45 protein-coding genes, 1 pseudogene and 1 CRISPR repeat array are annotated in these 57671 nt (G+C 62.4%); of the genes and pseudogenes, 30 read left to right on the top strand and 16 right to left on the bottom strand.

Annotated elements, in window-relative coordinates; genetic code table 11:
• Positions 1-253: 253 nt before the first annotated feature.
• The 3 genes from DU490_RS12555 to DU490_RS12545 are packed head-to-tail and all read left to right on the top strand — an operon-like array spanning position 254 to position 4330.
• Positions 254-1027, top strand: coding sequence for a GntR family transcriptional regulator (locus tag DU490_RS12555; RefSeq protein ID WP_114574633.1), 774 nt, complete (start codon positions 254-256; stop codon positions 1025-1027).
• An 11-nt stretch (positions 1028-1038) separates the two neighbouring features.
• Entirely contained in the window at positions 1039-2955 is a 1917-nt protein-coding gene (locus DU490_RS12550) for an ATP-binding protein (RefSeq protein ID WP_114574632.1), read from the top strand.
• The gene (locus tag DU490_RS12545) at positions 2948-4330 is read left to right on the top strand and encodes a sigma-54 dependent transcriptional regulator (protein ID WP_114574631.1); all 1383 of its coding nucleotides are present in this window, start codon (positions 2948-2950) and stop codon (positions 4328-4330) included. The genes DU490_RS12550 and DU490_RS12545 overlap by 8 nt, the downstream gene beginning before the upstream one ends.
• Before the next feature lie 81 nt (positions 4331-4411).
• Here DU490_RS12545 and DU490_RS12540 read toward each other — a convergent pair whose 3' ends face one another.
• A complete protein-coding gene (locus DU490_RS12540; RefSeq protein ID WP_114574630.1) occupies positions 4412-4963 on the bottom strand; it encodes a gamma carbonic anhydrase family protein in 552 nt (183 codons plus the stop codon).
• 31 nt (positions 4964-4994) lie between these two features.
• Positions 4995-6335 (bottom strand): sodium-dependent transporter, encoded by a 1341-nt coding sequence (locus DU490_RS12535; protein WP_114574629.1) that lies wholly within the window; start codon positions 6333-6335, stop codon positions 4995-4997.
• 171 nt (positions 6336-6506) lie between these two features.
• Here DU490_RS12535 and prlC point away from each other — a divergent pair, with 171 nt between their 5' ends.
• From prlC to DU490_RS12515, 4 genes are all read left to right on the top strand, one after another.
• Positions 6507-8558 carry an oligopeptidase A gene (gene prlC / locus DU490_RS12530; RefSeq protein ID WP_114574628.1) on the top strand — a complete coding sequence of 684 codons (2052 nt, stop codon included), beginning with the start codon at positions 6507-6509 and terminating at the stop codon, positions 8556-8558.
• 70 nt (positions 8559-8628) lie between these two features.
• Complete coding sequence (locus DU490_RS12525; protein WP_114574627.1) at positions 8629-8874, top strand: YheV family putative zinc ribbon protein; 246 nt, start codon at positions 8629-8631, stop codon at positions 8872-8874.
• Positions 8875-9415: 541 nt separating this feature from the next.
• Positions 9416-10396, top strand: a complete 981-nt coding sequence (locus tag DU490_RS12520; RefSeq protein WP_114574626.1) for a TAXI family TRAP transporter solute-binding subunit — start codon at positions 9416-9418, stop codon at positions 10394-10396.
• Between the two features lie 89 nt (positions 10397-10485).
• Positions 10486-12681 (top strand): TRAP transporter permease, encoded by a 2196-nt coding sequence (locus tag DU490_RS12515; protein ID WP_114574625.1) that lies wholly within the window; start codon positions 10486-10488, stop codon positions 12679-12681.
• Between the two features lie 90 nt (positions 12682-12771).
• Here DU490_RS12515 and DU490_RS12510 read toward each other — a convergent pair.
• Both DU490_RS12510 and metF read right to left on the bottom strand, forming a co-directional pair.
• Positions 12772-13107: pseudogene (locus DU490_RS12510) on the bottom strand (superoxide dismutase family protein); the annotation flags it as partial.
• A gap of 42 nt (positions 13108-13149) precedes the next feature.
• Positions 13150-13989, bottom strand: coding sequence for a methylenetetrahydrofolate reductase [NAD(P)H] (gene metF, locus DU490_RS12505; RefSeq protein WP_114574624.1), 840 nt, complete (start codon positions 13987-13989; stop codon positions 13150-13152).
• A gap of 237 nt (positions 13990-14226) precedes the next feature.
• On the opposite strand from metF, the gene DU490_RS12500 reads away from it, so the two are divergent.
• The gene (locus tag DU490_RS12500) at positions 14227-15159 is read left to right on the top strand and encodes an AEC family transporter (RefSeq protein ID WP_114574623.1); all 933 of its coding nucleotides are present in this window, start codon (positions 14227-14229) and stop codon (positions 15157-15159) included.
• 85 nt (positions 15160-15244) lie between these two features.
• On the opposite strand, the gene ahcY is transcribed toward DU490_RS12500, so the two are convergent.
• Together ahcY and metK are read right to left on the bottom strand one after the other, a co-directional pair.
• Positions 15245-16654: an adenosylhomocysteinase gene (gene ahcY, locus DU490_RS12495; protein WP_114574622.1), complete on the bottom strand. Its 1410-nt coding sequence runs from the start codon at positions 16652-16654 to the stop codon at positions 15245-15247.
• Positions 16655-16821: 167 nt separating this feature from the next.
• The gene (gene metK, locus DU490_RS12490) at positions 16822-18042 is read right to left on the bottom strand and encodes a methionine adenosyltransferase (RefSeq protein ID WP_114574621.1); all 1221 of its coding nucleotides are present in this window, start codon (positions 18040-18042) and stop codon (positions 16822-16824) included.
• 314 nt (positions 18043-18356) lie between these two features.
• Between metK and tkt the strand changes: the two genes are divergently transcribed.
• A complete protein-coding gene (gene tkt / locus DU490_RS12485; RefSeq protein WP_114574620.1) occupies positions 18357-20363 on the top strand; it encodes a transketolase in 2007 nt (668 codons plus the stop codon).
• Positions 20364-20443: 80 nt separating this feature from the next.
• Here the strand turns inward: tkt and DU490_RS12480 are convergent, their stop codons facing one another.
• A complete protein-coding gene (locus DU490_RS12480) occupies positions 20444-21496 on the bottom strand; it encodes a class I fructose-bisphosphate aldolase (RefSeq protein ID WP_114574619.1) in 1053 nt (350 codons plus the stop codon).
• 317 nt (positions 21497-21813) lie between these two features.
• Here DU490_RS12480 and DU490_RS12475 point away from each other — a divergent pair, with 317 nt between their 5' ends.
• The 11 genes from DU490_RS12475 (at position 21814) to DU490_RS12425 (ending at position 33010) form a co-directional block, all read left to right on the top strand.
• Positions 21814-22839, top strand: coding sequence for a type I glyceraldehyde-3-phosphate dehydrogenase (locus tag DU490_RS12475; RefSeq protein ID WP_114574618.1), 1026 nt, complete (start codon positions 21814-21816; stop codon positions 22837-22839).
• A gap of 93 nt (positions 22840-22932) precedes the next feature.
• Positions 22933-24099, top strand: a complete 1167-nt coding sequence (locus DU490_RS12470) for a phosphoglycerate kinase (protein ID WP_114574617.1) — start codon at positions 22933-22935, stop codon at positions 24097-24099.
• 100 nt (positions 24100-24199) lie between these two features.
• Positions 24200-25264 carry a class II fructose-bisphosphate aldolase gene (gene fba, locus DU490_RS12465; RefSeq protein ID WP_114574616.1) on the top strand — a complete coding sequence of 355 codons (1065 nt, stop codon included), beginning with the start codon at positions 24200-24202 and terminating at the stop codon, positions 25262-25264.
• A 535-nt stretch (positions 25265-25799) separates the two neighbouring features.
• Positions 25800-26810 carry a glycosyltransferase family 2 protein gene (locus DU490_RS12460; RefSeq protein WP_114574615.1) on the top strand — a complete coding sequence of 337 codons (1011 nt, stop codon included), beginning with the start codon at positions 25800-25802 and terminating at the stop codon, positions 26808-26810.
• An 18-nt stretch (positions 26811-26828) separates the two neighbouring features.
• Entirely contained in the window at positions 26829-27875 is a 1047-nt protein-coding gene (locus tag DU490_RS12455; RefSeq protein ID WP_114574614.1) for an NAD(P)-dependent oxidoreductase, read from the top strand.
• Between the two features lie 63 nt (positions 27876-27938).
• On the top strand, positions 27939-28718 hold the full coding sequence (gene rfbF, locus DU490_RS12450; RefSeq protein ID WP_114574613.1) for a glucose-1-phosphate cytidylyltransferase: 780 nt from the start codon (positions 27939-27941) through the stop codon (positions 28716-28718).
• Positions 28719-28724: 6 nt separating this feature from the next.
• Positions 28725-30032 (top strand): NAD(P)H-dependent oxidoreductase, encoded by a 1308-nt coding sequence (locus tag DU490_RS12445; protein WP_114574612.1) that lies wholly within the window; start codon positions 28725-28727, stop codon positions 30030-30032.
• 42 nt (positions 30033-30074) lie between these two features.
• Entirely contained in the window at positions 30075-30623 is a 549-nt protein-coding gene (gene rfbC, locus DU490_RS12440) for a dTDP-4-dehydrorhamnose 3,5-epimerase (RefSeq protein WP_114574611.1), read from the top strand.
• Between the two features lie 223 nt (positions 30624-30846).
• The gene (locus DU490_RS12435; protein WP_258801653.1) at positions 30847-31200 is read left to right on the top strand and encodes a hypothetical protein; all 354 of its coding nucleotides are present in this window, start codon (positions 30847-30849) and stop codon (positions 31198-31200) included.
• Positions 31201-31797: 597 nt separating this feature from the next.
• Positions 31798-32496, top strand: coding sequence for an HAD family phosphatase (locus DU490_RS12430; RefSeq protein ID WP_114574610.1), 699 nt, complete (start codon positions 31798-31800; stop codon positions 32494-32496).
• Positions 32497-32635: 139 nt separating this feature from the next.
• Complete coding sequence (locus tag DU490_RS12425) at positions 32636-33010, top strand: translation initiation factor Sui1 (RefSeq protein ID WP_114574609.1); 375 nt, start codon at positions 32636-32638, stop codon at positions 33008-33010.
• 105 nt (positions 33011-33115) lie between these two features.
• Here DU490_RS12425 and DU490_RS12420 read toward each other — a convergent pair whose 3' ends face one another.
• Positions 33116-33976: an NAD-dependent protein deacetylase gene (locus DU490_RS12420; protein ID WP_220270492.1), complete on the bottom strand. Its 861-nt coding sequence runs from the start codon at positions 33974-33976 to the stop codon at positions 33116-33118.
• Between the two features lie 114 nt (positions 33977-34090).
• Here DU490_RS12420 and DU490_RS12415 point away from each other — a divergent pair, with 114 nt between their 5' ends.
• Entirely contained in the window at positions 34091-35005 is a 915-nt protein-coding gene (locus DU490_RS12415; protein WP_114574607.1) for a nuclease-related domain-containing protein, read from the top strand.
• A gap of 79 nt (positions 35006-35084) precedes the next feature.
• On the opposite strand, the gene DU490_RS12410 is transcribed toward DU490_RS12415, so the two are convergent.
• From DU490_RS12410 to DU490_RS12385, 6 genes are all read right to left on the bottom strand, one after another.
• Positions 35085-36419: a deoxyguanosinetriphosphate triphosphohydrolase gene (locus DU490_RS12410; RefSeq protein ID WP_114574606.1), complete on the bottom strand. Its 1335-nt coding sequence runs from the start codon at positions 36417-36419 to the stop codon at positions 35085-35087.
• A 101-nt stretch (positions 36420-36520) separates the two neighbouring features.
• Complete coding sequence (gene ntrC, locus DU490_RS12405) at positions 36521-37930, bottom strand: nitrogen regulation protein NR(I) (RefSeq protein WP_114574605.1); 1410 nt, start codon at positions 37928-37930, stop codon at positions 36521-36523.
• Positions 37923-38969 carry a nitrogen regulation protein NR(II) gene (glnL, locus tag DU490_RS12400; protein WP_114574604.1) on the bottom strand — a complete coding sequence of 349 codons (1047 nt, stop codon included), beginning with the start codon at positions 38967-38969 and terminating at the stop codon, positions 37923-37925. The genes ntrC and glnL overlap by 8 nt, the downstream gene beginning before the upstream one ends.
• Before the next feature lie 280 nt (positions 38970-39249).
• Positions 39250-39795, bottom strand: a complete 546-nt coding sequence (locus DU490_RS12395) for a DUF4124 domain-containing protein (RefSeq protein WP_114574603.1) — start codon at positions 39793-39795, stop codon at positions 39250-39252.
• Between the two features lie 242 nt (positions 39796-40037).
• On the bottom strand, positions 40038-41444 hold the full coding sequence (gene glnA, locus DU490_RS12390; RefSeq protein ID WP_114574602.1) for a glutamate--ammonia ligase: 1407 nt from the start codon (positions 41442-41444) through the stop codon (positions 40038-40040).
• Positions 41445-41878: 434 nt separating this feature from the next.
• Entirely contained in the window at positions 41879-42418 is a 540-nt protein-coding gene (locus DU490_RS12385) for a hypothetical protein (RefSeq protein ID WP_114574601.1), read from the bottom strand.
• Between the two features lie 368 nt (positions 42419-42786).
• Here DU490_RS12385 and typA point away from each other — a divergent pair, with 368 nt between their 5' ends.
• The 7 genes from typA (at position 42787) to DU490_RS12350 (ending at position 50783) form a co-directional block, all read left to right on the top strand.
• Positions 42787-44634, top strand: a complete 1848-nt coding sequence (typA, locus tag DU490_RS12380; RefSeq protein WP_114574600.1) for a translational GTPase TypA — start codon at positions 42787-42789, stop codon at positions 44632-44634.
• A gap of 170 nt (positions 44635-44804) precedes the next feature.
• A complete protein-coding gene (locus tag DU490_RS12375; RefSeq protein WP_114574599.1) occupies positions 44805-45131 on the top strand; it encodes a hypothetical protein in 327 nt (108 codons plus the stop codon).
• A 173-nt stretch (positions 45132-45304) separates the two neighbouring features.
• On the top strand, positions 45305-46750 hold the full coding sequence (locus DU490_RS12370; protein WP_114574598.1) for a sodium-dependent transporter: 1446 nt from the start codon (positions 45305-45307) through the stop codon (positions 46748-46750).
• A 136-nt stretch (positions 46751-46886) separates the two neighbouring features.
• The gene (locus tag DU490_RS12365) at positions 46887-47657 is read left to right on the top strand and encodes an ABC transporter ATP-binding protein (RefSeq protein ID WP_114574597.1); all 771 of its coding nucleotides are present in this window, start codon (positions 46887-46889) and stop codon (positions 47655-47657) included.
• A gap of 87 nt (positions 47658-47744) precedes the next feature.
• Positions 47745-48449: an ABC transporter ATP-binding protein gene (locus DU490_RS12360; protein WP_114574596.1), complete on the top strand. Its 705-nt coding sequence runs from the start codon at positions 47745-47747 to the stop codon at positions 48447-48449.
• 22 nt (positions 48450-48471) lie between these two features.
• On the top strand, positions 48472-49476 hold the full coding sequence (locus DU490_RS12355; RefSeq protein ID WP_114574595.1) for a branched-chain amino acid ABC transporter permease: 1005 nt from the start codon (positions 48472-48474) through the stop codon (positions 49474-49476).
• The gene (locus DU490_RS12350; RefSeq protein ID WP_114574594.1) at positions 49476-50783 is read left to right on the top strand and encodes a branched-chain amino acid ABC transporter permease; all 1308 of its coding nucleotides are present in this window, start codon (positions 49476-49478) and stop codon (positions 50781-50783) included. Before DU490_RS12355 ends, DU490_RS12350 begins: the two co-directional genes overlap by 1 nt.
• 65 nt (positions 50784-50848) lie before the next feature.
• On the opposite strand, the gene DU490_RS12345 is transcribed toward DU490_RS12350, so the two are convergent.
• On the bottom strand, positions 50849-52054 hold the full coding sequence (locus tag DU490_RS12345) for an ABC transporter substrate-binding protein (protein WP_114574593.1): 1206 nt from the start codon (positions 52052-52054) through the stop codon (positions 50849-50851).
• A gap of 236 nt (positions 52055-52290) precedes the next feature.
• On the opposite strand from DU490_RS12345, the gene DU490_RS12340 reads away from it, so the two are divergent.
• Positions 52291-52569, top strand: coding sequence for a hypothetical protein (locus DU490_RS12340; RefSeq protein ID WP_181870035.1), 279 nt, complete (start codon positions 52291-52293; stop codon positions 52567-52569).
• Positions 52566-53645: a C45 family peptidase gene (locus DU490_RS12335; RefSeq protein WP_114574592.1), complete on the top strand. Its 1080-nt coding sequence runs from the start codon at positions 52566-52568 to the stop codon at positions 53643-53645. Before DU490_RS12340 ends, DU490_RS12335 begins: the two co-directional genes overlap by 4 nt.
• A gap of 60 nt (positions 53646-53705) precedes the next feature.
• Here the strand turns inward: DU490_RS12335 and DU490_RS12330 are convergent, their stop codons facing one another.
• Complete coding sequence (locus tag DU490_RS12330) at positions 53706-54296, bottom strand: DUF4202 domain-containing protein (protein ID WP_114574591.1); 591 nt, start codon at positions 54294-54296, stop codon at positions 53706-53708.
• An 893-nt stretch (positions 54297-55189) separates the two neighbouring features.
• Positions 55190-57498: direct repeats of the CRISPR family, unit length 28 nt; unit sequence TTTCTGAGCTGCCTGGGCGGCAGCGCAC.
• Positions 57499-57671 lie beyond the last annotated feature (173 nt).

Here is a 57671-nt window from a genome sequence, read left to right as displayed (position 1 = left end):
TTCATCGCCCGAAAGATTGGTAAAACCAATTTACCGGAAAACAAAACGGACATTAGGTTCCAGCTTGCAACATGTCAAACGGCAGACCATTTTTTACCTCTCTGGATGGGCTATACTTTGGTCTACTCTTTTTTATGCTGTCGCAAGCGCATGATAAGCGGTCAGTTTTTCTCTCCTCCAACCCATTGCATCATGACGACAATCACGTCAGTATTGGTAAGACCAATTATGCTCGACTGCCAGGAAAGCCTGCATGTCCTATCAGACCCTTCGCCAGCCCAAGCTTGCTGATGTGATCACCGAGCGCCTCGAGGCCATGATTCTCGAGGGTAGCCTCAAGCCAGGCCAACGGTTGCCGCCGGAGCGGGAGTTGGCCGAACGTTTTGGTGTTTCCCGACCCTCACTGCGCGAAGCCATACAGAAGCTGGCCACGCGTGGATTGCTGACCAGCCGCCAGGGCGGCGGCACTTTCGTGACAAGCGAGCTCAACAGCGGATACAGCGACCCTCTCCTGGACATGCTATCCCGTCATCACGAATTCCATCTAGACCTGCTGGAATTTCGCGATGCCATGGAGGGCATATCGGCCTACTATGCCGCCTTGCGCTCAACACCAGCCGACAAGGCCATGCTGATCAAGCGATTCGACGAGTTGGAAGCCTGTTTCGCTGGCCGCAACCCGGCGCTCGAAGCCAAGGCCGACGCGGCCTTCCACCTGGCAATCGCGGAGGCGGGCCACAACGTGCTGCTGCTGCATACCATTCGCGGCATATTCCACCTGCTGGAAAAGAGTATCGTCGACAACCTGGCCCACCTGTTCGAGAAGCCCCAGTCGCGCCCCCTGCTGATGAAACAGCACCGCGCCCTGCTGGATGCCATTCTCGAAGGCCGGGCAGAGGACGCCCGGGCTCGTGCCCACGAGCATCTGGTCTTCGTCGAAGAGGAACTGCTGGAAATGGAGCGAGCCGAAACCCGCGCCCAGCGAGCCCTGCGACGCGCCCAGGCCCTGCCCGAAATCCAGCAGTAGGGAGCACTCGCGTGAAAGGTCCGCACCATCCACCTCGCCTGTCGACTCCTCTCCGCCGGCTGCTGCTGTTGCTGCTGCCACTGGGTCTTGTAGTGGTCATATGGCAGGCCGCCCAAGTGGCGCGAGAACAGGCACTACAGACCTTGGTGCGAGAAGCCGAGAACGAGCTGCGCCTCTCGGCTGCCGGTCTTGAGGGGCATCTGACACGCAATGACTACCTACCCCAACTGCTGGCTTCCCGTGAAATGGTCCAGCGTTTCCTGCTCAATCCTGGCCAGCAGGATGCCATGCCGCTCAACCTGCTGCTCGACCAGTTCCGGGCCACAGCAAATGTGTCCGACGTCTATCTACTTGATGACCAGGCCAATACCCTGGCCGCGAGCAATTGGCACCGACCCAATACCTTCATCGGCCAGAACTACGCGTTTCGCAGCTATTACCAGGATGCCATTGCTGGTGGCCGTGGGCGCTTCTACGGCCTTGGCGTGCAGTCGCTTGAAAGAGGTTACTATTTTTCCGCACCGGTGTGGCTAGAGGACACTGCCCCAGATGCCCGTCCCAGCGGCGTCATGGTCATCAAGATCCTGCTGGATTCGGTCGAGGAGAGCTGGGCAGAGCAGGACGCCGTGCTGATGGTCACCGACAAGGACGACATCATCTTCATGGCAAGCCACCCCGAGCTACGCATGGCAGCGCTGTATCCACTCTCGGAAGAGGAGCGTCAAACCCTGCTGGCAACTAGGCGCTATGCCGACGAACCACTCTCTCCCTCGGGTATCGATATCCAGGAGCAACGCCCTGATGGCAGCCGCCTGGTCAGTTTCCAATCTGGTCCATTGGCGGAAGGTGGATTCCTGGGCGTTACACGCCACATGGAGGCCTACGACTGGGATATGCATATTCTCAAACCCCTCGATTCGGTGCACAACGCACAATGGTTCTCTGCCCTGCTCGCCGGCGGTCTCTATGGGATGGTCACACTGGCAGGCGGCGCTGGCTGGCAAAGGCTGCGACTGCGCCGTGAGCGGGAGCTGTTCGCCGAACGTGAGCGCCAGACCTTGGCCAAGGCTCGGGACGAACTGGAGCGCAACGTCGCGCTGCGCACGCGTGACCTGCTGGAAACTAACCGACTGCTTTCCGACGAGATCGAAGAGCGACGCCGCGCCGAGGCCAACCTGCGACAGACTCAGGACGAGCTGGTTCAGGCGGCCAAGCTGGCAGTCCTGGGCCAGTTGGCCGCCGGTATCAATCATGAGCTCAATCAGCCACTGGCAGCAATCCGAGCCTATGCGGAGAATGCCAGGGCCTTCCTCGAGCGCCAGCGCATTGAGGCAGCCGATGCCAACCTGGCCCAGGTCGTCGAGCTCACCGAGCGCATGGCCGAGATCAGCGCTCAGTTGCGTCAATTCTCGCGCAAGAGCGACAGCTCGTTGACGACGGTATCGGTGCAGGCATGCTTCGACTACGCGCTACGGCTCTACCAGAATCGGCTTCGCGACGTTGACGTCATCCGCCACTGGGACGAAGAGGTCTGGGTCCATGCTGACTTGGTTCGTCTTGAGCAGGTGCTGGTCAACCTGATCGGCAATGCGCTGCAGGCAATGACGGAATCGTCCGAGCCCAAGCTCATCCTCAGCGCCGAGATCGCAGCAGGCAACGTGCGTATCGGCGTCAGTGATACTGGTCCCGGTATTCCAGAGCCGTACCTTTCACGTATCTTCGAGCCGTTCTTCACCACCAAGTCACCGGGCAGCGGACTGGGGCTGGGGCTATCGATATCGGCACGCATCATCAAGGATCTGGGGGGTGAAATCGAAGCTGGTAACCAGCCTGTCGCCGGGGCAAGCTTCACCATTATCCTGCCTCGGGTGAAACGCCCCGACACCTCCCTGCCATCGCCAACCCAGGAGCAGCAGTCACATGCATGACCCGGCAGCCGCACCGGTGCTGATCGTCGATGACGAACCCCACTTGCGTATCACCGCCGGCCAGACACTGGAACTGGCCGGTTATCTGCCCGAGCCCCACGCCAGCGCCGAGAGCGCTCTGGAGACGCTGATGCCCGACTTCCCCGGGGTGATCGTCAGTGATATCCGCATGCCGGGGATGGATGGCATGGCCCTGCTGAAGGAAGTGCGTCTTCGCGACCCCGACCTGCCGGTCATCCTGATTACCGGACACGGTGACATTTCCACCGCCGTGGAGGCGATGCGGGAAGGCGCCTGGGATTTTCTGGAAAAACCCTTCGCCGGCGAGCGCCTGGTGGAGATGGTACGACGTGGCGTCGACAAGCGCCGCCTGAGCCTGGAGAACCGGCGGCTCAAGGCCGAACTCGAAGCACAGCAGGCCGCGCCCGGCCCGCGCCTGGTGGGGCGCACCCAGGCTATCCAACGACTGGCCTCCATGATCCAGCGTATCGGCCAGGTGGAAACCGACGTTCTTCTGTTCGGCGAGACAGGCACCGGCAAGGACCTGGTGGCCCGCGCCATTCATGAGCGCAGCCCACGCGGCGGCCACCCCTTCGTCGCCATCAACTGCGGGGCCGTGCCGGAAAGCATCATCGAGTCGGAGCTGTTCGGCCACGAAAAAGGAGCGTTTACCGGCGCCGTGGAGCGCCGTATCGGTAAATTCGAACACGCCAACGGCGGCACCGTCTTCCTCGACGAGATCGAGTCCATGCCGCTGACCCTGCAAGTCAAGCTGCTGCGGGTTCTGCAGGAGCGCTGTGTCGAACGGTTGGGTGCCAATGAGACCGTGCTGCTCAACATTCGGGTCATCGCCGCCACCAAGGTCGACCTCAAGGTTGCCGCCGAGGAGGGCCAGTTCCGAGAGGACCTCTACTATCGCCTCAACGTGGTCACCCTGCCGATTCCGCCGCTGCGGGATCGTCGTGAGGATATCCCGCTGCTCTTCCAGCACTTCGCCGTCGTCGCAGCCAATCGCAGCGGCCTGGAAGCGCCACCCCTGGATACAAGCGCTGTCTCGACGCTGATGGCCCATGACTGGCCCGGCAATGTCCGCGAACTGCGCAACCTGGCCGAACGCTATGTGCTGTTGGGATCGGCATTCGACTATCGCCTCGACGCTCTGCTCGAGGGCGTCGAGACCGCCGGTGCCGACCTCGCCCTGCCGCAGCAGGTCGAACTGTTCGAGAAAAGCCTCATCAGCCAATCGCTGGCGAGCCACCGTGGACGTATCAACGAAGTCTGTGAACACCTGGGGCTGCCGCGCAAGACCCTCTACGACAAGCTCAAGAAGTATAGTCTGAAGGCCGAGGACTACCGCCAGAAGGTCATGCCCTGAGCGACCAGCTCGCCCAATACCGACCAGGACGGCAGCTGCGGCCTGCATTTTTTGAACGGCTGGATGCCGGTGCCGAAGGCGCTACTCCGTCTGCGAGGCGAGGTACTCGTCCTTGAGCTTCACGTAGTTGCCCGCGGTATAGGGAAAGAAGGCACGCTCGCTCTCCTTGATCGGCCGCATCGCCCTGGCCGGATTGCCGGCATACACATGCCCGCTCTCCAGGCGCTTGCCCGGGGGCACTAGCGCACCCGCGGCAATGATCACCTCGTCCTCGACCACAGCGCCATCCATGACGATGGCCCCCATGCCCACCAGGATACGGTTGCCCAGGGTAGCCCCGTGCAGGACCGCCTTGTGGCCGATGGTCACGTCGTCGCCGATGATGAGCGGAAAGCCATCGGGATTGAAGTCGCTGGCATGGGTGATATGCAGCACGCTGCCATCCTGCACGCTGGTGCGCGCACCGATACGAATGCGGTGCATGTCGCCACGTATGACCGTCATGGGCCAGACCGAACTGTCATCGCCCAGCACCACGTCGCCCAGCACCACGCTGGCCGGGTCCACATAGACCCGCTCTCCCAGGCTAGGGGTCACGCCCTTCCAGCTGCGAATAGGGTTTCCCGCTTGCATCTCGCCTCCTTTGACCGGCTCGCCGGCCATGTCATAGCAGCCCGGCAGCCAGCACCAGGACCGTCAGTGGAATCGATACCCAGCGTACCACCCCCAGCCAGAGGCGAAAGCCCGGCTCTCCGACGCCCAGGGCGCCCCGGGTAGCCCCTTGCGGCATGATCCAGGCCGCAAAGACGGCGATCAGCAGGCCGCCCACCGGCAGGAATATCTCGGTGGGAATGGTCGTCACCAGGTCGAAGACGTTCATGCCCGCCAGCGGACGCCATTCGGCCAGCGTCGAGAACGACAGCACCGACAGCAGGCCCATCAGCCACACCGCCACGCCGATGACCGCGGCGGCCTGGCCGCGCCCGAGTCCCAGGCCCTGCAGCGTGGCGACCATCGGCTCGGCCAGGTTGATCGACGAGGTCCAGGTCGCCAGCAGCAGCAGCAGGAAGAAGGTGCTCAACCACAGCGCGCCCCAGGGCAGCTCGGCGAAGGCAATCGGCAGCGTCACGAACATCAGGCCCGGCCCCTCGGCGGGGTCCATGCCCTGGGCGAACACCACCGAGAAGATGGCGATACCCGCCAGCAGTGCCACGCCCACGTCGAGAGCGGCCACCGCGGCGGCGGCTCGAGGCAGGCTCTGGCGCTCGGGCATGTAGGCACCATAGGCCATCAAGGCACAGGCTCCCACTGCCAGCGTAAAGAAGGCATGGCCCATGGCATGCATCACGACGAGCGGTGTTATGGCCGTGAAGTCGGGCTGGAATAACCACACCAGGGCCGGCCGGAACCCCGCCGTGGTCGCCGCATAGCCGGCCAGCAGGAGCAGCAGCAGATAAAGAAGCGGCATCAGCAGATTATTGAGCCGCTCGAGCCCCTTGGCCACGCCGGCGGCCACCACGCTCATGGTCATGAAGAGGAAGAGCGTATGAGTGAAGGTCATGCGCCGGGGGTCGGCAAGGAAGGCATCGAACCCGGTACCGATGTCCGCGGCACTGAGGCCGACGAAGTTGCCGTTGACCGACGCCACCAGGAACTCGATCGACCAGCCGGAGACCACGGAGTAGAAGGAGAGGATGCAAAAGACCGTAAAGGCGCCGAAGAGTCCCAGCCAGCGCCAGTGTTTGCTGGCACCGGCAGCAGAGGCGAGATACCCCAGCGACTGCATCGGCGAACGGCGGCCTGCGCGACCGACCAGTATCTCGGCAATCATCACCGGCAGCCCCAGAAGCAGCACAAATGCCACATACAGCACCAGGAAGGCAGCCCCGCCATTCTCGCCAGTGATATAGGGAAAACGCCAAATATTTCCGAGGCCTACGGCTGCACCGGTCACCGCTAGAATGAAGGCCCGCCGGGTACTCCAGCGCTCCAGGGTTGCGTTCATGCCGTCGACCTCTCCTTCGTGAAGTCCGCAAGACTATCAGGCCGGCTCGATGGCACCAAATCCATCGATATCCCATGATGCATTGAAACCCGGCCTGCCCGGCCGCATCTAAAGTCAATTGCGGGTAACCTGATACCTATCCAACCCTTCCGCCCTGCTCCCGAGGTGTGCATGTCCCACAATCCGCTGCTCGACTCCCACGACCTGCCGCCCTTCGCCGATATCGCCCCGGACCATGTGGTGCCGGCCGTCGAAGAATTGATCGCGGAAAACCGGGCGGCCATCGACACGCTCGTCGCACACGCGCGGCAGGAGACGCCGACCTGGGCGAGTCTTGCCGCCCCCCTCGAGGCGCTCAACGACCGTCTCTCCCGGGCCTGGTCGCCGGTCTCTCACCTCAACGGGACCATGAACACGCCTGCGCTGCGCGAAGCGTATCAGGCCTGCCTGGGTCAGCTGTCCGACTACAGTACCTGGCTGGGGCAGCACGAAGGGCTGTTTCAGGCCTGGCAGGCGCTGAAGGAGGGACCTGACTGGGAATCGCTGGATGAAGGCCAGCGCCGCAGCATCGACAATACCCTGCGCGACTTCCATCTCGCCGGCGTCGACCTGCCCGCCGAGGAAAAGCGCCGCTATGGCGAGATCAAGTCACGGCTCTCGGAGCTTTCCAACACCTTTTCCAATCAGCTGCTGGATGCCACCCAGGCATGGCACAAGGACATCGACGACGCAGCCCGGCTGTCCGGCCTGCCGGAGAGTGCCCTGGCGACGCTTGCCGCCAACGCCGAAGCCAAGAATGCGCGCGGCTATCGCATCACCCTGGATTTTCCCAGCTTCTATCCGGTGCTGACCTTCGCCGACGACGCCTCCCTGCGCCGCGAGGTCTACACGGCCTTCGTTACCCGCGCCTCCGACCAGGGGCCCAATGCCGGCGAGTACGACAACGCACCGATCATCGAGGAGACCCTTCGCCTGCGCCACGAGCTGGCCGTACTGCTCGGCTTCGCCACCTATGCCGACTACTCCCTGACCACCAAGATGGCCGAATCGCCCCAGCAGGCGATCGAGTTTCTGGAGGACCTGGCCAGGCGCGCCGCGCCCCAGGCACGCGAAGAATTTGGTGAGCTAGCCGAGTTCGCCCACACCGAGCTGGGCATCGCCGAGCTGTCCCCCTGGGACGTGGGCTATGCCAGCGAGAAGCTTCGCGAAGCACGCCACGCCATTTCCCAAGAGCAACTGCGCCCCCACTTCCCGGCGCCCCGGGTGGTGGACGGACTATTCCGGGTCGTCGAGCGTCTCTATGGCGTCACTTTTCAGGAGGACACCTCGGCCCCGCGCTACCACCCGGAAGTGCACTACTTCCAGATTCTCGAGCACGGCCAGGCCATTGCCGGCTTCTATCTCGACCTTTACGCCCGAGAGGGCAAGCGCGGCGGGGCCTGGATGGATGAGTGCCGGGTGCGGCGCTGCCGTGAAGATGGCTCCCTGCAGCTGCCGGTGGCCTACCTGACCTGCAACTTCACCCGCCCGGTAGGCGACAGCCCCGCCCTGCTGACCCATGACGAGGTCACCACCCTGTTCCACGAATTCGGACACGGACTGCATCATATGCTGACCCGACAGACCGTGGCCGATATCTCTGGTATCAACGGGGTGGCATGGGACGCCGTGGAACTCCCAAGCCAATTCATGGAAAATTTCTGCTGGGAACGCGAAGGGCTGGACATGATTGCCGGTCACGTCGACACCGGCGAACCGCTGCCAGCCGAGCTGCTGGAACGCCTGCAGGATGCCCGAAATTTCCAGGCGGCCATGGGCTTGATGCGCCAGATTGAGTTTTCGCTGTTCGACCTGCGCCTGCATAATGAATTGATCGGCCCCACTGCCGCCGATGTGCAGACGCTGCTCGACGAGGTGCGTACCGCCGTTTCGGTGGTACCGCGGGCCGATTTCAACCGCTTTCAAAACGGCTTCAGTCATGTCTTCGCCGGCGGCTATGCGGCAGGCTACTACAGCTACAAGTGGGCCGAGGTACTCTCGGCCGATGCATGGAGCGCCTTCGAGGAGGCCGGGATATTCGATGGCGAGACCGGCAGGCGCTTTCGCCACGATATCCTCGAGCAGGGCGGCTCCCGGGACGCCGCCGAGCTGTTTCAAGCCTTCCGTGGCCGCGAACCCAGCGTCGAGCCGCTACTACGCCATAGCGGGATTCGTGCCGCCTGACCCGATACCCGCTGGTCATCGACCGCCACCGGGGCACTACCGCCCCGGTGACTGCCATACAGGAGTTTCCATGGCCGTTCAGAAACGCTTTATCGCCGGCGCCATCTGCCCTCGCTGCGCCCAGATGGACCGCATCCGCTCCTGGGAGCAGAACGGAATTCGCTACCGCGACTGCGTCAGCTGCGACTTCTTCGAGCAGGCAGCCATCGAGGACGATGCCCACGACGAGCTGGAAACCCGGGTCAACCGAGAGCGTGAGGAGCAGCGCACCGACACCATTCAGACCGTAAGGATTCTCGATCCCAAAGGACGCTGATCATGTCAAAGGAAGCGGTCGCCAGGAGACCCCAGCTCCAGCCCATGACGAACTCCGCCAGGCCCTTGCCCTGAACCGACTGGCCGAAGAACCTGAGCCCCCCCGATATCAGCCCCCCCATGGCAAACCGTTAACCAACACTGGCAGCGTGAACTGGCCGAGCGCCTGCGTCAGCAGCGACTTGATCTCCGGCTCGCCTACGCTAACGAATGACCTGCATCAGGCGAGACGACTGATTGCCACCCCGGTCGCGACACCCCAGACTCACCGACCCGAAGCGTGCGAAAAACCGCACACGGAAAGAAACGAGTGTGCGATCATCCAGCCGTTTCTTGATTTTTACCCCTCAACTTTAGTCGCAACGCTTGCGAATAAGTCTCTGTTTTTTTTATGGCGTAATTTTTACGGCACACAATCTGCTTCTTGTTATTCTGGAATGCATCGCCCGGGCAACAATCAAACCAGGCGGCATCAGCCAGACTGACCGACAGCGGCCACAGTGCCCGCTGGACGATAACCACAATTGCAACGGAGATACGCCATGCGCAACGTCACCACAATAGCGCTTACCGGCACATTGGCCGGCGCCATGCTGATGGCAGCCTCAGCCCACGCCGACCGCGCAGACTGGCCGGACAACTTCACGGTGGGCACCGCCAGTCAGGGCGGCACCTATTTCGTCTATGGCTCCGGCTGGGCCAATTTGATTGCTGATGAACTGGGCATCTCCGGTGGCGGGGAAGTGACTGGTGGCCCGACCCAGAACCTGGCTCTGGTTCACAGCGGAGATGTCGCCTTTGGCCTTACCACTATGGGGCCGGCCTCCGATGCCGTCAAAGGTGAGAGCCCGCTGGCTCCCGGCGTGAAAATGGACAATGTCTGCGCCCTGTTTCCGATGTACGAGACACCGTTCTCCATCACCGCACTCTCCAGCACCGGCATCACTTCCATCTCGGAAATTCCGGATGGCGCTCGCATCGGCTTCGGGCCGGCAGCCTCCACGTCCGACACCTACTTCCCGGCCATTCTCGAGACCCTGGGCGTGAATTTCGAGCGCCGCAACGGCGGCTGGACCGACCTCGGAGGCCAGTTGCAGGATGGGCTGTTGGACGTTATCGCCTTCGCTGCAGGCATCCCGATTCCAGCGGTGAGCCAGCTCGAAGTACAGACTAACGTGAATATCATCGAATTCACCAAGGAAGAGCAGCAAACCGTCATCGACAACTTCCCTGTGGCAGCCTTCCAGATTCCGGCTAGCACCTATACCACACTGGAAGAGAGTGCCAACGCTGTTTCCATGTGGAACTTCGCCATCGCCCGCTGCGATCTACCGGAAGACTTCGTCTATGAAGTCACCAAGGCGACCATGGAAAACAATGACAAGATGCGTAATGTGCACCGCAGTGCAGAAACCACCATCCCAGAGAACGTGGTGCATAATCAGGTGCTGCCATTCCACCCGGGTGCTGTGCGCTGGTATCAGGAAAATGGCCATGAAATTGACGAATCGCTGATCAAGTAAGCATCGTCAAACTGACGCCATGCCTCGTACCGACCGGTTCAGGGCATGGCGCATTTCTCCGTAGCATCCCACCCGAGGGTGAATGACCCATGAACAACACTCCCGATACCCGACCCGGGGCGTCCGAGGAGGCCGTCGCCAAGGCGCCCGAAACCATCGCCGAAGGCGTCGACGAGGAAGTAATCGAGTCAAATCGCCGACTCTTTTCCGGTTGGCAGTGGTTCCTGTTTGGCGCCATGGCCATCGCCTATTCCAGCTTCCATCTGATTTCACTGAATGTCTATCCGATGGAGACCTGGTCGTTTCGCATCGTTCACATCTGTGGTGCGTTGATCCTTGGCTATGCCCTCTATACGGGTGCCCGCTTTTCCGAAAGCCACGAGGTCAGCCCGGCCGGTCGTTGGCTCTCGATAGCAAGTTATGCCCTGATGCTGCCGGCACTCTATGCCCTGTTTCAGGTATTCCAGATAAATCGTGCCATGAACGAGGGCGCTCTGCGTATAGACGCCGCCATCGAAACCTGGCACTTCGGCTACCCGTTGATCTTTGCGACTGCGGCTGCCATCGTCATTTCCTGGTTCCATCGTCACTCGCGCGAAAGGCTCTGTCCCGCCGACCTGGTATTGATGATCAGTGCCATCGCCAGCGCCGGCTATTTGATCATCATGTTCAGCAGCCCCATGCGCGCTTCCACCGGTACCGCTTTCGCCCCCATCGGCATATCGTGGGCCGCCATAGCAGGCTCGCTGCTGATTCTGGAGCTCACCCGCCGCGTGACCGGCCTGGCCCTGGTCGTCATATCCGCGATTTTCCTCATCTACGTGTTTGCCGGTCCCTATCTGCCAGGCTTCCTCGGCTATCCCGGCTTGTCGTTGAACCGCTTCTTCAGCCAGGTCTATACCGATGCCGGTATTCTCGGGCCAACCACGGCCGTGTCCTCGACCTATATCATTCTGTTCATCATCTTCGCCGCCTTCTTGCAGGCCTCCAAGGTAGGCGACTACTTTGTCAACTTCGCCTTCGCCGCCGCCGGCCGTGCGCGTGGCGGCCCCGCGAAGGTCTCCATTTTTGCGTCCGGCCTGATGGGCATGATCAATGGCACCAGCGCCGGCAATGTGGTGTCGACCGGCTCGCTGACCATCCCGCTGATGAAGAAGGTGGGCTATCCGGCCCGTAGCGCTGGCGCCATCGAGGCCGCCGCCTCCACCGGCGGCCAGATCATGCCGCCAATCATGGGCGCCGGTGCCTTCATCATGGCCGAGATTACCGGCATCCCCTATACCGAAATCGCTGTAGCGGCATTGATCCCCGCTATTCTCTATTTCGCTTCGGTATACTTCATGGTGGACTTCGAAGCTGCCCGCAAGGGCATGCGCGGCATGCGCAAGGACGAGATCCCGCTATTCTCAAAGTTGGTCAAGCAGGTCTATCTGTTCACTCCCATCATCATCCTGATTGCTGCGCTGTTCATGGGCTACTCGGTGATTCGTGCCGGCACCCTGGCCACCGCATCGGCTGCCGTCGTGAGCTGGTTCTCTCCCAACAAGATGGGTATTGCCGCCATTCTCACCGCGTTGCGACTGGCCGGCACCATGTCGATTCAGATCATTGCCGTATGCGCCTGCGCTGGCCTCATCGTAGGTGTGATCTCACTGACCGGCGTGGGGGCTCGCTTCTCGTCACTGCTGCTCGGGCTCGCCGGGGTCAGTCAGCTACTCGCCCTGATCTTCGCCATGTGTATCAGCATACTCTTGGGCATGGGCATGCCGACCACCGCGGCCTATGCCGTAGCTGCCTCGGTGGTAGCACCCGGGCTGATCAATATCGGCATCCAACCGCTGGTGGCCCACTTCTTCGTATTCTACTTCGCGGTGGTGTCGGCGATCACGCCGCCGGTGGCGCTGGCCTCCTACGCCGCGGCAGGCATCTCCGGCGCCAACGCCATGCAAACCTCGGTGACCTCGTTCAAGATCGGTCTTGCGGCTTTCATCGTGCCTTTCATGTTCTTCTACAGCCCGGCCATGCTGATGGAAGGCACCTGGGTGCAGATCCTGCGAGTCGGGGTGACCGCCACCCTAGGTATCGTACTGCTCGCCGCCACCGTCCAGGCCTGGTTCTTCGGGCCGGTCAAGGCATGGATGCGTGTGGTGATGATGATCGGCGCAATGTTCATGATCTATGGCGGAATCTATACCGACATAGCTGGGCTCGCTATAGGCGGGGGGTTGTTCCTGCTACAGCGCAGGTCTTCTGGCGGTGGTGCCAAGACAGTGCCATCGGGCTGAAACCTGCCCCTTTGGTTCCTGTTACAACGCACTATCAAGAAGGGTCCCACCACGGTGGGGCCCTTTACATCCTGTACATCTCACCAGAGTTCAACCGCTCGCACTGATCTCTACCGTACCGCAGGCCATGCGATCACCGCCGCCGCCAAGGTGGGGCTCATCCGAGTAGGTATCGCCACCTTCGTGGAGCATCAAGCTGCGACCGTCCATGTCGTCGAGACTGAGTCGCGGCGCGAGCACCGGCAGGTTGGCATCGCCGCCCTCATTGACGATCAACACCGGCAGATCGCCGAGATGACCGTGCCCATAGGGGCCCTGGTGGGTATCGGTTTCGTCGGGATCGTAATGGCCACCCGCCTCGCCGGCCGCGGTCACCTCGCCGCCGTCGTTCTCGCGTGGCTCGCAGCTGGCATTTCCGAGGACATGCCTGGATCAAGCTAGACGCTGAAGCGACAGCCAGCCAGTGGCTCAGCTCAAATTATCGAGTATGCGCAGGCAGGGCGTAGCCTGATTGAGCGTATAGAAATGCAATCCCGGGGCACCGCCGTCCAGCAGGCGCTGGCAGAGACGTGACACCACCTCCTCGCCGAAGGCCGTAATAGACTCGCTGTCATCGCCATAGGCCTCGAGCTGCTTGCGAATCCAGCGAGGAATTTCGGCACCGCAGGCGCCGGAGAAGCGTGCCAGCTTGGTGTAGTTGGTGATCGGCATGATGCCTGGGACGATGGGCGCCTCAACGCCCATCGCACGAGCCCGCTCCACAAAGTGAAAATAGGCATCGGCAGTGAAAAAATACTGAGTGACGGCAAAGTTGGCGCCCGCCTTCATCTTGCGCACGAAGTTCTCCAGGTCCTTCTCAAAGCTGGGTGCCTGGGGGTGGGATTCCGGATATGCAGCTACTGCGATCTCGAAGTGATCGCCGGTCTCCTCACGGACGAATTCGACGAGTTCGTTGGCGTAGCGCAGCTCGCCGATGCCGCCCATGCCGGAGGGAAGATCTCCCCTCAGCGCTACCAGGCTGTCGATGCCCTGCTCACGATAGCGATGCAGCAGGTCACGCAGCTGTGCCTTCTCGCTCCCGATACAGGAGAGATGCGGGGCGGTGGTGATACCCGACTCGCGTACGGTCTGCACGGTACTGAGCGTGCGAGCCTGTGTCGAGCCGCCGGCGCCGTAGGTCACCGAAAAGAAGCGCGGATTACGTTCGGCAAGGGCATCGCGCACACCCATCAGCTTCTCGCGCCCGAGGTCGGTATTGGGCGGAAAGAATTCGAAACTGATACCCAGCGGGTGTACCTGCGTGCTCATCGGTCACTCTCCTTCGTTAGTCGGCGAGGCCAAAATAGGCCACGCCACGATGTATCGATCACTCTGGTTCGAGTCTATGGCCTACCATTTTGCCGGCCGGCCTCTATAGAGACCAATGAAAGTTTCCCGGCATGCGCATTAGTTCCGGTCATGTTGCGCGCTGTGGTCGACACTCCTCGCTGACATGCGTGCGAGTGCCAGGCATCATGACGTCTTTCGATAAGGAATTGGCAGGCGATGATCGACCCCGGCGCCCTGATGGGCCCCCTCTGGACACTGCTGGCCTTCGTCGGCCTGGGCTGGCTGGCGGCGCGCCATCTGGCCGTTGACCCACGGCCGATCGCCACGCTGCTGATCTACCTGATCGCCCCGCTCACCTTCTTTCGCGGCCTCACCTTCGGAGGCCCGACGCCAGGCTACCTGCTGCTGACACTGGCCTTGTTTACGCTGGCCAGTCTAATGGCCATACTCGTCAACCAGGTAGGCAAACGCTTTTTCGCCTCGCAGGAGAGCGCCCTGCTGGCCTTTTCGGCCGGAACCGGTAATACCGGCTACTTTGGCCTGCCAATCGCCATGATCCTGCTTCCCCCCGAAGGGGTGACCCTCTACCTGTTCTGCGTCCTCGGGGTCACGCTCTACGAGTTCACAGTGGGTTTCTATCTCAGCGCCCGTGGACAGTTCACGGTACGCCAGAGCCTGATCAAGATCACTCGACTCCCGCTCATCTACGCCTTCCTCGCCGCCCTGTTGGTCAGCGGCCTGGGTCTGGTGGTTCCGGTTGCGATCATGGACGGCCTGGCCGTGTTCCCGGCCACCTATACCCTGCTGGGCATGATGATCATCGGCATGACCCTGAGCCGCGTCTCGGTCAGAGAATTCGACACTCGCTTCATCAGCGCCTGCGTGGCGGTGCGTTTCGGCCTCTGGCCGCTGGTCGCGCTGCTGGCCGTACTCGTACTGCAGTCACTGATGCAGCTGCCCATCGAGCTGGCCATGGCACTACTGCTGGTGGGAGTGGTCCCCATGGCCGCCAATGTGGTGGTGGTTGCCATGGAGCTCGGCATTCGACCCGAGAAGGGCGCCATTGCGGTACTCCTGACCACCCTGGCCGCACCACTGCTGATTCCATTCTATCTAGAAGTCCTGATGCGCCTTACCGGCCTGGGGTGAATTCTGAGTACCTTTTGATCCCCTTAACCGGACATGAAGACGCCACCCGCAGGCGGCGTCCTTAGTCTTGGCTACGCCATGCATTCTAGTAGCGATAGGTGTCCGGCTTGAACGGCCCTTCCACCGGCACCCCGGTATACTCGGCCTGCTCCTCGGTCAGGCGTGTGAGCACTCCGCCGAAGCCCTCGACCATATAGCGGGCCACTTCTTCGTCGAGGTGACGCGGCAGCACGGTGACCTCCAGGCCGCCCTGGCGCTCCTCCTCGGGCAGCTCGGCGAAGCGCCGCTCGTAGAGATGGATCTGCGCCAGCACCTGATTGGCGAAGGAACCGTCCATGATGCGCGAGGGGTGGCCCGTGGCATTGCCCAGGTTCACCAGCCGTCCTTCGGAGAGCAGCAGCAGATAGTCACTGCTTGCCGGGTCGAAGCGGCCCGGCTTGCTGTCGCGATAGACCTTGTGCACCTGGGGCTTGATCTCCTCCCAGTGCCAATGGCGACGCATATAGCCGGTTTCGATCTCGTTGTCGAAGTGGCCGATGTTGCACACCACGGCTCCCTTCTTGAGCGTTTCAAGCATGTTGGCATCGCAGGCGCAGATGTTGCCGGTACAGGTCACCACCAGGTCGATCCGGCCCAGCAGCGCCCGGTCGATGCTGTCACGTCCGCCATTGAGCCCCTCCAGATAGGGTGAAACCACTTCGTAACCGTCCATGCACGCCTGCATGGCGCAGATCGGGTCGATTTCGGCGACCTTGACGATCATGCCCTCCTGGCGCAGTGACGCCGCCGAGCCCTTGCCCACGTCGCCGTAGCCCACCACCAGCGCCTGCTTGCCCGCCAGCAGGTGGTCGAGGCCACGCTTGATGGCGTCGTTGAGCGAATGGCGACAGCCGTACTTATTGTCATTCTTCGACTTGGTCACAGCGTCGTTGACGTTGATCGCCGGGACCCTGAGGGAGCCGTCGCACAGCATCTCTTGCAGCCGGTGAACACCGGTGGTGGTCTCCTCCGAGATGCCATGGACAGCAGCCAACAGCTCGGGGCGCTTGTCGTGCAGCAGCGCAGTGAGATCGCCGCCGTCGTCGAGCACCATGTTGGGCCGCCAGTCATCGGGGCCTTCTACGGTCTGCTCGATACACCACCAGAACTCCTCCTCCGTCTCGCCCTTCCAGGCGAACACCGGGATGCCCGCGGCGGCGATGGCCGCGGCAGCGTGGTCCTGGGTCGAGAAGATATTGCATGACGACCAGCGCACCGAGGCGCCCAGGTCGACCAGGGTCTCGATCAACACTGCGGTCTGGATGGTCATGTGAATGCATCCAGCGATACGGGCACCAGCCAGCGGCTGCCGGTCATGGTACTTGGCACGAATCTTCATCAGCGCCGGCATCTCGGTCTCGGCGATGCGGATCTCGCGACGCCCCCAGTCGGCCAGCGTGATATCGGCAACCTTGTAGTCTTGAGCACCCAAGGCAGAAACGGCGGCCTGGTTCATTCGTCACCTCCTCGATTGATATCGGTGACCTTCACTATAAGCCCAGCGTGGGCGTCCACGCCAAGGCATCGCTTTCACGCAGGGTCAAAAGACTTGGCCGTGCCAGACGACGACGCCCGGCACAGGGCCGGGCGTCATGGTGAGCGCAGATAGGTGAGAAAGAAGCGTTACAAGCCGGCAGCCTGCCGCAGCGCCTGGGCACGATCTATCCGCTCCCAGGGGAAGGCGGTGAAGGTCTCGACCTGTTCATGTCCCTTGTCATCCTTCCAGCGGTAGGAGGTCTCGAAGGGCTCGCGACCGAAGTGGCCATAGGCCGCGGTGAGCTGATACATGGGGTGGAGCAGGTCGAGCATGCGGGTAATGGCGAAGGGTCGCAGGTCGAAGTGCTCGCGCACCAGCTCGATGATACGCGCCTCGTCCACCTTGCCGGTGCCGAAGGTGTTGATCGCCACCGAGGTGGGCTGTGCCACGCCGATGGCATAGGAGATCTGGATCTCGCACTTGTCGGCCAGCCCCGCCGCAACGATATTCTTGGCCACGTAGCGGCCGGCGTAGGCGGCGCTGCGGTCGACTTTGGAGGGGTCCTTGCCGGAGAAGGCGCCGCCGCCGTGACGCGCCATGCCGCCGTAGGTATCGACGATGATCTTGCGCCCGGTCAGCCCGCAGTCGCCTACCGGCCCACCAATGACAAACTTGCCGGTGGGGTTGATATGGTACTGGGTCGCCTCGGTGAGCCATTGCTCAGGGATCACCTGCTCGATGATCTCGTGCTTGACCATCTTGCGCAGTTCCTCCTGATCGATCTCCGGGTCGTGCTGGGTCGACAACACCACCGCCTCGACGCCACAGGGCATGCCGGCCTCGTCGTAGCGAAAGGTGACCTGGCTCTTGGCATCCGGGCGCAGCCAGGGCAGCAGGCCGTTCTTGCGCAGCTCCGCCTGACGCTCCACCAGCCGGTGGGCATAGTGAATCGGCGCCGGCATGAAGGAGTCGGTCTCGTTGGTGGCGTAGCCGAACATCAATCCCTGGTCGCCGGCACCCTGATCCTCCGGCTTGACGCGATCGACGCCCTGGGCGATGTCCACGCTCTGCTTGCCGATCAGATTGAGCACGCCGCAGGTCTCGCCATCGAAGCCCACCTCGGAGGAGGTGTAGCCGATACCGGTGATGACCTCGCGCACCAGCGCCTCGAGATCGACCCAGGCCGAGGTGGTGATCTCGCCGGCAACGATCGCCACGCCGGTCTTGACCAGCGTCTCGCAGGCCACGCGGGCCTGCTTGTCCCGGGCGATGATGGCGTCCAGCACCGCATCGGAAATCTGATCGGCGATCTTGTCCGGATGTCCTTCGGACACGGACTCGGAGGTGAACAGGGAGTATTCGCTCATGGGCATCCTCGACCAACTGTGTAACGGCAAAACGCTGCGGCGCGATTCCCGTCAGGATAACAGCCCCTGCCGGTACAGGTGGAAATCGATACGGCAGGAAAGAAAATCCCCCGTTTTCGGGGCCAAGAGTTTACACGCTGGTACCTTTGGAGACACCCGCCATTTGATGACCGGCGGCAAGTCGGCGACAATAGGCGGCCGAAATTCTACCGCGCCGCCGCTATCCTGCGGCGCCCCAGCCAGAATGCAAACCCGGCAGGCACTTGGGTGCCGCCGGGGCTGCCCATTCTGCCGCAGGTTGAGGAGCCAACCCAATGCCGTCCCGTTTCGAACTGGCCAATGCCATTCGCGCCCTGTCCATGGATGCCGTACAGAAGGCCAAGTCCGGCCATCCCGGTGCCCCCATGGGCATGGCCGACATCGCCGAAGTGCTGTGGAACGACTACCTCAAGCACAACCCCAACGACCCGAAATGGCCCGACCGCGATCGCTTCGTGCTCTCCAACGGCCACGGCTCGATGCTGCTCTACTCGCTGCTGCACCTGACCGGCTACGACCTCTGCCTCGAGGAGCTGCAGAATTTCCGTCAGCTCCATGCCAAGACCGCAGGGCACCCGGAGTTCGGCTACGCCCCCGGCATCGAGACCACTACCGGCCCGCTGGGCCAGGGCCTGGCCAATGCCGTGGGCATGGCGATTGCCGAGAAGACCCTGGCCGCCCAGTTCAACCGACCGGGGCACACCGTCGTCGACCACAACACCTACTGCTTCGTGGGTGACGGCTGCCTGATGGAGGGCATCTCCCATGAAGTCGGTTCACTGGCCGGCACCCTGGGGCTGGGCAAGCTGATCACCTTCTACGACGACAACGGCATCTCCATCGACGGCGAGGTGGATGGCTGGTTCACCGACGATACCGCCAAGCGCTTCGAGGCCTACGGCTGGCACGTGGTACCCAACGTCGACGGCCACAAGCCGGATGAGGTCAAGGCAGCCATCGAGCTGGCCAAGAGCCACGACGACCGCCCGAGCCTGATCATCTGCAAGACCGTGATCGGCTTTGGTGCCCCCAACAAGCAGGGTACCGAAGAGTGTCACGGCGCCCCGCTGGGCGACGACGAGGTCGCTGCGGCCCGCGAGCAGCTCGGCTGGCCCCACGCGCCCTTCCACGTTCCCGAGCCGGTGTACCAGGGCTGGGATGCCCGCGAGGCGGGCAAGAGCGCCCAGGAAGCGTGGCAGGCCAGGTTCGACCGCTATCGCGAGGCTCACCCTGAACTTGCTAAGGAGTTCTTGCGTCGCATCCATTGCAAACTGCCGGCGGAGATTACCAGTGGCGCGCTGATCGAAAAGGCCCAGCAGCAGGGCGAGAGCATTGCCTCGCGTAAGGCCTCGCTTTCGTGTCTCAATGAGCTGGGGCCGCAACTGCCCGAACTGCTCGGCGGCAGCGCCGACCTGGCGCCCTCCAACCTGACCTTCTGGAGCGGCGCCAAGGCGATCTCCAAGGAAGATGCCAGCGGCAACTACCTGCACTACGGCGTGCGCGAGTTCGGCATGGGGGCGATCATGAACGGCATCGTGCTCCACGGCGGCTTCATCCCCTACGGTGCCACCTTCCTGATCTTTATGGAGTACATGCGCAACTCGGTGCGCATGGCGGCACTGATGGGCAAGCGTGCCATCTACGTCTTCACCCACGACTCCATCGGCCTGGGCGAGGACGGCCCCACCCACCAGCCCATCGAGCAGCTGACCAACCTGCGAACCACGCCGAATCTCGCCACCTGGCGCCCCTGCGACGCGGTGGAGACCGCCGCCGCCTGGGATGCCGCCATCAAGCGCAACTCCGGGCCCACTGCCCTGGTGCTGTCACGCCAGAACCTGCCGCACCAGGAGCGCACCAAGCAGCAGCTGTCCAGTATCCAGCGCGGCGGTTACGTGCTCAAGGACAGTGTGCTCAAGGAGAGTGAGGGCACGCCGGAGCTGATCCTGATTGCCACCGGTTCCGAGGTAGGACTAGCCATGGATGCCGCAGCCGAGCTGGAACGCCAGGGTCATGCGATTCGCGTGGTCTCGATGCCCTCGGCCTATCGCTTCGACGGCCAGGACGCCGAGTACCGCGAGAGCGTACTGCCGAAGTCGGTGCCCAAGCGTATCGCCATCGAGGCCGGCCACGCCGACTACTGGTACAAGTACGTGGGCCTCGACGGCCGGGTGATCGGCATGCGCACCTATGGCGAATCCGCCCCGGCGGAGGACCTGTTCAAGCACTTCGGCTTCACCGTCGATAACGTCGTCAAGCAGGCCAAGGAGTTGCTGGGCTGATTGCCAGCCGGCACTGAGCGGTAAAAAGAAAGGGCGCGACCTGACGGTCGCGCCCTTTTTCCTTTGGCCTGGCTGCATCCTCAGGCGACAGTCACACCCTTGTCCAGGTAGACATCCTGGATGGCCTGGAGCAGCTCCACGCCTTCGGTGACCGGCTTCTGGAAGGCCTTGCGGCCGGAGATCAGCCCCATGCCGCCGGCACGCTTGTTGATCACCGCGGTACGCACCGCCTCGCCCAGGTCCGTATTACCCTTGGAGCCACCCCCGGAGTTGATCAACCCGGCGCGCCCCATATAGCAGCAGGCCACCTGATAACGGGCCAGATCGATGGGGTGGTCGGAGGTCAGCTCTTCGTAGACCTTGGCGTGGGTATGGCCAAAGCCGATATCGCTGTAGCCGCCGTTGGTTTCCGGCAGCTTCTGCTTGACGATATCCGCCTTGAGCGTCGAGGCGAGGTGATTGGCCTGGCCGGTGAGGTCGGCGGCCACGTGGTAATCCTTGCCATCCTGCTTGAAACCCGGGTTGCGCAGGTAGGCCCAGAGCACCGTCGCCATGCCCAGCTGGTGGGCCCGTTCGAAGGCCTCGCTGATCTCCATGATCTGGCGGCGGCTTTCCGGCGAGCCGAAGTAGATGGTCGCGCCCACCGCGGCACAGCCCATGTCGTGGGCCTGCTCCACCTCGGCGAACAGCGTCTGGTCATAGATCGCCGGATAGGTCAGGGTCTCGTTGTGGTTGAGCTTGAGGATCATGGGAATGCGGTGGGCATAGCGACGCGCCACCGACGACAGCACGCCGAGCGTCGAGGCGACGCCATTGCAGCCCCCCTCCAGGGCCAGCTCGACGATGTTGGCCGGATCGAAGTAGCGCGGGTTCGGCGCGAAGGAGGCGCCGGCGGAATGCTCGATGCCCTGATCGACCGGCAGCAGGCTCAGATAGCCGGTACCCGCCAGGCGGCCATGGTTGAACAGCGCCTGCAGGTTGCGCAGCACGGCGGGGCTGCGGTCGCTGTCACTAACCACGCGGTCGATAAAATCGGGGCCGGGCAAATGCAACTGCTCGCGGGGAAATCCGCGACAACGGTGGTCGAGCAGGTAGTCGGCGTCGTCACCCAGCAGTTGGGGAATATCAGTCATATTGCTCCTCTCCTTGGTTTTGGCTTTCATTCCCCCAGCGTAGTGGAAACCGTACCGAGCGAGCCCCGCACTGCCGTTTTTCGCACGCTTTTTCGAACCGCTAGCACTTGCCAAGGATTGTCATGTCGTCGCTTTAAGGGTTTCTCTGACTGGTGGGGTCACCAGCATCGGCAACGATAACAACCGAACCGGCATCTTCAGCGCACTCTTCCTGCCCCTCGCCTGGCGACTGGTGGGGCTCTAGAGCAGACGTTCGGCCTGCAAATGCGCTAGAATCGCCGGCTTGTGTCCCCCTCTCAGGAGTGCCAGGCAGCCCCATGGCCCATCGTATCGCCATCAACGGTTACGGTCGTATCGGCCAGTGCGTGCTGCGCGCCCTGGAAGAGCGCCATGCTCCCGAACTGGAAGTCGTAGCGATCAACGAACTGTCCGACCTGGACACCATCGCCTACCTGACCCGCTACGACACCACCCACGGCCGCTTCCCCGGCAGCGTCAAGGCGGAAAACGGCCGGCTCGTGGTCAACGGACGCCCGATACGAATTCTCTCGGAAGCCGATCCGTCACGGCTGCCCTGGGACGCCCTGGGCATCGACCTGGTGCTGGAGTGTTCGGGCAGCTTCAAGGATCGCGCCACGGCAGAGCGCCACCTTGCCGCCGGCGCCGGCCGCCTGCTCTTTTCCCAGCCGGCGGAGAGCGACGTGGATGCCACCATCGTCTGCGGTATCAACGACGCCGCCCTGTCACCGCACCACCGCATCGTCTCCGCCGCCTCATGCACCACCAATTGCCTGATACCGGTACTCACCGTGCTCGATGAGGCACTGGGCATCGAGCACGGTGTGACCACCACCGTGCACTCGGCCATGAACGACCAGCCGGTGATCGACGCCTATCACCAGACCGACCTGCGCCTGACCCGCTCGGCGATGCACTCCATCGTCCCGGTGGACACCAGCCTGGCGCGCGGCATCAACCGCTTGATGCCGCACCTGGCCGGCCGCTTCGAGTGTCTGCACATGCGCGTACCGACCATCAACGTCTCGGCCATGGACCTGTCGATCTGCGTCCGCCGCGACACCTCGGCCGCCCAGGTCAACGCCCTGCTGCGCCACGCCTGCCAGGACCACTTGGCCGGGCTGCTGGGCTATACCGAGGAGCCCATGGCCTCCAGCGACTTCAACCACGACCCCCGCTCGGGTATCGTGGACGCCACTCAGACCCGGGTGGCGGGCGGTCGCCTGATCAAGCTGCTGTGCTGGTTCGACAACGAATGGGGCTTTGCCAACCGCATGCTCGACGTGAGCCAGCGGCTCGCGACCATGCCCACGGACACCCTATGACTCTGTTTCGATGACTCTGTTTCGATGGCCCTGTTTCGATGGCCCTGTTTCGATGACCCTGCTTCGGTTTCGCAAGATGAGGAAGACGCCCCGATGAACGTGCTCAAGATGACCGACCTCGACCTCTCCGGACAGCGCGTGCTGATTCGCGAGGACCTGAACGTACCCGTCAAGCACGGCAAGGTGAGCAGCGACGCCCGTCTGCGCGCCTGCCTGCCGACCATCGAGGCCGCCAGGGACGCCGGCGCCAAGGTGATGCTGATGAGCCACCTGGGCCGCCCCACCGAAGGCGAGCCGGCCGAGGAGTTCTCGCTGGCCCCGGTGGCCGAGCACCTGGGGCAACTGCTCGGTCGCCCGGTCACCCTGATCAAGGGGTATCTGGACGCCTCGCTGGATCTGGCCGACGGCGAGGTGGTCCTGCTCGAGAACGTACGCTTCAATGCCGGTGAGAAAGGCGACGACGAAAGCCTCTCCCGGCAGTACGCCGAGCTGTGCGATATCTTCGTCATGGACGCCTTCGGTACCGCCCACCGCGCCCAAGCCTCCACCCATGGCGTGGCCCGCTTCGCACCACAGGCCTGCGCCGGCCCGCTGCTGGCCGCCGAACTCGACGCCCTGGAGAAGGCGCTGGCCACGCCGAAGCGCCCCATGGTTGCCATCGTCGGTGGCTCCAAGGTCTCCACCAAGCTCGACGTGCTCAACGCGCTCTCCGAGAAATGCGACCAGCTGATCGTCGGTGGCGGTATCGCCAATACCTTCATTGCGGCGGCCGGTTACAATGTCGGCAAGTCGCTGCATGAAGCCGACCTGGTCGGCCAAGCCAAGGAGCTGATGTCACGGGTGGAGATCCCGCTGCCCACCGATGTGGTCGTCGCGACCGAGTTTTCCGAATCGGCCGAGGCCGTGGTCAAGCCCGTGGACCAGGTGGGTGACGACGAGATGATCCTCGACATCGGCCCCGACACCGCCGGCCGCCTGGCCGGACTGCTCAAGGACGCCGGCACCATCCTGTGGAACGGCCCCGTCGGCGTGTTCGAGATCGACCAGTTCGGCCACGGCACCGAAGCGCTGTCGCGCGCCATCGCCGAGAGCAACGGCTTCTCCATCGCCGGTGGCGGCGATACCCTCGCCGCCATCGACAAGTACGGCATCAGCGATCGCGTCTCCTATATCTCCACCGGTGGCGGAGCCTTCCTCGAATACGTGGAAGGCAAGACCCTGCCGGCGGTGAAGGCCCTGGAAGACGCCGCCGAACGCTGAGACGACTCACCCCCGGCACCTTAATCGGCGCGGCCACGGCCGCGCCGTCATTGCACAGACTGATTGCATAGACAGATTGCACACAGAGGCAGGTAATTTCATGGCACTGATCAGCATGCGCCAGATGCTGGACCACGCCGCCGAATACGGCTACGGCGTTCCGGCTTTCAACGTCAACAACCTCGAGCAGATGCGGGCCATCATGGAAGCCGCCGACAAGACCGATTCACCGGTCATCGTCCAGGCCTCCGCCGGCGCCCGCAAGTACGCTGGAGCGCCTTTCCTGCGCCACCTGATCCTGGCCGCCGTCGAAGAATTCCCGCATATACCGGTGGTCATGCACCAGGACCATGGCACCAGCCCCGCAGTGTGCCAGCGCTCCATTCAGCTGGGTTTCTCGTCGGTGATGATGGATGGCTCGCTCGGCGAGGACGGCAAGACGCCGATGGACTACGACTACAACGTCGACGTCACCCGCCGTACCGTGGAGATGGCGCATGCCTGCGGCGTCTCGGTCGAGGGCGAGCTGGGCTGCCTGGGCAGCCTGGAGACCGGCATGGCTGGTGAGGAAGATGGCATCGGCGCCGAGGGCAAGTTGGACATGGAACAACTGCTCACCGACCCCGAGGAAGCCGCCGACTTCGTCAAGGCGACCCACGTCGATGCCCTGGCCATTGCCATCGGCACCAGCCACGGCGCCTACAAGTTCACCAAGCCGCCCACCGGCGATACTCTGTCCATCCAGCGCATCAAGGAGATCCACGCGCGTATCCCCGATACTCACCTGGTGATGCACGGCTCCTCCTCGGTGCCCCAGGAGTGGCTCGCCATCATCAACGAGTTCGGCGGTGAGATCCCCGAGACCTACGGCGTTCCCGTGGAGGAGATCGTCGAGGGTATCAAGCACGGCGTGCGCAAGATCAATATCGACACCGACCTGCGCCTGGCCTCCACCGGTGCGGTACGCCGTTTCCTGGCCAAGAATCCATCCGAGTTCGACCCACGCAAGTTCCTCAAGGAGACCGTCAGCGCCATGCGCGACGTCTGTATCGCCCGCTACGAGGCCTTCGGCACCGCCGGCAACGCCAGCCGGATCAAGCCGATCAACCTCGAGGAAATGTACCTGCGCTACGAGCGAGGCGAACTGGTCCCCAAGGTAAAGTAAAGAGTTAAGCCTTCAACAGTTGCGGGAAGGTAGCGTTGCCTTCCCGCAACCCCGTCCCGTCGCCCCTGAGGCAGCCAGCCTGAAACCATGCCAGAGCAACGAAGGCTCCATAGCACCAGTAGCATATTTACATATCATATATTACGGGGCCATTAATGCCGCTGCGATGAAGAAAATGGTACTGCAATAAAGCCTCAAAATCTCGACTCTACATTGACACCGTGCCGGCCTTGACATAATTTATCAAATGTAACTTAGTGTTCCAGTATCAGTGCAGGCATCAACGGCATGAAGCAGGCATTTCTTCTCCATAATCAATAGCGTACGATTTTTCAGAAAAACCTGCACGAAATATGTAAGACAACAGAAAGACAACAGAAAGACAACGACAATGCTGTTTGTTACATATAACTATCGTTATCCCAGCCATTTCGACGCGGAATGTTGGCATAGATAATTCAGGCTGGCCGAAAGGAAAACCAAGAGTGCAAATGGTTTACAAATGGCATCATGAAAAATCGCAGGGAAGATTGCCATGAAAAACGTGACCGCTGTCATACTGACTTTTAATCGAAAAGAACTTCTCCAACAGTGCCTGGATGCGGTCTATGCACAGACAAGACCCTGCGACAGCATTATCGTCGTTGACAACGCTAGTACCGATGGCACCCGCGAGATGCTGCTGGCCGATGACCACCCCCGACTGGCTATCTTTACTCTGCCTCGTAATATCGGTGCATCAGGTGGCTTCAACGCGGGCTTTCGCCTGGCGTACCAACAAGGAGCCGAGTACCTCTGGGTAATGGATGACGACGTCATTCCTCAGCCCGACGCCCTGCAGCACCTGGAAGAAGCCGAGGCACTCCTGGCCGGCAAGGGCATCGACAGGGCCTTCCTGTTATCCAAGGCGGTCACGGAAAACGGCTCGGTCACCAACACGCCAGCAGTTAGCACACTGGGCAACAAAATCGGTTACCAGAGCTGGCCCCAAGTATTGGAATATGGACTCATACCGGTACGTCGCGCCACCTTCGTCTCGATTCTCTTGCACCGTGCCATCCTGGAACGACACGGGCTTCCCATTTCAGCCATGTTCATCTGGGGAGAGGACACAGAGTTCACTATGCGTGTGACTCGCGACAAACCGGGATTTATGGTGGGCAAGAGCCAAGTCACGCATTTGCGCCAGGAAAGCGGCCCCATTTCCATACTGACGAACAACAGCCCGGGGCGGCTTGAATTATATCGACACCACATACGAAACAAGATATTCATTGCCAAAAAATATCGTCACTATCAGAAATATTACGTCCTTCAGGAATTTTTCAAGATCACAGGTCTTTTCTTCAAGTTGATCGGGCTGGGCGAGACCAAGAAGGCCAGCATCGTGCTTCAAGGCATGATCGAGAGCATCAACTTCTACCCCGGGCAAGAATCAGCTGATGCCCCCACTGAACTGGCCGATATCAATCGTCTGGAATATAAACGAAACACTACTATCAAGTCGTTGATCGTTATCCATGATACGGCTCAAAGAGAAAATTGATATCGCCGGGAGGCTCTCTTGAAAATATTAATTATCGGCAACATGGGCTATGTCGGCCCCATGGTTGTGCGCGAGTTGGCCAAACGCCATCCTGATGCCGTCCTCCATGGCTACGACAATGCCTATTTTGCCCACTGCCTGACCGGGGCCGAATGCTTGCCCGAGCGGCACCTGAAGCAGCAGTTCATTGGCGACATACGCACTCTTCCGGAGGCCATGCTGGAAGGCTATACCGCCGTGGTTCAACTGGCCGCCATTTCCAACGACCCTATGGGCAGCCGCTTCGCCTCCGTCACCTCCGAGGTCAACCAGGACGCTACGGTTCGTATTGCCCGGGCAGCCTCGAAGGCGGGCGTGAAGAACCTCGTCTTTGCCTCCAGCTGCAGTATCTATGGGGTGGCTCTAGGATCCGCCAGATCCGAGGCAGACCCCGTGGCGCCCATCACGGCCTATGCCAAGTCCAAGATCGGAGCTGAAGAGGGCCTTGCCGATATCAGTGGCGACATGGTCATTACCAGCCTTCGCTTCGCCACGGCATGCGGCATGTCGGACCGGCTACGACTGGACCTCGTTCTCAACGATTTCGTGGCCTGCGCGCTCAGCCAAGGTTGCATCACCGTGCTCAGCGATGGCTCCCCCTGGCGACCCTTGATCGACGTCGCGGACATGGCCCGGGCGATCGATTGGGCCGTCCAGCGCACGGCCTTGAACGGCGGCCGTGTAGTCAGCGTCAATGCGGGCTCCGACACGCGTAACCATCAGGTGCGTGACATTGCGGCTGCTGTTGCCGACGCGGTCCCCGGCACTACCTTGAGCATCAACACCGAGGCGCCGGTTGACAGCCGCTCCTACCAGGTAGATTTCGGCCTGTTCAACCGCCTCGCTCCCGACCATCAACCCAGGGTCACGCTAAAGCAATCCATCGCCAGCGTGATCGCGGGGCTACAGCGCATGAATTTCTCCGACCCACAGTTTCGAACCTCGTCATTGGTGCGCCTGCATGTCTTGCAGGGCCATATCGAGGGTGGACGACTCTGCGAAGACTTGAAATGGCAGGTTAACTGAGCCGGTGGACAGCGCATCTCCATCGACTTGCCCTTGGTTGGTTGCTGAATGGGAGATCTGAACATGAAAGTTGCGATCTTGGCGGGAGGCTTCGGAACACGCTTGAGCGAGGAAACGGCAATCTGCCCCAAGCCAATGGTGGAAGTGGGCGGCAGACCGATTCTCTGGCACATCATGAAAAACTATGCCCACCACGGCTTCAAGGAGTTCGTAGTCCTGGGGGGCTATAAGGTCGAGTACATCCGTGACTACTTCCTCAACTATCGTGGCAATCGTACCGATTACACCATCGACTTGAATACTGGCGCCATCGACTGGCTGGAGAGCGTCAATGACGACTGGAAGGTGACCGTACTCGACACCGGGGCGGCCGCCATGACAGGCGGGCGAATCAAGAAGGCCAAGCATCTGCTATCGGAAGGCCCCTTCTGCCTGACCTATGGCGATGGCGTGAGTGATGTGGACATCACGGCGCTGGTCGACTCCCACCGCGCCTCGAACAACTGGTGCACGCTGACCGCCGTGACCCAACCGGGCCGCTACGGGGCATTGCGGCTGAAGAAAAACTCCAGTCACGTCGAAGGCTTCCGCGAGAAGGGCGCCACGGACGGGGGGCTGATCAATGGCGGCTTCTTCGTCTGCGAACCCGAGGTGTTCGAGCTGATCGACGACAGCCAGAGCGTTTGGGAAAACGACCCCATGGATCGCATGATCAAGCTCGGCAAGCTGGGCTACTACCATCACAGCGGTTATTGGCAAAGCATGGATACGCTGAGGGATCGAATGGTGCTGGAAGCCGCCTGGGCGGAGGGCAATGCCCCCTGGAAACTATGGAAGGACTGAACACCGATGATTATTGTCGATACCGCCCTGGCCAAGCGACAGGCCGAGGGCAACCCCATCCGCGTCGGCATGATCGGGGCGGGCTTCCAGGCCAGCGGCATCGGGCTGCAGATCATCACCGCGACACCGGGTATGCGACTCTGCGCCATCGCCAACCGCCACCCTGACGCGGCCGACAGTATCTTCCGCCAGGCCGGGCAGGAAGCGCGCCACTGTGACACCCAGGCTGAACTGGAAGCGGGTATTTCCTCAGGGTGGCCGGTAGTCACCGAGGATGCACTGGCACTGGCGCGTGCCGATGGCCTGGATGTGATCATCGAAGTGACCGGTTCGATCGAGTTCGCCGCCCATGCCGTACTGGCCGCGCTGGAAAGTGGCAAGCACGTCATACAGATGAATGCCGAACTCGATGGCACCATCGGCCCCTTGCTCAAGGCCAGAGCCGACGCGGCAGGCGTCATCTATACCTTTGCCGACGGTGACCAGCCAGGCGTCCAGATGAACCTCTACCGATTCGTCACCGGCCTCGGGGTGACGCCGGTGCTCTGCGGCAACATCAAGGGCCTGCACGACCCCTACCGCAACCCGGCGACCCAGGAAGCATTCGCCAAGCGCTGGGGCCAGAAGCCTGCCATGGTCGCCTCGTTTGCCGACGGAACCAAGATCTCCTTCGAGCAGGCTATCGTGGCCAACGGCACCGGCATGGGAGTCGCGCGCCGGGGCATGCTTGGCCCCGACTTTTCCGGCGGCAACCCCGGCTCCCCGCTGGTGCCGATCGAAGAGACCGTCTCCTCCTTCGAACCCTACCTGGACCCGGACGGGGCGGGGCTGGTGGACTATGTTGTCGGGGCTCGCCCGGGGCCGGGCGTCTTTGTCCTGGGCGCCATCGATCACCCCCGCAAGCGCCACTATCTGGAGCTCTACAAGCTGGGCAAGGGGCCCTATTACTGCTTCAGCACGCCATATCACCTCTGCCATTTCGAAGTGCCGACTTCCGTTGCCCGGGCCGTTCTGTTCAATGACCCGGTGCTGACCCCTCGGGCAGGACCGAGGGTCGGCGTGATCGCCGTGGCCAAGAAGGCGCTATCAGTTGGCGAAAAGATCACCGATTTCGGCGGCTTCGAAGTCTATGGCGTCGCCGAAGACATGGATGTGGTGCGTGAGGAGAACCTGCTGCCTGTCGGACTGGCACTTGGCTGTCGGGTGAATCGACTCATCGAGAAGGATACTCCGCTCACCTTTGCCGACGTCACGGTGCCCGAGGGCCGCCTGATCGACACGCTGTATGCCGAGCAGGAGCGCCTGTTCGCCTGAACCGTACTGCCCTTACCTGCACACTCTTCTGGAGAATGGACGATGCGCTTTCATCAGACGACGCTCAATGACGCCTGGCTGATCGAACTCGAGCCACATGGTGATCAACGCGGCTTCTTCGCCCGCTCCATGTGCCGGGAGGAGTTTGCAGCTCATGGGCTGCACGGCGATTTCACGCAGCAGAACACCTCCTTTTCGGCCCAGCGCGGGACCCTGCGGGGGATGCACTACCAGCAGAAGCCCTATGGTGAAGCCAAGCTGGTGCGCTGCATTCGTGGCGCGCTGCTGGACGTCATCGTCGACCTGCGGGAGGATTCCTCTACCTACCTGCAGCATGCCTCGTTCGAACTGACCGACACCAATCGGCACCAGCTCTATGTGCCGCCGGGTTTCGCGCACGCCTTCCAGACATTGAGCAACGACGTCGAAGTCAGCTACCTGGTATCGGCCCCCTACCGACCGGAGGCCGAGCGGGGGCTGCGATACAGTGATCCCCGCCTGGCCATCGACTGGCCCCTTCCCGTTACCGTCCTGTCGGACAAGGACGCCTCCTGGCCATTGATCGACGAGCGACCGGGGCCTCTTTACTAATCCGAGCAAGTCATCACCGCTCAATCGGGATGCTGCACCATGGACAAGATCTAGCAACTGCCAGCGGTCAAAGCGATGACCTGGAACAGAACCTGACAGTCTCGCTCATGCTTTCCAGAGGCAGCAAGGGCGGCATAGCTTATTGCAGTGCAGCATAGAGTGGGCCACACTACTGCATAAGTGGCGCTCGGACGCTCCAAACTCCTGACGAAGAGGCTAGCCCATGAATCGCCCTAACCAATCCCCTTTCCTGCCTCAGACCCCCGCAGCGATGATGGATGTCTGGAAACTAGGGGTCATGGCCTGCGAACTCTGGTCGACCTCGCTTTCCACCATCGCCATGCGCAATAGCCTCTGGCAAACCCAGTCCCCCAACAGCGCTAGGATGATCAAGGAAAACCAGCGAATGGTGAGCGAGAAACTCGAGGCCAGCCTGGAAACAGGCTTCGAGGTTCAGAAAGCCATACTGGGCATGGCATTCGGCCAGAGCACCCCCTGGTGGGTCACGGGCCGTCGCACCCTGACACCCTATCATCGCCGCAGCAGCGCCAACTCTCTCCGCCTTTCCAAAGGTTGAGGGCAACCGGGGGAGAAGCGCTGGAGCCGATCAATCGTCCTGCTGGCTGGCTTCGTCTGACTCCGCCTGTTGATTGACGTCTTCTGCACCAGTTTCAAAACCCGTATCAGGGCCTGCCTCGGGAGCGATCTGCTCCGGCACGGCACCCTGCTCGTCCTCTTCATCGTGGAAGTCGACAAACGCCAGCGGACTGGCGGTCAGGCCAAAAGAAATACCAACAATGCCGGTATCTTGAGAGACTCCTTGAACATCATGTTTGTCCCTCCAATGGGTCAGAACTTGAGTTTCCTGTGCAAGCCGTCAGGCTCACTCGTTGTGCCGAATTCCCACTTACCAAGTGCTGGTAGTTTGATCTCACCGGCTTGTCTCGCTCACCCTGGGTGTTGCAGAGAGCGGGCTCGGACTTGACATGCAGAACCGCCCGACAAAATCGACTTTCGTCGAGCACTTGAAGAAAGGGCCGTGGCGAGCAATACTGTTTGGAAACAGCGTTCTTAAAAGTTACGTTGTTTATATTCAGTTTTCTGCAGAACATGCCGATAACGGGTATATGGTTACTTTTCGACAAGTCTCTGACTTATTGAGGGATGTTCGGCCATGACAAGTCCCCTCTGCCTGCTGTTCGATTGTGATGGAACCCTGGTGGACAGCGAACCATTGCTTGCCACCGAGATGGCCATCAGCTTGACACGGCTTGGTTTGCCGTTTCAGGCCAGTGACTATATCGGCGAATTCCGTGGTAGCCGCTTTCGCAATATCGTGGCAGTACTGGAAAGTCGCTACGGCAGCGTGGACCCGCTTCGGCTGGCCGAGACCGAAAGCGAGATGCGGATCAATCTCAACCGCCGCCTCGCAACCGAGCTGGTCCCAATCGCAGGTGCTACCGAGGCCTTGATGGCGCTGGCCGACTTCTCCAGCGGCGTGGTGTCAAACGGCCCCGAGAACAAGATTCAGACATCTCTCAAGGCAATCGGCCTGTCCGAGCATTTTGGCAACAACCTCTTCAGCGGCTATACCGCCAACTGCTGGAAACCCGACCCCCGGCTCTACCTGCACGCGGCCAATCGGATGGGCTTCGAAGCCGAGGACTGCGTCGCCATCGACGATGCCCTGGTGGGGGTCAAGGCCGCCTTGGACGCGGGGATGACGGTCATTCACCTCAATCGCTTCCCCGATGTGGAAGAAACTCCCGAAGGCGCCATCATGATCAGCAGCATGTATCAGCTGCCCACCGTGATCGGTCATCTCATCCATCATCGGGCCAAAGACTACCGCCTGGCCGCCTATAGCCGCTGAGCCTGGCCGGCCGACGTCTCCTCTTCCCGCCTTGCACTGCCTTTGCTGCCCTGCCCGTATTGTCCCACAGCCTGTGTCGATGCAGCCCACGTCCTTGAGCGGTATCATCTGGCCATCTCGCGTTTTACAAGGAGCTCCCATGGCCTCTCTGCGCGACCAGCTGAATGGCCTGGTCTATTCCACCGAGTATGGCGATATCTGCCCGGACTGCCGCCAGCCCCAGGCCGACTGCCGCTGTGCCGAGATCGCCGAGAAGGTACGTATCGAGGCACTCGACGGCATCGTGCGAATTCGCCGGGAAACCAGCGGGCGCAAGGGAAAGGGCGTGACCACGGTTGCCGGCATTCCCCTTCCCGATGCTGAACTGAAGGCCCTGGCCAAGCGTCTCAAGAAACGCTGTGGAACCGGTGGTGCCGTCAAGGAGGGCATCATCGAGATCCAGGGCGATCATCGCGAGGTACTCAAGGCCGAGCTTGAGCGTAGCGGCTACACCGTGAAGCTGGCCGGCGGCTAAGCAAGGAGTAAAGCATGCACGACACGACGGTTGCGGCGCCCCCACTGGGCAAGCCGGCACTGGGGTTGCTGGCTCTGCTGGAAGCGCATGCTCCGGACGAACCCGTCACCCTGCCGCTTTCCCCGTGCCCGTAAGAGCCGCCGCCAGGGCACCCAGCGTGTCGCCCACCGGCGCCTCGACCTTCAGCGAATAGAGCGCATCGGCCCGGGTGTGCCCCAGGTTAAGGCAGGCGATAGGCTTGCTGGCGCGGAATGCCTGCCGGGCGAAGCGGTAGCCCGAATAGACCATAAGCGAAGAACCCACGACCAGCAGCGCACCGGCCTCGTCAACCATCGCAGTGGCACGCGCCACCCGTTCACCGGGAACATTGTCGCCGAAGAAGACCACGTCGGGCTTCCAGATCCCCTGGCCGCAGCGACGACAACCGGGCACCTGAAAGGCGGAAAAGTCGGCTTCCAGGCTCGCATCGCCGTCGGGCCGGACCGCTGCCTCTCTGTCCAGCCAATGCGGGTTTCGTTCGGCCAACTCGGTGTGCAGGTCATGACGCATGCGCAGCGCCCCACACTGCATGCAGCGCACTTGTTCGGCGCGGCCATGCAGGTCGATGACCCGACGTGAGCCGGCTTTCTGGTGCAGCCCATCCACGTTCTGGGTAATTACCCCCGCCACGAGCCCCTCGGCTTCCAGTTGCGCCAGTACCGTGTGAGCGATACCCGGGCGGGCCCGGTGCAGGGTACGAAAGCCGACCAGGGCACGCGCCCAGTAACGCTGCCGTGATGCATGGCTGTTCATGAACTGCTGGTGCTGCATCGGCGGCGCGCACTTCCAGGCACCGCTGGCATCACGGTAATCCGGGATGCCGCTGTCGGTGCTTACCCCGGCACCGGTCAATACCGTCAGGCGTGGGTAACGGGTCAGGAAGTCCGCCAGTCGTGAAGCCGCCTGGGGAATTGGCAGGTCGCGCATCGTCTCTCCGCAGTCTTCTGCAGCCGCCTTCATCAGAACAACATGGCTCTTCTGGTGGAACGTTGTCTAGAATGTCATGCTCACGTCACTATAACAGGCAAGGACGGACCCCCGATGGCCTGGCTAGAATACCTGCTCCCTCTGATCTTCCTGTTTCCCCTCGGGGCAATGGCGGTGATCGTGATCGCCCTGCGCAACCTGCACGATGCCCGGGTGCGCTCACCGTTCAACGCCCGTCCCCTGAGGGAACCCGGCCAGGCCCTGCGCGACAGACTCGACCGCGCCTTCGCCGCCCTGTTCCTGGACGGCGCCCTGGGGCCGATCCTGTCCCTAGCGCCGCTGGTCTATGGCATGGGCCGCATGCTCTTTGCCAATCGTCAGAACTGGCTGGAATGGGCCCTCTACGGCGCGCTCAGCACCGTACTGGTGCTGGTCTACTGCTTCCTGCTGATCCGTGACTTCCAGCTGATCCGTCGCATCAAGCTGGGCCTAGCCTGCGAACTAGCCGTGGGCCAGGAGCTGGAGCGGCTGATCCACCCCGAGGCGCACCCCTACTATGTCTTCCACGACGTGCCAACCGACACCGATACCATCGACCATGTGGCCGTCACACCCCACGGCGTCTTCGTCGTCGAGACCCGCGCCCGCACCCGGCCCTTCACGGCGGATGGGCGCGAGATCAATGTGGTGACCGTTGAGCCAAAGCGCCTCCGCTTCCCCGGCTGGAGCGAACAGCGCCCCCTGACAAAGACCCTGCGCGCTACTCGCTGGTTGGGCGAGTGGCTTGAGAGCCGTTGCGGGGCACCGGTCCCCATCCTGGGGGTGCTGACCCTGCCCGGCTGGGACATCATCTGTGCCGGCACGCCGGAGGGGCTGATGGTGGTGAGCGGCGAGTCGCTGGCCCAGCAACTGGGCGAGAAAACGCTGGGGCATATCGATGACGACATGCACGACAAGGTGATCGCGGCGCTTATCGAACGTGCCGCCGAACTGGAGAAGAACACGCCGCTGAATGCCCCCTCCATCTAAACTGGTCGCGGCTCGATCGAAGGCGGCGATGGCTAGCCAAAGACCAAGCGGCCGCGGTCCAGGTGGGTCTTCACATCGTTCAGTCCCCCCGCAGTCGACCGCCCATTTCCTGGGCCAGGTCAACGGCGTAGTGGTCGGTCATGCCGCCGATGAAGTCGAGCATGCGCCGATAACTGTCATACAACGACCAGGAGGGGCGCGGCGTGTTCTCGCCGACCAACGCCAGCACCCGCTGGTGCTTGAAGCTCGACTCGCCGGTGTAGTGCAGCTCATGGGCCGCGCCAATGAAGGCTTCCAGCAGAATACCCAGAGTGGTGTAGGCGCCGATCTCCAGCTTGGCCTTGCGCTCGTTCTGAAAGATACGCTCGCGGGCCAGCTGCTTGGCCGCCGCCACACCCCAGCCCAGGTCGGGATGGCAGAGCTCCAGCAGGTCGCTGGTCAGGGTGCCGTTTAGCAGCGCCGTCTCATGGTCGACGAAGACCGCCCCCACGTCGTTGACCGCTCGCTCCATGGCCGCGCCGCGCAGGGCGGCAATGCGACGACGTTGGGAGACGCCGCTGCGCTCCATGGCGGCGTAATCCGGCGGGGCGTCACCGGCGATCTGCAACAGCACGTCGGCCACCTCATCGAAACGCAGGATGCCCATCTCCAGTCCGTCTTCCAGGTCGAGCAGAGCGTAGCAGATGTCGTCTGCCGCCTCGACCAGCCAGGCCAGCGGGTGACGACACCAGCGTCCCTCGCCTCGGGGCAGCAGGCCCAGGCGGTCAGCCACTTCGGCCAGCAGTGCCTTCTCGCTTTGATAGCTGCCGAACTTGCCGGCACTGCCGCCGTGTTCCACGGTCCAGGGGTACTTCAGCAGGGTCCCCAGCGTTGCCGTGGTCAGCCGCATACCGCCACCGAACTGGTTATACTCGATCTGGGTGACCACCCGGAACCCTTGGGCATTGCCCTCGTAGGTGAGCAGGTCGGCGCGCTCAGGCTCCGTCAGTCCCTTGAGCAGCCCACTGCCATCGGCTTCGGCACACTTGAACCAGTCGCGGATGGCATACTCGCCGGCATGGCCAAAGGGCGGGTTGCCGATGTCGTGCCCCAGGCATGCCGCCTGCACGATGACGCCCATGTCGGCCGGGGTGATCCACTCCGGCAGCCGCTCGCGCAACAGCTCGCCGACGATCATGCCCAGCGAGCGCCCCACACAGCCTACCTCTAGCGAATGGGTCAGCCGGGTGTGGATGTGGTCGTTGTCGGTCAGGGGGTGCACCTGAGTCTTGCGTCCCAGGCGACGAAAGGAGCCGGAGAAGACGATCCGGTCATGATCCTTGTGGAAGGGGCTGCGGCCGATCTCGTCACGCCCGGCCCGGCCACCGTAGAGTCGCGACGGGTCGAGCAAGCGCTGCCAGTGCATCTGCGTCATGGGCTACCTCTCTCCTTGAAGCCTCCATTCTGGCACCACAGCAGCAGTAAAGGCCACGCTCGGCCTTTACCCTTGTCAAACAGGCTAGCCGCCGAGCGTGCTCAGTCCTCCGCCAGGGCCGGCAACAGCGTCTTGAGCTTGCGGGTCAGTGTGTTGCGCCCCCAGCCGAGCAGCTCGGCGGCCTCGCCCTTGCGGCCACCGGTATGCTTCAGAGCGGTCTCGATCAGGATCTTCTCGAAATCGGGCACCGCTTCTTCCAGCAAGTGGGTATGGCCGGCGGCCAGGGCCCGGTCGGCCCAGTCGCGAAACGCGATTCGCCAATCGCCGTTGCCGCTCTCCGCCGCGTCCGGCTCACGCAGCTCCGGCGGCAGGTCCTCGACCAGCACCTCGCGACCGGATGCCATCACCGTCAACCAGCGGCAAGTGTTCTCGAGTTGACGCACATTGCCGGGCCACGGCAACCGGGTCAGGTGTGTCTCGGCATCTTTGGTAAGCACCTTGACATCGCTAGTCAGCTCCTTGGCCGCCTCGGCGAGGAAGTGACTCGCCAGCCGCGGGATGTCCTCACGCCGCTCGGCCAGCTTCGGCAGATGTACACGAATCACGTTGAGGCGATGGAAAAGGTCCTCGCGGAAGCGCCCATCCTCAACCAGGGTCTCGAGATTCTGGTGGGTCGCGGCAATGATACGCACATCCACCTTCACCGGGGTGTGACCGCCGACCCGATAGAATTCGCCATCAGCCAGTACCCGTAGCAGTCGGGTCTGGGTCTCGGCGGGCATATCGCCAATTTCGTCGAGAAACAGGGTGCCGCCATCGGCCTGCTCGAAGCGTCCCTGGCGCTGGGCGGTGGCCCCGGTGAAGGCGCCTTTCTCATGCCCAAATAGCTCGGACTCGATGAGGTCGCGGGGGATTGCCGCCATGTTCAGCGCGATGAACGGCTTGCCAGCCCGCGGGCTATGCTGATGCAGGGCGCGGGCCACGCGCTCCTTGCCGGTTCCCGACTCACCATTGATCAGCACCGTGATGTGGGAGTGCGACAGCCGGCCGATGGCACGAAACACCTCCTGCATGGCCGGCGCCTCGCCGATGATCTCGGCGTCCAGCCCTTCCGGCACGCTGACCGGCCGCTTGCGCTCCCGCGCATGGGCCACGGCACGACGCACCAGCGCCAGCGCCTCATCGACGTCGAAGGGTTTGGGCAGGTATTCGAAGGCCCCGCCCTGATAGGAGGCGACGGCGCTGTCCAGGTCGGAATGCGCGGTCATCACGATGACCGGCAGGTCGGGGTGCACGTCCCGCACCCGTGACATCAGGTCCAGGCCATCGATACCCGGCATGCGGATATCGGTGACCAACACATCCGGCGGGTCGTCCAGCAGTCGGCTGAGCGCCAGGTCGGCCCGCTCGATACATTCGACGTCGAGGTCGGGCTGAGCCAGGGCGCGCTCCAGCACCCAGCGAATGGCGCGATCGTCATCGACGACAGCGACACGTGCGACATCAGTCATGGCGCCTCTCCAGGGGAATAAGCAAGCGGAATTCGGTATGGCCAGGGCGGGATTCGCATTCGATCAAACCCTGATGTTGATGCAGGATGCCTTGGGCAATGGACAATCCCAGTCCACTGCCCTCGGCACGGCCGGATACCATGGGATAGAAGAGCGTCTCCTGCAGACTTTCTGGGACACCGGGACCGTTATCGATCAGCGCCACCTCACAGACCAGGCGGTGTCGTTCGGCACCCAGCGTGAACTGGCGCCGTGCCCGAGTTCTCATCAGCAAGTGCGGCTGGCCGATTCCTGCCTCGGCCATGGCCTCCACGGCGTTACGTGCCACGTTGAGAACGGCCTGGATCATCTGCGCCTCATCACCCGGGAAGTCCGGCAGACTGGGATCGTAATCACGCGCCACCTGCACCCCGGGAGTCTCGGCAATCAGCAGTGCGCGTACTCGCTCCAGCACTTTATGGATATTGAGCGGCTCATGGCGTACCAGCTTGTTGGGCCCCAGCATGCTGTCGACCAGGTCGCGCAGGCGGTCCACCTCCTCGATGATGATACGGGTGAACTCGGCCAGATCAGGATCATCGAGGTCACGCTCCAACAACTGGGCGGCGCCGCGAATACCGCCCAGCGGATTCTTCACCTCATGGGCCAGCCCGCGCGACAGCACCTTGATCGCCTCCTGGCGGTTGAGCAGCGCCTCCTCCCGCGAGATACGCAGCAGACGGTCTCGGGGTTCCATTTCGACCAGCAGCTCCTCCGACGAGAGCGGCGTGACGGTATAGTCGACGGTGATCGCCGCACCGGTGACGAGGGATAGCCTCACCTCCCGCTGGGTGAAGGGATGACCGTCATCGCGGGACTTGGCCAGCACTGCACTCATTCCGTCATCCTCGGCGACCAACGCCGACAGGCGCATACCTTTCACACGCCCCAGACTGACCGCCAGCAGCGCTTCGGCGGCCGGGTTCATCCAACTCAGCCGTAGCTCATCGTCCAACAGCAGCACCGCGGTGGTGAGATGTTCCATCAGGCGTCGGTACATTGGCCTTCCCTTGGTGTGAACCTGCACCCGTTTCGCGCATCCCGTGAAACGGCCGCGACGACAGCAGTTTTCGTGACCAGCATAGCTAACCATTGCTGAAGCAAGAAACGCGCCAAGTTTGAAAGACGCGCTTTGGCGCCGCTTCAGGGCATTGTGGCAGTCATGTCGCGCACCATTATGGTGCGCAGGCGGAGTGTCTACCAAGGCGTCACCGGCAAACGACCTCTCATGGAGCACAGATGGACGAAAAAAACAGGCGAGCCAAGTGGCCGTTACTACCTCAGCCGACAGGGGTGCGCTGAATATGGAGGGTCACCGGCTGGGTGCGATGGCGAATCTCCCCGCTGGCGTCCAGCAGCTCGGCCTGGATCACATACTGGCCACGATCGAGATCGGTAAGCATGAAGGTAGTGGAGTGCATCGCAGTCTGGCTCACCCGGCCATCGACCAGCAGCCGGACCCGGTGGTCGGGCCGTAGCCCAGGCTCGATGGCAATTTCGACCTGCACGTTTCCCGCATAGCTGGCAGCCAGATCGGCGCCATGTGCTGGCGAAACGATACGAAAGGCATCGTAAGGCATGAACGGCTGGCCCAGGGACTCGCTGAGACGCGGCGTGCGGCCCTCCACGCGGGGCGGCTCTGCCTGACCCGAAAGACCTCGGGACGGCACTACGGTGAGCGGTGTCAGCTCAACCGGTTCGCCGCCCCCGTCCGGGCTGTCGGTGAAGATCACGTTACCCTGGGAGTCGACGGTGCGATAGATAGTCGTCGCCAAGGCCGACGTCGCGATCAACAGCCCAACCATAGTCAAAAGCGCCTTCTTCATGAGGATCGGTCTCCTTCGTCGGCGCCCCGCATCGTTTGGGCGTCACGGTCAGCGGCCTGTCGTATCAAGCCAAGCCATTGGTTCAAGTGTACGACAAAAAGGGGCTCCGCCAAGACGGAGCCCCTGTGATTGCAGAACACGATTCCCGACACGCTTGCCTGACACGACTGCCTGACACTAGCGCGCCCGAGTCGCCCCGGGCGGCCCGACCCAGTGATACGGGTCGGGCGGCTCGGCGTGCCTCAGCAGCTGTAGTACATGTCGAACTCGACCGGGTGCGTACTCATGCGGATACGCTCCACGTCTTCCATCTTCAGTTCGATGTAGGCATCGATCATGTCGTCGGTGAAGACACCACCTTCCGTGAGGAAGGCACGATCGGCATCCAGCGCTTCCAGCGCCTGATCCAGGCTATTGGCCACGGTGGGTACGGACTTGCCCTCTTCCGGCGGCAAGTCGTACAGGTTCTTGTCCATGGCATCACCGGGATGGATCTTGTTCTTGATGCCATCGATACCGGCCATCAGCATCGCCGCGAAGCACAGGTAGGGGTTGGCGGTCGGGTCCGGGAAGCGAAGCTCGACGCGCTTGCCCTTGGGGCTGGCGGTATAGGGAATACGGATGGAAGCGGAGCGGTTGCGAGCGCTATAGGCCAACATCACCGGCGCCTCGAAACCCGGCACCAGACGCTTGTAGGAGTTGGTCGAGGCGTTGGTGAAGGCGTTCAGAGCACGGGCGTGCTTGATGATACCGCCGATGTAGTAGATCGCCATCTCGGACAGCCCGGCGTACTGGTCGCCTGCGAACTGGTTAACGCCATCCTTCCAGAAGGACTGGTGCACGTGCATGCCGGAGCCGTTATCGCCAACCAGCGGCTTGGGCATGAAGGTCGCGGTCTTGCCATAGGCGTGAGCCACGTTGTGCACGACGTACTTCATCTCCTGAAGCTCATCGGCCTTCTTCACCAGGGTGTTGAACTTGACGCCGATCTCGTTCTGGCCGGCGTTGGCCACCTCGTGGTGATGCACTTCGACGGTCTGGCCGATCGCTTCCAGGGTATTGCACATGGCACCACGGATGTCGTGGAAGCTGTCCACCGGGGGTACCGGGAAGTAGCCGCCCTTGACCCGCGGACGGTGTGCCAGGTTGCCGCCCTCGACCTGACGGTCGGTGGACCAGGCACCCTCTTCCGAGGAAATCTTGTACATAGCCCCTTCGATATCGGTCTTCCAGTGGACCTCGTCGAAGATGAAGAATTCCGGCTCCGGACCAAAGAAAGCGGTGTCGCCTAGGCCGCTGGACTGCAAGTAGGCTTCCGCGCGCTTGGCGATGGAGCGCGGGTCTCGCTCGTAGCCCTGCATGGTGGCGGGCTCGATGATATCGCAGCGCAGCACGATGGTGGCATCTTCGGTGAACGGATCAAGGAAGGCAGTGCCGTCTTCCGGACGCAGAATCATGTCCGACTCGTTGATGCCTTTCCAGCCGGAGATGGAGGAGCCATCGAACATCTGGCCGTTCTCGAAAAATTCGTCGTCCACGTCACGCGCGGGAATGGTGACGTGCTGCTCCTTGCCTATAGTATCGGTGAAGCGCAGGTCAACCCACTTCACGTCGTTTTCTTCGATCAGGGCGAGAGTCTTGGCAGACATTATGTCCTCCATTAGAGCGAATATGGCTCGATTCGTTGGCTGATGATCCACTGGCGCTGGTTTCGGCCCAACGCATGTTGTAGCACGCTGTGAGCTTGGTGCCCACGATCACCATGCACGGGCATGGGAGCTGGGCAATCCAATGCAGGCTGCATGCCAACATTGCACCATCACAAGCCATATTTTTTTAATGCATTGTTTTATTGATGTTTTTTCCCACTCTCGCCCGTCCTTTCTTGCACCAGATATGTAAGTCGAGCCATCAGAAATGACGGCACGCGCCATTCTTGCACCAAAATAGCGCTCACTTGCCGCTTTTTGCACTATATGAATGCAAACCTTACTTCTGCCCGTGCTGCTCCTGGTTTCGAGCCAGATAACCTGTCTCAGCGCCCGCCTCCCGGTGAGCGCTGCCATGTCCAGCGAGAGGGGGCTCAGGCGCTCTCTATCGATACTCGAGCCTGGCAAGCTTGCAGCCGCTCGATCAGCTCGGGCAGGGCGCTTTGCTCCAGCGCGGGATCAAATCCGCCGATACGCTCGAACCAGCGGTGTGTCACACAGAAGGTGTCGGTAGGCGATGTGCGGTGCAGCCGACTCAACAGCCGCAACAGTACGCTCTCCCGTCGCGCCCGCAATACCACGGCATCCCACTCCTGCCGGCCCAGGCCGGCGAACTGGCTAGCCAGCCATCGGTGGAAGCCGTCCAGAGCCAGGCCGGGAAAGAGCAGCAATTCACCCTGACTGGCTGCCACGGCAATGTTGAGACGCTCCCCCAGCGGGTGAGAACGACAGGACACCAGGGTGACGCCGAAACGACAGGCCAGCCCTGGCAAGCGCCGATCGCCGGTATCGTCGACCACCAGCAACTCATGCTTCCCCTCCCCGTAGCGCATGACACGATGCAGTGCGGCGAGATGGCGTGGTAGCTGGGCGCCGAACGAGCGGGCATCGAAAACAATACTGCTCGCATACATGGCCGCCGTCTCCTTGACGACAAGCGTAGGTACGAACTTGCCGGGCGCGGAAAGAAAAATATTGTCAATAAACGTATGCTTAGAGTGTACAAAAGCATCGAAAAGTAGCCAGACTGGTTTTTATCGCACCGATCTTGCTAATTTCATCCGCTGGACACCAGCAGAACAGGCAGCGCGGAATCACCCGCAAGGAGGTCTCGGCCCTGCAGCAAGCTGAGAAGCGCCTACAACCACGGCGCAATGCTGAGGTTCTGCTATTCGCCTACCTTCCTAGTCTGTACAATGCGCCTCCACTCTCCCTACCCCCGCGCCTAGGGTACTTTTTCATATGTGTACATAGGTGCGTAGATGATGACGAGCCACAACCTATGAGCACAGCCGTTCCCTCTCAGATCGAGAGCCTTCGTAATATCGCCATTATTGCCCACGTCGACCATGGCAAAACCACCCTGGTCGACAAGCTCCTCAGCCAGTCCGGCACGCTGGACCGCAAGGCCGAGGGGCAAGAGCGCGTCATGGATTCCAACGACCAGGAAAAGGAACGCGGCATCACCATCCTGGCCAAGAACACCGCAATTCGCTGGCAGGCACCCGATGCCGACCAGGTCTACCACATCAATATCGTGGACACGCCAGGACACGCCGACTTCGGTGGCGAGGTCGAGCGCGTCATGTCCATGGTCGACTCGGTGCTGCTGCTGGTGGATGCTGTCGACGGCCCCATGCCCCAGACCCGCTTCGTGACCCAGAAGGCCTTCGCCCAGGGCCTCAAGCCGATCGTGGTGGTCAACAAGATCGACCGCCCCGGCGCGCGTCCCGACTGGGTCATTGACCAGATCTTCGACCTGTTCGACAACCTTGGCGCCACCGATGAGCAGCTCGACTTCCCGATTATCTACTGCTCGGCGCTCAACGGCATCGCCGGCCTGGACCCGGAAGAACTGGCTGACGACATGACGCCGATGCTGCAGTCCATCGTCGACATCGTCGAACCGCCCAAGGTCGAGCTCGACGGCCCATTCCAGATGCAGATCTCGGCGCTCGACTACAACAGCTATGTCGGCGTCATCGGCCTGGGGCGCATCAAGCGCGGCAGCGTGCGTCCCAACCAGCAGATCACCGTGATCAGCACCGACGGCACCACCCGCAAAGGCAAGATCGGCCAGGTGATGACCCACATGGGCCTGGAGCGCGTACAGACCGAGCAGGCCGATGCCGGCGATATCGTCTGCATCACCGGCATCGACAACCTGTCGATCTCCGACACCCTGTGCGACCAGGCCACCGTCGAAGCCCTGCCGCCGCTGTCGGTGGACGAGCCCACGGTCTCCATGACCTTCCAGGTCAACGACTCGCCCTTCGCCGGCCGTGACGGCAAGTACGTCACCAGCCGCAACATCAAGGAGCGTCTCGACCAGGAGCTGATCCACAACGTGGCGCTGCGCGTCGAGCTGGGCGAGACCCCCGAGAAATTCAAGGTCTCCGGTCGCGGCGAGCTGCACCTCTCGGTGCTGATCGAGACCATGCGTCGCGAGGGCTTCGAGCTGGCAGTTGGCCGCCCCGAGGTGATCATCAAGGAGATCGACGGCGTCAAGCAGGAGCCGTACGAAGAGGTGATCATCGACTGCGAGGAGCAGCACCAGGGCGCCGTCATGGAGGAGCTTGGCTACCGCAAGGGCGAGCTGACCAACATGAACCCCGACGGCAAGGGCCGTGTGCGCCTGGACTTCATGATCCCGGCCCGCGGCCTGATCGGCTTTCGCGGCCAGTTCCTGACCCTGACCTCGGGCACCGGCATCCTCACCAGCCGTTTCGACCACTACGGCCCGCTGAAGCCCGATGCCTCCATCGAGCGGCGCAATGGCGTGCTGGTCTCCATGGTCGACGGCAAGGCCCTGGCCTACGCGCTCTATGCCCTGCAGGAGCGTGGCAAGCTGATCATCGACCACGCCACCGAGGTCTACGAGGGCATGCTGGTCGGCATCAACAACCGCGCCAGCGACATGGTGGTCAACCCCACCAAGGGCAAGAAGCTCGACAACATGCGCTCCACCGGCAATGACGAGAACATTGTCCTGACCCCGCCGGTGAAGTTCTCGCTCGAGCAGGCCATCGAGTTCCTCGACTCCGACGAACTGGTCGAGATCACGCCCAACCATATCCGCCTGCGCAAGAAGTTCCTCAAGGAAAACGAGCGCAAGCGCGCCAAGAAGTAAGCTGTACTGCTCCAGGCAAACAACACCCGCCCTTATCGGCGGGTGTCGTCGTATGGTGCGAACGACGTGTCAGTCGTTATGGCATCTCACAGGTGATTTGCTTAGAGTGCTGTGCTTCTCCACTGCCATGGCTACCCTTGGAGAAAAACACCACCCAAGGAGAAACGATCATGCACAAACACGTGGAATGGGACGACCCCGGTGCCGACAGTGTCATGCGCCACTACGAAAAGAACCCCATCGGATACTCCGATCCCGGTCCGGGCGACATTCTCTCGGCCCGCTACCAAGGCGTAGTGGTGCGCATTCGGGTCGACGCCTACGTCGACAGTACCAGCATCGGTGAGGTGGTGGCACTGATCAACCCCGGCACCGGCAAGCGGCGCCAGCTTGCCGGCAAGCTGGCCAAGGGCGATATCGTGCGGCTGCCAGATGCAAGCCGTGCCTTCGAACCCACCGGCGGTGACAAGGACGATGAAGACGATGACCCTACATGATCGATGGCGCCCGTCATCAGTCGCCCCCAACGTAACCTTAACGCAACACCACTGGCCAGAACCCTGGGTTCTGTCGCACAGTGTACGCGCCGCTTGGATCCCATCTACCGGTACGGTCACGGGCGGCAACCATAGACGGCCCACAAGGCCCTGACCCGATCCTCGGAACCTCAATGAGCACGCACAACGTCTGGACACACAAGGGCACCTTTCTGCTGGCTGCGGTCGGCTCGGCAGTAGGTCTCGGCAACCTGTGGCGCTTTCCCTACCTAGCCGGCGAGAACGGCGGCGGGGCTTTCATCCTCGTTTATGCGCTGACCATCTTCGCCGTCGGCATACCTATCCTGATCGGCGAGACCATGCTCGGCCGGGCCAGCCGCCGCAGCCCCATCATGGGAATGCGTCACCTGACCCGAACGCACAACACTTCGCGGGCCTGGGAGTGCATCGGCTGGCTGGGAGCGGCCTCGGCCTTCCTGATCCTGAGCTTCTATTCGGTCATCGCCGGCTGGGCATTTCACTATACCGGACAGATGTTTACCGGCTCGCTGGCCGGTGCCGACGCCGATACCATCGGTGCCAGTTTCGACGCATTGCTTGCCTCCCCAGGGCTGCTCACCCTCTATCACACCCTGTTCATCATTGCCTCTGGGCTGATTGTCGGCATGGGTATCCACAAGGGCCTTGAAAACGGCTTGCGCATCATGATGCCGTCGCTGTTTGTGATCCTGCTGGTGGTGCTTGGCTACGGAATCGCCAATGGCGACTTCGGCGCAGCGGTCGGCTTCCTGTTCACCTTCGATATCGGCGCCCTGAGCCTCGAAGGCTGGCTACAGGCGATGGGGCAGTCGTTCTTCACCCTGAGCCTCGGCATGGGCGCGATCATGGCCTATGGCGCCTACATGTCCAGCGAGGTGTCGCTGACCCGCACCGCCTTTGCCATCGCCATCGTCGATACCGCCGTGGCCATGATTGCCGGCCTTGCCATCTTCTCGCTGGTGTTCGGCGCCGGCCTCGATGCCGCCGCCGGCCCCGGGCTGATGTTCGTGTCACTGCCACTGGCGTTCGCCGAGATGCCGTTCGGCGCCCTGGTCGGCGGGGTCTTTTTCATTCTCGTGCTGGGCGCGGCGGTCAGTTCCTCGATTTCGTTGATCGAGCCAGTGGCCGCCTTCCTGGTGGAGCGCTTCGACCTGACCCGCCCCCAGGCGGTGTTCGGCATGGTGACGGCAAGCTGGGCCCTGGGGCTACTCACCGTGGTGAGCTTCAATATCTACGCCGAGGGTACGATCTTCCACACCCTGTTCGGCCGCAGCGCCTTCGACTTCATCGAACTGCTGACCAATATCTTCATGCCGCTGGGCGGGCTGCTGATCGCGCTTTTTACCGGCTGGGCATTGACCCACTCCGAGGTCATGAAGGAGATGCGCACCAGCGAGACATGGTTCACTATCTGGCGCTTCCTGGTGCGCTTCGTGGCGCCAGCAGCAGTGGCCTTCGTCTTCCTGCGCAGCATTCCGCAGATCGAGGGCTACCTGATTCCCACCGTGGGCGCCCTGGTGATCGTCGGCGCCTTTGCTGCCGGACGCACCTTCCTGGTCAGCAGCAACCAGGAGTCGTAACGCAGGCCGCCGCCGCCCCCGTGCGGCGGCCTCACAATCCAGTGTGTCACCGCAAGGAGGTACCGACAGGTACTGCGGTGCACCATAACAAGACTCCGGGAGCCATCGGACTCCGGAAAAACTGGGCGGAACCAACATGCCAGCCATCATCGACGTCAGGCACGTCAACAAGGCCTTCGGTGGCCTGAAGGTCATCAACGACTGCTCCATCCAGGTGGAGGAAGGCTCCATCACCGGGCTGATCGGCCCCAACGGGGCCGGCAAGTCCACCCTGTTCAATATCATTGCCGGCGCCCTGCCGCTGGACAGCGGCCAGGTCCTGCTAGATGGCGAGGACATCACCAACCGTCCGGCCAACGAACTGTTCCACAAGGGGCTGCTGCGCACCTTCCAGATCGCCCACGAGTTCTCCCAGATGACCGCACTGGAGAATCTGATGATGGTGCCACCGCGCCAAGCCGGCGAAAGCCTCTTCAGCGCCTGGCTGAAGCCCGGAATGGTGCGCAGCGAAGAAGCCGAGGTGCGCCGCCGTGCCCTGGAGGTGATCGACTTCGTCGGCCTGCACCACGTACGCAACGAGCTGGCCGGCAACCTCTCTGGAGGCCAGAAGAAGCTCCTCGAGCTCGGCCGCACCATGATGACCAATGCCCGAGTCGTGCTGCTCGACGAGATCGCCGCCGGGGTCAACCGCACCCTGCTCGGCGACCTGGTGACCAATATCGAGCGCCTCAACCGCGAGATGGGCTACACCTTCCTGGTCATCGAGCACGACATGGACATGATCGCCCGGCTCTGCGACCCGGTGATCGTGCTCGCCCAGGGCAGCGTGATGGTTAAAGGCACCATCGAAGAAATCCAGAACAACCCACAGGTGATCGAGGCCTACTTTGGTTCCAACGTCGCCTGATGGCGCCGACACCAGCGGCGCCTGAACCACTGCCCTGCCCAGACGGGTCAAGAGAAGAACAGTAACGACTAGCGCAGAGAATCCAAGATGCCACTACTCGAAGCACGCGATGTGCACGGCGGCTACGGCGGCATGAACATCCTCAACGGGGTGAACATGACCATCGAGGCCAACGAGATCGGTGTGATCGTCGGCCCCAACGGCGCCGGCAAGTCGACCATGCTCAAGGCCATATTCGGCCTGCTCACCGTCAACCAGGGCGAGATCCTGCTGCGCGGCGAGCCGATCCATAACCTGCCTCCCAATAAGTTGGTACAGAAGGGCATGGGGTTCATCCCTCAGGAGAAGAATGTCTTCCCCAGCCTCACGGTCAAGGAAAACCTGGAGATGGGGGCCTTCCTCAAGCCTAACAACGTCAAGCGCATGCTCGACAAGGTCTACGGCTTCTTTCCGCCGCTCCATGAAAAGCGCCATCAGCCCGCCGGCGAGCTCTCCGGCGGCCAACGCCAGATGGTGGCCATGGGCCGGGCGCTGATGGCAGAACCCGATGTGCTGCTGCTCGACGAACCCACCGCCGGCCTCTCCCCGCTCTACATGAACGAGATCTTCGAACGGGTGAAAGAGATCAATGCCGCGGGTGTGGGCATCTTGATGGTGGAGCAGAACGCCAAGCAGGCACTCGCTATCGCCGACAAGGGCTTTGTGCTGGCCGCCGGCCAGAATCGTTTCACCGATACCGGCGCAGCGCTGCTAGCCGACCCGGAAGTCGCCAAGAGCTTCCTCGGCGGCTAGCCAGTACCTGGAGAATAATGACGTGAATGAACTGGTTTTCTTCATCAACAACGTGGTGATCGCCGGCAGCGTGACCGGCTCGATCTACGCCATCGGCGCCATCGGCGTGACGCTGGTGTTCAGTATCATGCGCTTCGCCCACTTCGCCCACGCCGACATGATGACCTTCGGCGCCTTCATGGTGCTGCTGCTGACCATGGCCTTCCCGGGGGCCGGTGCCGTGGTCGGCCTGCCCACCGCAGTGGTCATGCTGCCGCTGGCCATGGCGCTCACCGCGCTGCTGGCCGTGGGTATCGACAAGGCGTTCTACAAGCCGCTGCGTGCCCATGGGGTCAAGCCCATCGTGCTGGTCATCGCATCGCTTGGCGTCACCATGATTCTGCAGGGGTTGATCCGCCTGTTCGCCGGCACCAGTGCCCAGAGCCTGTATATTGCCGAGCGCAAGGAGATCTACCGGCTGGACTTGCCCTTCGAACTCGCCACGCGCCCGGTCATCATCACCGAGCCGCAGGTCATCCTCTTCATCCTAACCATCGCCTCGGTGGTGGGGCTGCACCTGTTCCTCAACCGCTCACGGCTGGGCAAGGCGATGCGTGCCATGTCCGACAACCCGGACCTGGCCCGCGCTTCGGGGATCAATACCAACACCATCGTGGCAGTGACCTGGGTAATCGCTGGGGGCCTGGCGGCCATTGCCGGCACCCTGCTGTCGCTGGACGTGACCTTCAAGCCCGACCTCAGCTTCTTCCTGCTGCTGCCGATCTTCGCCGCGGCCATTGTCGGCGGCGTGGGCCACCCCTACGGCGCCATTGCCGGCGGTTTCGTGGTTGGCTTCGCCGAGACCCTGGCGGTGTTCAACTGGGCGGTGCTGCTGCGGCCCATCGCCCATTACTTCCCGGAGTGGTTTGAACTGCCCCGTAACCTCGCCTTCGTCGGCACCGAGTACAAGATCGTGGTGCCCTTCTTCATCCTGGTGGCCATCCTGGTTTGGCGTCCCACCGGCATCTTCAAGGGTAAGGTGATCTGATGAGCAACCCCACTCCCACCCCGACCGAGACGACGTCACAGAGCCGCTTTCCGGTACGCGAAGTCGTGCTATTCGGCGCCCTGCTGGTGGCAGTACTGGGCGTCTATATGGCCATGGGCACCGCCTACAGCACCCGCATGCTGGTAGAGGCCTCCTGCTACGCCATCCTGGCCCTGGGCCTCACCATCCAATGGGGCTACGCCGGCCAATTCAATGCCGGCGTCATGGGCTTCGTCGCCATCGGCGGTTTCTCCGCGATGTTCTTCAGCGTACCGATCAACGACGACTTCTGGGGCAGCGAACTGCCCGGCGAGCTAGGCCGCGTGCTGCTCTATATAGTGGCCGCGATCGTGCTCGTGGTCGGCGCCACCCGGCTCGACCGCCTCGGTGTGCCGAAAACGCTGCGTACGGTATTCGCCGTGATCCTGGCAGTGGTGCTCTATCTGGTCGTCATCAGCATGCTGCGCGAGGTCACCAGTGAAATTCAGTCCCGGGCAGGCTTTGTCGGCGGCCTGGGTCTGCCGGCCTGGACCGGCTGGATCGTCGGCGGAGCGCTGGCCGGCGGCATCGGCTATTACATCGGGCGCATCTGCCTGGGCCTGCGCAGCGACTACCTGGCCATCGCCACCCTGGGCATCGCCGAGATCATCAAGGCCTTCCTCAAGAACTCCGACTGGCTGACCCGCGGCACCGCCACCGTCTCACCGCTGCCCTGGCCCACACCTGGGCCTGCCGAACTGGGCTTCACTCTCTCTCGTGCGATCTATCTGTCGGTGACGGCGGTGATGATCGCGGTGATTTTCTTCCTGCTGCACCGCGCTTACCATGCACCGTGGGGCCGCATGATCCGCGCCATCCGCGACAACGAAGTCTCCGCCGCGGCCATGGGCAAGGATATCAACAAGCGTCGCCTGGAGATCTTCGTACTGGGCTGCATTCTGATGGGCGTCGGCGGCGGTGCGCTGGCCACGTTCAACAGCCTGTTCGACCCCCAGGGCTACCTGCCGCTCAACCACACCTTCCTGGTGCTGGTGATGGTGATCCTCGGCGGCCCCGGCAATAACCTGGGCACCATTTTCGGCGCCGTGGCGGTCTATATCATCTGGCTGATGTCGGAACCGCTGGCGCTGTTCCTGATGAACCTGGCGGTGATGTTCGGCGAAGGCGCCTTCGGCTGGGAGCCTCCCGCCAATCTCTCCAGCCGGGCACTGCAGGCCCGGGTGCTGGTGATCGGCCTGTTGATCACCCTGGTGCTGCGCTTCGCGCCAAAGGGGTTGTTGCCAGAGAAGGTCAAGCACCACGGTTAGAAGTAATAAGCCCCGGCGGGGTATAAACCCGCCGGGGCTATTTATTGCCGCATTGCGCTACCGTCTTAGAGGTCGACCTGCCCCTTGCTGACGAAGGCGCCGTCTTCCACTACCATTTCGACCACGACACCAGGCACGTCGCCGGCCTCGTCGAACTCATGCCGGCCGGAAGCGCCCTCGTAGTTGATCTCGGTACCGGCAGCGATCAGCTCAACGGCCTTTTCCCACTCGCCGGGCAGGATCACTTCGCCGGGCTCGCTGGAGACGCTGCGCAGCGCCGCGGAGAGCCCTTCACGCTCGGCGCTGCCGTTCTGCTCGATGGCCAGCGCCAGCAGGAAGGCGGCGTCGTAGGCCTGGGCGGCGAAGACCGCGCTGGGGTCGAAGCCCGCTTCCTCGGCGGCCTGGTTGAAGAGCTCGGTACCCGGCAGGTCCGGGCTGCCCGGGCGGGTGGCGATCATGCCTTCTAGGACATCGGCACCCACCGCCTCGACCAGCGACGTACCCACCATGCCGTCGGCGCCAGCGTACTGGGTGAACATACCGCTCTCGTAGGCCTGACGCAGCACGGTCTGGCCGGAGCCGTCGGCATAGGCCAGCACTACCAGCGTCTCGGCACCGCTGCCGGAGAGCGAGCCTAGCTCGGAGCGATAGTCGGCGCGGCCGTCCTCGTGGGCCAGGTTCTCGGCGACAAAACCGCCGCCGGCCTCGAAGGCCTCGACGAAGGCGTCGGCCAGGCCGCGACCGTAGTCGTTGTTGACGTAGGTGACCGCAACCTCATCGAAGCCCTTGTCGAGCATCAGCTTGGCCAGGATCTCGCCCTGGAAGGCATCCGACGGCACGGTACGAAAGACCAGGTCGTTGTCGTCCAACTCGGAAACCGCCGGAGCCGTGGAGGCCGGCGACACCATCACCACGCCGCCGGGGATGCCGGCGTTGTTGGCCGCCGCAATGGTCGCCCCGGTACACAGCGCACCCACGATGGCGGTGACCTGTTCGGTGTTGACCATGCGGTCCGCCGCATTGGAGGCCGCCGAAGCGTCGCTACAGGTGGTATCCGCACTGGGCATGACCAGCGTCTGGCCGCCCAGGATGCCCCCCTGATCATTGATCTGCTGGACCGCCAGCTGGGCACCATCGAAGATCGGTGGCGTCAGGCTCTCGATCGGGCCGGTGAAGCCCCCCAGAAAACCGATCTTCACTTCAGCCTGCGCCGCACCGACGAATGCCAGGCTGGATGCTGCGACGGCCATCGCCAAAACGCGTTTTTTCATGGTTGTTCTTCTCACTCTGGTTGCGAAAAAAGTGCACCCCCTAAATCTGGAAGGATCGGCACCAAAACACAAGCCCCACTGCCAACGTTAGCGACAATCAATGAAGCGCTAACCCGCTGATCACGTGGAATAATCGCCGACAGACTGATGGGGAAAAATTCAACGTTGGCGCCTGGCCGTCTCCGGGGCACCTATACTGAGGGTCCGAACCACGCCCAAGCGACAGGAGCAACCCCATGCGGCCCGCAACCTCTCCCCGCCTGGCAGGCAGCCTGCCCCTACTGGTCAGTCTTGGCCTTGCCACCAGCGCCCACGCTTTTACCCCGTCCGGCAGCGATATCGTCTACGAGGTCGACAACAAAAGCTTCGAAGGCTATCTCGCCACCGCCGACGGCGAATCCCGCGGCGCGGTGCTGATCATTCATGACTGGAACGGCCTGGACGACTACGAACGCCAGCGCGCCGACGAGCACTCCTGGTCGGCCTTCCTGGATCTGCTCGAGGAAGTGCTGTGACCGAGCCCACCCACACCCTGGCGGTGACCCGGTTGTCCGGCAACCGGCATGACATCGGCGCGGCGCATGGCCGCATTCATACCCGGCTTATTCAACACAGCCTGGCGGTATACGCACAGCTATTCCACGACTTCGTCGGCATCCGCTGGGAAGAGGCCCGCCAGGAAGCCGTGCGCTTCCAGGCCATGATCGAGCGGGGTTTTCCCGCCATCCTAGAGGAGATGGCAGGCATCGCCGAAGGCGCCGGGGTCGACGTCACCGACATCCTCACCCTCAACTGCCGCAGCGAGATCGCACTGACCCGCGCCAGCGGCGGCTGCTCGGCCTTCTCGCTGCAGCGTCAGGGCCGCCAGTGGCTGGCCCAGAACTGGGACTGGCGCACCGATCAGTTGCACAACGTGGTGGTCCTGCATATCGACGGTACCGGCAGCGTGCCGCTGGTCAGCGTCGGCGAAGCGGGCATGGTCGGCAAGGTGGGCATGAACGCCAACGGTATCGGCGTATGCCTCAACGCCATCCGCTCGCAGACCTGCGGCGACGGACTGCCGATCCACGTGGCGCTGCGCAAGATACTGGAATGCCCCGACTGGGAGAGCGCCCTGGACGTGGCCCGTAACGACCGGGTTTGCTCACCGGCCCACTTCCTGCTCGCCGCTGGCGACGGCCGGGCCATGGGCCTGGAGGTGCAGCCCGGCGAGCCCGGCCGGCTCACGCCGCAGGACGGCATCGTCACCCACACCAACCACCTCTACGCCGCCGGCTGCCAGGTCCAGGACTTCCCCCGCATCGACTCGCAGCCCCGGCTGCAGCGGCTCGATACCCTGCTGCACGACGAACTGGCCACCGACAGCGAGGTGGACGAAGCCACCCTGTTCGACATCCTCAGCGACCACCACAACGCCCCGCTGTCGATTTGTCGCCACTTCAACCCCGACCAGCCCCCCGACGAACGCATGGAAACCCTGTTCGCCGTGGTCATGGAGCTGGGCGAACGCCGCCTGACCCTGCGCCACGGGAAGCCGTGCGAAACCCAAGACAGCCTCACGGTGACCCTGGGCCGGCCGAGTCAGCGCTAACCGTCCTGACGCACCTCACCATCCCTGGAAGAGCACCACCTGCACTCGGCTCAATCCCGCCTAGCCCGCCAGGGCTTCCTCCACCAGCCCCCGCGCCTTGTCGGTCATCGGCAACTCGAGCGCCAGTTCATGGGCCTTTGGCGACATCTTCTTCCAGGTCATCTGCACGATGCGAATCAGGTGATCGTGGTCGACCTGCTTCGAGAAGTCGGCGAAGTAGTTCTCCAGGAACACCAGGCAGGCACAATCCTCCACCGCCTGGGTGCCCTCGTCGCGGCCTAGGCCCTGCTTGCGGATCATCTGCGCCACCCGCGCCGCATCCTCCGGCGAATAGCCGCACGCCTCCATCACCCGCGCCGTGGTCTCGCCGGCCCGCTTGGCCTGGTCACGCCGCCAGGTCAGATACCCCACCCGGCCCTCCGGATACTCGCTGCGCGGCACCTGCCAGCGCTGCATATGCTGCGAACGCACCGCCAGCTGCGTCAGCTCATCCGCCGCCGGCGCCACCCGCTCCAGCCAAGCACTCATGCGCCCCGCATGCCACAGCTCCATCGGCAGCGACTCCCCCTCGACCTCCACCCGGCGAGGATCCTCCGCATGCAAGGCATCGAGAGCCGCCATCGCCTGCTGAAAAGCGGTTTGATCGGTCATAGCAAAACCCTCCCAAGCTGTTGTCGCACCAGCATACCGCAACCCAACACCACACAAACGACTCAACGACATAAGAAAAAACCGCTGCAGGAGGTAGCTTCAGCTCGCGACCGCGGTGTTGCCAAACCTGGCGATGAACGCCAACGCCGGCAATCACCACCGCCGCACCCCACGGCCATGACACGGCGCATAAACGGAACGCCCCTGGCCGCCTTCCATCCACATAAGAAAAGTACGCTGTTGGAGGTAGCTTTAGCTCGCGACCGCGGTGTTGCCCGACCTGGCGAAGAACACCAACAGCAACGCTCCTCACCGACGCACCCCACGGCCATGACACGGCGCGTAAACAGAACGCCCCTGCCGCCTTCCATCTACATAAGAAAAGAACGTTGTTGGAGGTAGCTTTAGCTCGCGACCGCGGTGTTGCCAACCTTGGAGAGAACACCAACAGCAGCGCTCCCCACCGCCGCACCCCACGGCCATGACACGGCGCGTAAACAGAACGCCCCTGCCGCCTTCCATCTACATAAGAAAAGAACGTTGTTGGAGGTAGCTTTAGCTCGCGACCGCGGTGTTGCCAAGCCTGGCGATGAACACCAACAGCAGCGCTCCTCACCGACGCACCCCACGGCCATGACACGGCCCGTAAACGGAACGCCCCTGCCGCCTACCATCTACATAAGAAAGGTACGCTGTTGGAGGTAGCTTCAGCTCGCGACCCCGGTGTTGCCCGACCTGGCGAAGAACACCAACAGCAACGCTCCCCACCGCCGCACCCCACGGCCATGACACGGCGCGTAAACGGAACGCCCCTGGCCGCCTTCCATCTACATAAGAAAAGAACGTTGTTGGAGGTAGCTTTAGCTCGCGACCGCGGTGTTGCCAGGCCTTGCTTTCTGAGCTGCCTGGGCGGCAGCGCACGGGATCGAGACGCCGGAATCCCTCATTACCGTTTTCTGAGCTGCCTGGGCGGCAGCGCACCGTGATGCCCGATTACCTCGGAGCCGCGCCACTTTCTGAGCTGCCTGGGCGGCAGCGCACCCGAGAGAGCGGCATCAGCGCGTCAACAATCCTTTCTGAGCTGCCTGGGCGGCAGCGCACGCAGCCCGAATCTACTGATGCTTGGATCTCCCTTTCTGAGCTGCCTGGGCGGCAGCGCACACGGGCGCATTCCGCTACCGCTCGATGGAGGTTTTCTGAGCTGCCTGGGCGGCAGCGCACATCCTGGGCGTCGAGAATGTGCTGGAGGACCTTTTCTGAGCTGCCTGGGCGGCAGCGCACGCCCCGACTGGAAGGCCGTGACCGTCTTGGTGTTTCTGAGCTGCCTGGGCGGCAGCGCACTAGCGGATGACCTCATCACCGATGCGCACGGCTTTCTGAGCTGCCTGGGCGGCAGCGCACAGACACACCGCAAGATGAGGAGCAGTTCTAATTTTCTGAGCTGCCTGGGCGGCAGCGCACGTTTTTCTTGCCCGCCCTGCCGCGTGGCGAGTTTTCTGAGCTGCCTGGGCGGCAGCGCACATAACGCCAGGCAGGCGGGCAACGGCGGCAAGTTTCTGAGCTGCCTGGGCGGCAGCGCACACCACCAGGTCGTCGGCAGCGAAGGTCTTGAATTTCTGAGCTGCCTGGGCGGCAGCGCACCGTATCAGCAAAGCGCAAAACAAAGCACGCGATTTCTGAGCTGCCTGGGCGGCAGCGCACTACTATACCCAGGAGCTTATGATGCGTCCTTGTTTCTGAGCTGCCTGGGCGGCAGCGCACTCAAGCTGAGCGCCGTAGCTGGTGGGCTCATCTTTCTGAGCTGCCTGGGCGGCAGCGCACCCGATGGTGCTGTCTAGCTGGCGGGCCAGCTTTTTCTGAGCTGCCTGGGCGGCAGCGCACTTAGCCGCCTGCATGGCCACGCCGCGCTTCATTTTCTGAGCTGCCTGGGCGGCAGCGCACCTGAGATGGTCAACCTGCTACGGCAGGGTGGCTTTCTGAGCTGCCTGGGCGGCAGCGCACTCGGATGGTTCGGGCTTGGCGCCCAGGTCGTATTTCTGAGCTGCCTGGGCGGCAGCGCACGGTCATCAGCGCATCGACGTGGCTGGTGTCGTTTTCTGAGCTGCCTGGGCGGCAGCGCACAGAGATATGCTGGCGGAGCGGGTTGTGGAGCTTTTCTGAGCTGCCTGGGCGGCAGCGCACTCGGATGGTTCGGGCTTGGCGCCCAGGTCGTATTTCTGAGCTGCCTGGGCGGCAGCGCACTGTCTCTGCCCTCCGCTTCTTGCGTACCGGCATTTCTGAGCTGCCTGGGCGGCAGCGCACTCATCCTTCCGCACTGTTCGCGCGACATAGGCTTTCTGAGCTGCCTGGGCGGCAGCGCACTTCAAGCGACCTGCCTGCCGCTAGCCGCGAACTTTCTGAGCTGCCTGGGCGGCAGCGCACAGCCCCAGCGGGGTCAGCGCGCACGGCGTGCTTTTCTGAGCTGCCTGGGCGGCAGCGCACTAACGACCTCCCACTCATGCGCATATTGTGCATTTCTGAGCTGCCTGGGCGGCAGCGCACCCACGGGTGGTCGGCAGCCGGCTTGCTGGCCTTTTCTGAGCTGCCTGGGCGGCAGCGCACATGGCGAACCACTTACGCATCGTCTAGCCCCTTTTCTGAGCTGCCTGGGCGGCAGCGCACCAGCGATGCGCCCGCCTCATCCGCGCTGTCATTTTCTGAGCTGCCTGGGCGGCAGCGCACCTGATGGCGACCGGCATGGTGATCAACTGGTTTTTCTGAGCTGCCTGGGCGGCAGCGCACCAATGACCACCATCTACCACCGCGTCCATCGCTTTCTGAGCTGCCTGGGCGGCAGCGCACTCTCGCATCCTCCATCTCTATGCCAGCATCATTTTCTGAGCTGCCTGGGCGGCAGCGCACTTACATAGCTGCGTGCCATGGGGTGGCTCCTGTTTCTGAGCTGCCTGGGCGGCAGCGCACGCTCACACAGAACACCGCACAGCGCTTGCCCTTTTCTGAGCTGCCTGGGCGGCAGCGCACAAGCTCTCCCGCAGCGCCATGCCCGCTATCAATTTCTGAGCTGCCTGGGCGGCAGCGCACCCGTTCTGCGCTGGTTGGGGCCATTATGTGGATTTCTGAGCTGCCTGGGCGGCAGCGCACTGGTTATCCATGATTTTGGTGACACTGTGGTGATTTCTGAGCTGCCTGGGCGGCAGCGCACTTGGTGTGCAGGGTGTACGGCAAGCTGGACATTTTCTGAGCTGCCTGGGCGGTGCGTATTCCGGGTCATCGTGACCGACCGTTCCGTTCTATCGTGACCGCCTGTTCCGGGCCATCGTGACCGCCCATTCCGTTTCATCGTGACCGATTTCGGCGTCTTCCCCGGAATCCACG

The sequence above is a fragment of the Halomonas sp. DQ26W genome, assembly GCF_003339685.1.
Classification (GTDB): domain Bacteria; phylum Pseudomonadota; class Gammaproteobacteria; order Pseudomonadales; family Halomonadaceae; genus Halomonas.
Note: the sequence above shows the minus strand (reverse complement) of the source record. Positions and strands in the feature narration are given on the sequence as shown.

Coding starts and splice junctions, on each gene's coding strand:
- glnA (WP_114574602.1), bottom strand. CDS start 41,444: ATGTCTGCCAAGACTCTCGCCCTGATCGAAGAAAACGACGTGAAGTGG.
- ntrC (WP_114574605.1), bottom strand. CDS start 37,930: ATGACTGATGTCGCACGTGTCGCTGTCGTCGATGACGATCGCGCCATT.
- DU490_RS12345 (WP_114574593.1), bottom strand. CDS start 52,054: ATGAAAAAACGCGTTTTGGCGATGGCCGTCGCAGCATCCAGCCTGGCA.
- metF (WP_114574624.1), bottom strand. CDS start 13,989: ATGAGCACGCAGGTACACCCGCTGGGTATCAGTTTCGAATTCTTTCCG.
- DU490_RS12340 (WP_181870035.1), top strand. CDS start 52,291: ATGCGGCCCGCAACCTCTCCCCGCCTGGCAGGCAGCCTGCCCCTACTG.
- DU490_RS12555 (WP_114574633.1), top strand. CDS start 254: ATGTCCTATCAGACCCTTCGCCAGCCCAAGCTTGCTGATGTGATCACC.
- DU490_RS12360 (WP_114574596.1), top strand. CDS start 47,745: ATGCCACTACTCGAAGCACGCGATGTGCACGGCGGCTACGGCGGCATG.
- DU490_RS12525 (WP_114574627.1), top strand. CDS start 8,629: ATGGCCGTTCAGAAACGCTTTATCGCCGGCGCCATCTGCCCTCGCTGC.
- DU490_RS12370 (WP_114574598.1), top strand. CDS start 45,305: ATGAGCACGCACAACGTCTGGACACACAAGGGCACCTTTCTGCTGGCT.
- metK (WP_114574621.1), bottom strand. CDS start 18,042: ATGAGCGAATACTCCCTGTTCACCTCCGAGTCCGTGTCCGAAGGACAT.
- DU490_RS12425 (WP_114574609.1), top strand. CDS start 32,636: ATGGCCTCTCTGCGCGACCAGCTGAATGGCCTGGTCTATTCCACCGAG.
- ahcY (WP_114574622.1), bottom strand. CDS start 16,654: ATGAACCAGGCCGCCGTTTCTGCCTTGGGTGCTCAAGACTACAAGGTT.
- typA (WP_114574600.1), top strand. CDS start 42,787: ATGAGCACAGCCGTTCCCTCTCAGATCGAGAGCCTTCGTAATATCGCC.
- DU490_RS12515 (WP_114574625.1), top strand. CDS start 10,486: ATGAACAACACTCCCGATACCCGACCCGGGGCGTCCGAGGAGGCCGTC.
- DU490_RS12540 (WP_114574630.1), bottom strand. CDS start 4,963: ATGCAAGCGGGAAACCCTATTCGCAGCTGGAAGGGCGTGACCCCTAGC.
- rfbF (WP_114574613.1), top strand. CDS start 27,939: ATGAAAGTTGCGATCTTGGCGGGAGGCTTCGGAACACGCTTGAGCGAG.
- DU490_RS12480 (WP_114574619.1), bottom strand. CDS start 21,496: ATGACTGATATTCCCCAACTGCTGGGTGACGACGCCGACTACCTGCTC.
- prlC (WP_114574628.1), top strand. CDS start 6,507: ATGTCCCACAATCCGCTGCTCGACTCCCACGACCTGCCGCCCTTCGCC.
- DU490_RS12435 (WP_258801653.1), top strand. CDS start 30,847: ATGAATCGCCCTAACCAATCCCCTTTCCTGCCTCAGACCCCCGCAGCG.
- DU490_RS12350 (WP_114574594.1), top strand. CDS start 49,476: ATGAGCAACCCCACTCCCACCCCGACCGAGACGACGTCACAGAGCCGC.
- glnL (WP_114574604.1), bottom strand. CDS start 38,969: ATGTACCGACGCCTGATGGAACATCTCACCACCGCGGTGCTGCTGTTG.
- rfbC (WP_114574611.1), top strand. CDS start 30,075: ATGCGCTTTCATCAGACGACGCTCAATGACGCCTGGCTGATCGAACTC.
- DU490_RS12545 (WP_114574631.1), top strand. CDS start 2,948: ATGCATGACCCGGCAGCCGCACCGGTGCTGATCGTCGATGACGAACCC.
- DU490_RS12395 (WP_114574603.1), bottom strand. CDS start 39,795: ATGAAGAAGGCGCTTTTGACTATGGTTGGGCTGTTGATCGCGACGTCG.
- DU490_RS12430 (WP_114574610.1), top strand. CDS start 31,798: ATGACAAGTCCCCTCTGCCTGCTGTTCGATTGTGATGGAACCCTGGTG.
- fba (WP_114574616.1), top strand. CDS start 24,200: ATGGCACTGATCAGCATGCGCCAGATGCTGGACCACGCCGCCGAATAC.
- DU490_RS12535 (WP_114574629.1), bottom strand. CDS start 6,335: ATGAACGCAACCCTGGAGCGCTGGAGTACCCGGCGGGCCTTCATTCTA.
- DU490_RS12475 (WP_114574618.1), top strand. CDS start 21,814: ATGGCCCATCGTATCGCCATCAACGGTTACGGTCGTATCGGCCAGTGC.
- DU490_RS12470 (WP_114574617.1), top strand. CDS start 22,933: ATGAACGTGCTCAAGATGACCGACCTCGACCTCTCCGGACAGCGCGTG.
- DU490_RS12420 (WP_220270492.1), bottom strand. CDS start 33,976: ATGCGCGACCTGCCAATTCCCCAGGCGGCTTCACGACTGGCGGACTTC.
- DU490_RS12500 (WP_114574623.1), top strand. CDS start 14,227: ATGATCGACCCCGGCGCCCTGATGGGCCCCCTCTGGACACTGCTGGCC.
- DU490_RS12520 (WP_114574626.1), top strand. CDS start 9,416: ATGCGCAACGTCACCACAATAGCGCTTACCGGCACATTGGCCGGCGCC.
- DU490_RS12365 (WP_114574597.1), top strand. CDS start 46,887: ATGCCAGCCATCATCGACGTCAGGCACGTCAACAAGGCCTTCGGTGGC.
- DU490_RS12460 (WP_114574615.1), top strand. CDS start 25,800: ATGAAAAACGTGACCGCTGTCATACTGACTTTTAATCGAAAAGAACTT.
- DU490_RS12445 (WP_114574612.1), top strand. CDS start 28,725: ATGATTATTGTCGATACCGCCCTGGCCAAGCGACAGGCCGAGGGCAAC.
- DU490_RS12410 (WP_114574606.1), bottom strand. CDS start 36,419: ATGACGCAGATGCACTGGCAGCGCTTGCTCGACCCGTCGCGACTCTAC.
- DU490_RS12415 (WP_114574607.1), top strand. CDS start 34,091: ATGGCCTGGCTAGAATACCTGCTCCCTCTGATCTTCCTGTTTCCCCTC.
- DU490_RS12375 (WP_114574599.1), top strand. CDS start 44,805: ATGCACAAACACGTGGAATGGGACGACCCCGGTGCCGACAGTGTCATG.
- tkt (WP_114574620.1), top strand. CDS start 18,357: ATGCCGTCCCGTTTCGAACTGGCCAATGCCATTCGCGCCCTGTCCATG.
- DU490_RS12385 (WP_114574601.1), bottom strand. CDS start 42,418: ATGTATGCGAGCAGTATTGTTTTCGATGCCCGCTCGTTCGGCGCCCAG.
- DU490_RS12330 (WP_114574591.1), bottom strand. CDS start 54,296: ATGACCGATCAAACCGCTTTTCAGCAGGCGATGGCGGCTCTCGATGCC.